The organism is Halorubrum halophilum (genome assembly GCF_000739595.1).
GTDB lineage: Archaea > Halobacteriota > Halobacteria > Halobacteriales > Haloferacaceae > Halorubrum > Halorubrum halophilum.
This window is the reverse complement of record NZ_BBJP01000059.1, coordinates 1-55,121: the sequence shown is the minus strand read 5'-3', so window position 1 is coordinate 55,121 and position 55,121 is coordinate 1. Positions and strand designations below refer to the sequence as shown.

The following is a 55,121-nucleotide window of genomic DNA, read 5'->3' as shown; positions in this document are numbered from 1 at the left end:
CAGCTGTGGGCCGAGAGCCTCGGGAAGGACGGGCTCGGGCAGACGCCGGCGCGCGCGCTCGGCGCGACCGACCAGCACTCCCAGCTCCAGCTGTACCGCGCCGGCCCGCCGGACAAGCTCGTCTCGCTGATCCGGCCGACCGAGCGCGCCGAGACGGCGATTCCCGAGACCGACCTCGACGGGCTGGCGTACCTCGGCGGCTCGTCGCTCGGCGACCTACTGGACGCCGAGTTCGAGGCGACGGAGGCGAGCCTCGCGGCCGCCGGCGTCCCCAACGTGCGCGTCGAGGTCGACCGCGTCGACGAGCGGGGCCTCGGCGAGCTGCTGTACGCGATGGAGGCCGCCTGCGTGCTGTACGGCGAGCTTGCGAGCGTCTCGACGTTCACGCAGCCCGCGGTCGAGTGGGGGAAGAAGGCGGCGCGCGGGCTGCTCGGCGGCGGCAACTTCCCGGAGGCCGACGCCGTGGCCGACAAGCGCGAACTTCGGATCGACGGCGCCTGAGGCGGGGCGGTCGCGGGGCCGCGGTGCGGGACGGGCATCGGCACCGCCCCCCGATCCCGTTCCTCTTCCGGTGGCGATAAACCGCCCCGAGTCGTATCGCCGTCGATGAGCGAAACGCCTCCCGAGCCGGTGAACCGGATCCTCCGCGTCGCCAGCGCCGCGTTCGCGGTCGTCTTCGCCCTCCTCGTCGCCAGCGCGGTGACGGGTCCCGTCGCGCAGTTCGCCGTCTCGCTGGGACTCGTCGGCGAGGGGACGACCGGGCTGCAGGTGCTCCGGACCCTGCTGCAGTTCGTCGGGTTCCTCGCCGCAGTCGTCGGCTACCTCGCGATCACCGATCAGTGGGCTCTCGTCGGCGTCTCGCGGCCGACGCTCCGCGAGGCCGGGCTCGTCCTCGGCGGGGGGCTCGTCCTGTTCGCGTTCCAGTACGGCGCCCTGTTCGTGTTGGGTGAGGTCGGGCTCACGACCGGACAGAACCAAGCGGTCGTCCCCGCGGGGGACCCGGTGACCTACTACCTCACCATGATCGCCGTCTCGCTCCTCGTGGTCGGGCCGGTCGAGGAGGCGCTGTTCCGCGGCGCCGTGCAGGGCGGGCTTCGGCAGGCGTTCGACGCCGCCCCGGCGATCCTGCTCGCGAGCCTCATGTTCGGGTTGGTCCACCTTCCCTCCGTCTCCGGGACACCGGGCCAGCGGTGGGCCTACGTCGCCGTCGTCGTCGTGCTCGGCGCGGTGCTCGGCGTCCTCTACGATCGCACGGGGAACGTGTTAGTCCCCGGGCTGGCTCACGGCGTCTACAACGCCGTCATCTACGTCGTATTGCTCGCGCAGTCGCTGTGATCGTCGCTGCCACTGACGAGAATACTCCTAAAGCCCCAGCCGCTCGGCTGTACGTGGTCGGTTACTGTTGATCGACGGTGAAAACCTCCAAAGCCCCAGCTGCGAGGTCCTCCGAACGTCGTTCCTGCTCGCTCACTTCGTTCGCTGTGCGGGCTGCGACTCCCGTGCTCCCGTTCGCTCCCTCCGGTCGCTCACGGGACCGCACCTCACGCCTCCCCAGCCTCGTCAGCCGCCGTCGCTTCGCTCCGGCGACTGACTCCCTCGCACGCGCTCCTCGCGGGCCGGTGGCCCGCTCGGAGGCGCGCGCCACCGCGTCGTTCTTTATAAATCGCCGGCGTCCAGCGGGTCCTCAAGCTGCCCCATCACCGACTCCATCGCGTCGGTCGCGGTGATCAGCCCGACGACCTCGCCGTCCTCGATCACCAGGGCGAGCTCCTGTGACTCCGCCTGGAACTGGTCGAACGCGTTGCTGACGCTCGCGTCCGCCGAGATCGTCATCGGCGGCGCGGCGACGTCCGCGAACGTCAGGTCGCCGTTCCGGAGCTCGTCGTAGCGGCTCACGATTGAGGGGGCGTACACGATTCCCTCGAAGTCGCGCAGGTCGTCGCCAACGAGCGGGAAGCGGCTGTGCGGGGTGTCGCGGATCCGGTCGAGGTTCTCCTCGGCGGAGGCGGTCGTCGACAGCGAGACGATTTCGTCGGCCGGCGTCAGCACCTCCCGCACGTCGAGTTCGTCGACGTCGAGCGCGTTGAGGACCTCCTCGCGGCGCTCCTCCGGGAGCTCGACCTCCTCCATCATCGAGCCGAGGCGGTTGCGGAGCTGCGCGCGCGTCTCCAGCACCTCCTCTTCCGCCTCGGTCCACGAGCCGGTCATCTCGACGCCGAAGAGCCCGAGCGTGGCCTTCGCGACCCAGTCGCCGACCTTGATCAGCGGCGAGATGAGCCACGCGAACCAGTACAGCGGCCGGGAGCCGTACTCCGCGACCTGCTTCGAGCGCTCGACGCCGAGGTATGTCGGCGTCTGCTCGCCGTGGGTCAGGTGGACCATGTTGATGATGAAAAAGCCGAGTAGCGAGCCGGCGCCGGCGGACGCGAGCGCCGTGTTCTCGAAGAGCGGCGCGAAGAGCGCGGCGAGCCCCGGCTCGGCGACGATACCGAGCGCGATAGAGGTCCCGGAGATCCACACCTGACAGGTCGTCAGGTAGAACTCCAAGTCGTCGGTCATCTCCCAGGCGCGCCGCAGTCCGGGCGTGTCCATCTCCGATTCGGGGTACTGCCGCAGCCGCGTCAACCCGAACTCGATCGCCACGAAGTACGCGTTGATCAGGATGAGGGCGACGCCGGCCGCCACGCGGAAGGCGATCTCGGTCGGGGGCATCGCTGTCGCGAGCGGGATCATCGTCCCCACCGTCCCGGTGCACGCTTAAAAATGGTCGAGGATGCGGCCGACGCGAGAGCGGACGTGACCCGAATCGTTACTCGTAGTCCTCGTACGTCGGCAGCCCCTCGTCGGGTGGGAACTCCTCGACCGGCACGGTCGTCTCGTCGCCGCTCGCCATGTCCTTCACGGTGTACTCGCCGTTCTCTAAGTCGCGCTCGCCGACGACGACCATCGTCTCGGCGTTGATCGAGTCGGCGTAGCCGAGCTGGGCGCCGAACGAGCGGTCGGAGACGTCCTGCTCGACGACCACGTCGTCGCCGAGCGCGCGGAGGTCGCGGGCGAGCGCGGCCGCCTCGCCGCGCGTGTCGCCCACCGAGAGGACGTAGTAGTCGGTCGAGAGCGCCTCGTCGGGCCAGACGCCGGCGCGCTGACAGAGGAGCTTGAGCGTGGCGTGGCCGGGCGCGACGCCCACCGCGGGGGTGGGCTGGCCGCCGAAGCTCTCGATGAGGTCGTCGTAGCGCCCGCCGCCGAAGACGGAGCGGGACACCTCGCCGGTGGAGTCGAAGCACTCGAAGACGACGCCGGTGTAGTAGTCCAGCCCGCGGGCGGTCGTCAGCGACACCTCGCAGAACTCGCCCGCGCCGAAGTCGTCGGCCGCGGCGAGCACGTTCCGGAGGTTCTCGACCGCCGCTTCAACATCTTCGCCGCCGGCTTCCGCGACCGCGTCGAGGTCCTCGGGGGCGTCGACGCCCGAGATGAGGTCGTCGAACTCGCGGGCGGTCGCGCGGTCGAGCCCGGCGTCCGAGAGGAGCCCGAGGTACTCGCCGTCGTCGACCTTCGCGCGCTTGTCGACCGCGCGGATCGCGGCCTCGGCGTCAACCGCGTCGGGGTCGTCCGCGAGCGCCCGGACGAGGCCGCCGAGGATGTCGCGGTGCGAGACGCGGAACTCGAAGTCGTCGCCGGTGAGCCCGAGATCGGTCAAGGCGTCGGCGGCGACCGCGAGCACCTCGGCGTCGGCCTCCGGCGCCGACGAGCCGAACACGTCGATGTTCGTCTGGTAGAACTCGCGGAAGCGGCCCTGCTGGACCTGCTCGTAGCGCCAGAACGGGCGAGTGGACACCCACTTGATCGGCTTCGAGAGCTCCTGTCCCTTCGCGACGACCATCCGGGCGACGGTCGGCGTCAGCTCCGGCGTCATCGAGACGCCGCGGCCGCCCTTGTCGTCGAAGGCGTACAGCTCCTCGACGATCTCCTCGCCGGACTTGTCGACGTACATCTCCGTCCGCTCCAAGGCGGGCGTGGCGATCTCGCGGAAGCCGTACCGGCTCGCGGCGTCCTCGATCGCGTCCGTCACCTCGCGGCGGGCGGACTGCTCGCCGGGGTAGAAGTCGCGGAATCCCTTGAGGCCGTCGTACATGGGCGTCGGTTCGGCGAGCGCCCGCTTGAAAGCATCCTTTCGGGGGCGACCGCCGTGGCGGACGAGTCCCCGGGCCGTGACGGTCGGGTCTCCGCGCCGTCAGTCCGAATTCGCTTCGCCCGTCGGGGTGGGGTCGGCGGCTCCGGGGTCGGGCGCGGAGCCCTCGAGGGTGCCTTCCTCGCCGTCCGCCGGTACCACCTCTGCGTCCGTCTCGAACCGGTCGAGCGTCTCCGAGAGCCGGGCGGCGCGCTCGGAGAGCGACGAGACGGACTCCGAGACCTCCGTGAGCGAGGTCGTCTGCTCCTCGGCGGCCGCGGCGACGTTGTCCGCCTCGGAGGCGGTCTCCTCGCTGATCGTCGCCACCTCGTCGGCCATGGAGACGACCTCCTCGGTGGAGGCGGCCTGCTCCTCCGTTACGTCGGAGATCTCTTGGACTCCGTTGTTGGTCTCGTCGGCGAGGTCGGCGATGTGTTCGAGGTCGTCGACGGCCGCCTCGACGCGCTCCGCGGCGTCGTCGATCTGCTCGCTCGTCGTCTCGACCTCGGCCGTCGACTGGTCCATCCGGCCGCGGATCGCGTCGATCCGGGACTCCGCGGTCTCCGCGGCGTCTTTCACCTCGTCCGACAGCGCCTTGATCTCCTCTGCGACCACCTCGAACCCCTTGCCGGCCTCGCCGTCGGAGCGGGCGGCCTCGATGTTGGCGTTCAGCGCGAGGATGTTCGTCTGCTCCGCAATCTCCGAGATCCGGTCTATCAGCTGGTCCACCTCGCTCACCTCGTCGTCGAGCGCGTGGATCGCAGCGACCGCCTCCTCGACGGTCTCTTCGGTCGTCTCCATCTCGTCGATCGCGTCCTTGGCGGCCTCCTGTCCGCGCTTTCCGGCCTCCGCCGTCCGCGCGGCGGCGTCGGCGACCTGATCGGACGACGAGGCGACCTCCTCGATCGTCGCCGAGAGGTCGCTCATCTCGTCGCTCACCTCGGTCAGCGACTCGCTCTGGTCGGCGGCGCCCCGCGATATCTCGTCGACCGAGCCGGCGACCTCCGACGCCGTCTCGGCCACCTCCTCGGCGGAGGCGGTCGCCTGCTCCGACGCCAAGGCGACCTCGTCGGCGAACGTCGAGAGGCGGGCGTACGTCCGCTCGATCTCCGCGATCATCCCGTTGAACTCCTCGGCGATCGCCGCCATCGCCTCGTCGTCGGTGTCGGTCCGCATCCGCGTGGTGAGGTCGCCGTCGGCGGCCTCCCGCATCGTCTCGCCGTAGTCGTCGGCGGTCGACTGCAGCCGGTCGTTGCGCTCCGCCATCCGCTCGCGCTCGGTCTCGGCGGCCGCCTGCGCGGTCTCCGCCTCGTCGATCTTGGTGCTGAGGGAGTCCCGCATCGCGCCGAACGACCCGTACAGCCGACCGATCTCGTCGATTCGGTTGGTCTCCAGATCGACCGAGAGATCGCCAGCCTCCATGCGCTCCGCGCGGTCGCGGAGGTCGCGCAGCGGGCCGACCGTCTGCCGGCTCAGGGCGAGCCCGACGACGACGAGCGAGAGGAGCCCGGCGCCGATCACCGTCAGGACGCTGGTGCCGACCGCGTCGCTCGCGGCGAAGGCCTGCGCGGTCGGGACGGTGGTGACCGCGACCCACTCCTTGTCGCCGGTCGAGGCGTATGCCGCCACCTCCTCGTCGCCGCGGTCGAAGGCGGTCCCGTCGCGGGACGCGCCGAGCTCGGAGACGATGTCGCCGTCGGCGTTCAGCGCGCCGTCGCCGCCGGAGAGGATCGTCTCGCCGTCGGCGTCGACGATCATCGTCTCCTGGTCGGCGTGGAGCTGCCGGAGGTTGTCGACCCGGTACTGCAGCGTGCCGACCAGCACGACGACGCGCGACTCGTCGCCCGCGACGGGGCTGGCGAACGCCATCACCTGATCGCCCATCGAGTTCGACTCGTAGGCGGTCGGCGAGTTCCACACGTCGTTCGACGAGGTGAGGTCAACGCCCGGTTCCACGTCGGTCCACGGGGCCGCGACCCCGTCGACCGACTCGCCGCGGAGCGCGGGCGACGTGCTCGTGACGACGCTCCCCTCGGCCGTGTCGACGAGGTGGATCGCCCGCACGTCGACCGGGAGCTGCGCCTGTTTCTGGATCAGCTCACCCTCCGCGGTCCCGGCGTCCGCGCCCGAGAGCGCCTGCGTCGACGAGACGGATCGCGTGTGGGTCTCCATCGAGACCGCCCACTCGTTGATCGAGTCGGCGTGCATGTCGACCGTCGACGTGAGCTGCTGTTCGGCGTCCCGCTCGACCGTGGCCTCGGCGCTCGCGTAGTTCACGCCGCCAACCGCCGCGAGGACGACCACGACGAGGAGGATGGAGATGACGAACTTCGCCCGGTAGTTGCGCCGGATCACGCCCGGCGTGACCCGCCTCGCGACCCGGCTGACGACCGACTCGTCGGAATCGGTCGGGGCGTCGTCGTTCCCTCGGGAGTCGGTTCCGCTCATGCCCCCACCTCCGGGGAGACCTCCTCAATGACGCTGATCCCGTCGGCGTCGTACCGGAAGTACTCGTAGTCGATCCCGGTGACGTCGCCGTTCTCGTCGAAGACGACCTCGCTGGACGCGCCCCGGTACTCGACCGGGTCGCCGGCGGCGGCGCGGCGTACGCCCTCGGCGAGGGTGTCCGGCGTGACCTCGGCGCCGCCCTCCGAGACGACGGCCCGCATCTGCTCGCGGATCGCGCCGCCGTCGTTCTCGCCCGCGGCGGCGTTCGCGAGGAGGAGCACCGCCGCCGCGTCGTACCCGTTCGCGGTGAAGATGCTCGGGGCGCTCCCGTACTCGGACTCGTAGCGCTCGGCGAAGGCTTCGTAGCCGGGACCGTTGGAGGACGGCGCGGTCCCGTAGACGTTCGACATCGACTCGCCGACCTGTTCGGGGAGCGACGGGTCCATCATGCCGTCGGTGGTGAACACGGTCTCGTCGCCGGCGTAGCCGTCGTAGTAGTGGCCGAATATCTCGACCCCGTCCTCGGGGTAGCCGATCACGAAGAGCAGGTCCGGCTCGCCGGAGAGCGCGGTCGCCAGCGGCTCCTCGTACTCCTCGGAGAAGGAGACCTGCCGCTGTATCTCGCCGTCGAACGACGTGGCGAAGGCGCCGGAGAGCTGCCGGCCGTAGTCGCCCGCGATGTGCAGCGTCGCCGCGGACGACGCGCCGTGCTCGTCGGCGGCGAGCCCCGCGGCGACGACGGCCTGCAGCGAGTCGTCGGGCGCGGTCCGGAAGCTGAACCCGCGGTCGTTGAGGATCGAGAGCGTCGGCGTCGTGCTCGCGGGCGAGCAGTTGACGACCTCCGCGGGGATGGAGGCCTGCTGGACCGCCTGCAGGGTCACGTCGGAGCCGAGCGGTCCGGCGACCGCCGGGAACCCGGCGTCGACGAGCGTCCGCATCGCGTCGATCCCGCCGCGCGCCGTCGTCTCCGAGTCCTCGATCTGCCACTCGACGTCGGCCTCGATCTCCGAGGCGTCGAGCTGTTTCCCCGGAAGCTCGACCGCGTCGGCGATCGGCGTCCCCACGGACTCCAACCCGCCGGAAAGCGCCATCACGCCGCCGTATCGGAGAGTCCGCTCCGACAGAGGCGTGCGGCGATCGTCGGTGCGTTCGGCGTTCGATCCGAGACAGCCGCCGAGCCCGAGCGCGGCGGCGCCCGACGCCGCGGCCAGCAGCTCGCGACGGCTGCGTTCCAGTATCGGTCTGTTACGACACACACGCGTTCGGAATCAGCTCCGGGTTTTAACCCCTCAGATCGAGTTATCAAAATGGATAAGCTGTTTTGCGAGACATCTACCCAAGGGCAGAGAGAACGAGTAACACAGCATCAAACCCCTAAATTCACCCATCATCGATCACGACACACCAGATACAGAATTTGAGAAACGGAGTAGATCGATCGACACGGAGAGAAAGCGATCGGCGGTAGCGCTACGCCTCGGGACCGTTCTCGAAGTCCTCCCGCCCGCTCAGTCGTTTCGGCCGTGCACGTACGTCTGGTCGTGGTCCGGGAACACCTCACCGACGGTCTCCTCGCCGTGTTCGTCGGCGATGAGCGTCCGGAGTTCGTCCTCGTAGTCGGCTTTCGGGACCTCCTCGCTCGGTCCCTGTTGGACGTCGAACGTCTCCTCGACGAGCCGGTCGACGGCGTGGCGACCGAACCCCGAGAGCGGGGAGATGTAGTCGATCTCGTGGCGGTCCTCCAGGCTCTGCGCCTGCGCGCGAGACACCGTCGGAACGCGGTCGTCGCGGCGCGTGCCGTCGGCGATCGCGTCGACCTCGCGGCTCGCGATCGTCTCCAGGGCGTGCTCGTGGACGCGCTGGATCCCGTTTCGCGGGTAGCCGTCGTCGATCATCGTCTCGGCGGCTTCCTCGGCGACCTCGCGGTCGAGGTCGACGCGCTCGAAGGGGAAGCCGAGCTCGCCGGCCGCGCGCTCGGCGTGTCTCCAGTCGTCCGTGAGGCCGAAGCTGCCGGTGACGCAGCGCACGTCGTAGAACCGGTCCAGCAGGTGGGCGGCGAGCGAGGAGTCTTTCCCCCCGCTGTACAGCAGCGCGAGCTCCATCTATCGCCGCTGGATGTCGAAGCTCTGCTGGTCGGGCTGGAGTTCCTTCAGGAGGTCGCGCATCTGGTCCTCGTCGATCTGTCCCTGGACTCGGCCGCTCTGCGCGAGCGCGGCGACCTGCTGTTTCACCTTGTCGCCGAACTCCGGTTTCGACATCGCGACCGCGTTGAGCCGCTGACGCGCGCCGTCCGTGAGGTACTGCTTGAGCACGGCCTCCTGTTGGGCCTCGGCGCGCTCCTGCGCCTGCTGTTGCGCCTCGGCGTCGCCGCCGCCGCCCTGCTTGCGCTCGCGGAGTTCTTCCATCTTCTTCTCTCGCAGCTCTTCGAGCCGTTCGTCGTCGGGATTCTCGCTCATACGCACCCGTTCTCGGTCCGCGCGAAAAACGATTTCGGAGGATCGGGCCCCGGGCCGGCCCCGGCGGCCCCGATCGAGGCCGGTCCGCGCCGCTTAAACGCCTCCTCGGCGTAGCCGCCGGTAATGAGCGAGTCGCGGGAGTTCTGTCCCCGGTGTGGCGACGCCGTCCCGGAGCGGCGCGAGCCGCTTCCCGGCGACCCCGGAGGGCGGGACGCGCTGCTGTGTGACGACTGCTACTTCGAGGACTTCGAACTGGTCGACGCGCCCGACCGGATCGAGGTGTTGGTCTGTTCCGGCTGCGGCGCGGTCCGCCGCGGCGAGTCGTGGCGGGACGTCGGCGCGCGCGACTACACCGACGTCGCCGTCGACGAGGTCGCCGGCGCGCTCGGGGTCCACGTCGACGCCGAAGAGGTCGAGTGGGGCGTCGAGCCCGAGCAGGTCGACGAGAACAACGTCCGGATGCACTGCCGCTTCTCTGGGGTCGTCCGGGGGACGCTCCGCTCCGCGGAGGTCACGGTCCCGGTCAAGATTTCGCGGGGGACCTGCGACCGCTGCGGCCGGATCGCCGGCGGCTACTACGCCGGGATCGTGCAAGTGCGCGCGGACGAACGCGAGCTGACCCCCGCCGAGCGCGCCGAGGCGCTCGACATCGCCGAGACGTACGTCGCCGACCAGGAGGCCGACGGCGACCGCGAGGCGTTCATCACGGAGGTCAAAGAGACCGACGACGGGCCGGACATCAAGCTCTCGTCGAACCGGCTCGCGCAGAACGTCGCGACGCGGATCACGGAGGCGCTCGGCGGGAGCTTCGAGTCGTACCCGACGCTCGTCACCGAGGACGGCGACGGCAACGAGGTGTACCGGGTGACGTTCGCGGTCCGGCTCCCGCGCTACGCCCCGGGCGAGATAATCGACCCCGAGGACGGCGACGGCCCCGTGCTCGTCACGAGCGTCTCCGGTCGGCTCCGCGGGGTCCGCCTCGCCACGGGCGCGGAGTACATCTCCGAGTTCGAGGAGGGGGCGGCCCCGGACGCGGCGCGGCTCGGCCGCCGGGACGACGCCGCGGAGACGACGGTGGTGACGGTGGAAGACGAGAACGCGATCCAAGTGCTCGACCCGGTCACCTACGAGGCGAAGACGGTTCCGAACCCGGAGTTCGTCGACGGCGACGCCGACTCGGTGCTCGCCTTCGAGCACGGCGGCGAGGTCCACCTCGTCCCCGAGGAGTAGGTCGTCAGGGCCGTTCCGGTATTTAAACAGCACTGAGCCGCTGCGACGGCCGCTTATAAATGGCGGTGCGGTGGCGTGTGCCTGCGAGCGGGCCACCGGCCCGCGAGCAGCCCGCGCGAGGGAGTCGCTGGCGGCTATCGCCGCCAGCGACGAGGCTGGGGAGGCGTGAGGCTGCGGTCCCGTGAGCGACCGAAGGGAGCGAGCGGGAGCACGGAAGTCGCAGCGCCGAGCGCAGCGAGGCGACCGTCTTCCGGCGGTGCAGTTGCGGTACGGGTGGGACTCGAAGGGGCAGCCGGGAGGGCGAAGACGGACGAAGTAAGGACCGCAGGAGCGAACGGAGTGAGCGACGAGGACCGCAACGAGTCCATCGAGCCCTCCCGGCTGGGGCTTCGGAGGCCTTCATCGATCGTCGGCCCGGTCTGCTTATAAGTGGACTTCCAGCTAACGTACTCTGTCAAACGTAGTAACGGTCGCCCCGAGGCCGATATCGAAAGCGTGCGAACCGCTGGCGCCCCCTACCCGAAAGAACAACCGTTAAAAGTCGCGGCCGGGTTCGTACGGATATGGCTGGAACTATCGAAGCGCTCGTCCCCGGCGGGCAGGCCAACCCCGGCCCGCCGCTCGGTCCCGAGCTCGGACCGACGCCGGTGGACGTTCAGGACGTCGTGTCGCAGATCAACGAGGAGACCGCCGCGTTCGACGGCATGGAAGTGCCCGTCACCATCGAGTACGACGACGACGGCTCCTTCACGATCGAGGTCGGCGTCCCGCCGACGGCCGAACTGATCAAAGACGAGGCCGGCTTCGAAACCGGCTCCGGCGAGCCGCAGGAGAACTTCGTCGCGGACATGTCGATCGAACAGGTGAAGAAGGTCGCCGAGCAGAAGTCGACCGACCTGCTCTCGTACGACGTGAAGAACGCCGCCAAGGAAGTCGGCGGCACCTGCGCCTCCCTCGGCGTCACCATCGAGGGCGAGGACGCCCGGACGTTCGACGACCGCGTCGACGCCGGCGACTACGACGACGTCCTTGTAGCGTAACGCGGCGTTACACAGGTTTCGCAGCCCTTTTCGCCCCGTTCGTTTCTCACCGGTTGCCTACACTGTGGGTCGTTCAGCGGGATCGGCCTCAGTCGTATCGGTCGTGACCGGCCGCACGTCGGTCCACGTCCAGCCGATGACGGCGGCTGCGGCGACGATTGCGTAGAACTGCACGAAGAACCCGGCGATCGTGCCGAGAATCGGGACGACTGAGAGCACGCCGATCGCTAACGCCCCGGCGAACACCACCGTAACGGCGGTGAGCCAGCCGACGGCGTACGCGCGCTTCGTGACGACGCCCCAGAGCGTCCCGACCGCGAACCCGTCGCCGACGCGTCCGGAGTCGGCGACCGCGGCCAGCGCGGCCGGCGTCACGTAGACGCCGACGAGCGAGACGGCGAGCGCGACGACGACGAGTACCAGCGCCAGCAGTCCGCCGATCAGCCCGCTGAGGAGGCCCCCGGCGCCGTCACCGGACCCGACGACGGCCGCGCCGATACCGAAGGCGGCGGCGACCGCGAGGACCGCGAGCGGCAGCAGCGAGTAGACGAACGTGACGGCGAACGCCTTCACCCCCTCGACGAGGAGGTTGCCCCACGCCTCGAAGACCGGCGGCTCGTCGGTACCGTCGGCCGTCCGACGGATGACGCGTGTGAGATATCCGAGCACGAGGAACGAGGGGATCAGGAGCGGACTCGTGAGCAGCAGTACGCCGCCGATTGCGACCGTCACGATGGCGTCTTCGCCGTCGCGCAGGTAGTTTAACGACTCTGATAACATGGATGATCCCACGTATTAACGCGCCGAGGGGACTTAACCTCGTACGGTCGTTTGGCCGGAAGAACGCGGTTGTCGACGCTGCTCGGCCGATGCGGACGGCGCTCACGTCGCTTTTATCGCTGAGTCCCACGGATGTTTCCATATGCCAGATCTCAATCCAATCGCCAAGCGCATCCACAACATCCAACCTCGGCCGGTTCGACTCACGATCGACGGCGAGGAGGCCGGCGTCTTCGAGTTCTCCTCGACCGAGTTCTTCCAGCGCGAGTTCCGCGGCGAGGGGACTCGCACCGACGCCGACGTCGACGCCGAATTTCGCCTCATCACCGCAGACGACTACGACTCCGTGCTGCTCGGGCGATCGGGTCCCGACGAGGAAGGGTGGACCGTCGTCGGTGAGGTGATCGAGGCGGAGCGTGCAGAGGAGTGACCGATGCCCGCGTCACCGATTCCGCCGACTTCGCCTCACCGAACGACGGTGACGGGGACCTCGGCGCGGCGCACCACGCCCTCGGCGACGCTCCCGAGTAAGACCCGAGAGATCCCGGTCCGGCCCTGACTCGCTAACACGACGTGGTCGAACGGCTCGCCCGGATCGTCGTCCTCGCCGACCCGCTTCTCGCCGCCCGCCACGGAGAGGATCGTCCCCGTCGGCCGCCCGACCTCCAGTCGCGTCTCCACGTCGCGGTCGACCGCCGAAGTCGCCTCGCTCAGGATCCGGTCGCCGCGCTGTTTGGCGCTGTCGTACCACTGGTCGGCGGCGCCGGGGAACCCGCCCTCCGCGCCCGTCGCCGAGTCGGCGGGGTTGATCACGTGCAGCGCTGTCAGTTCGGCGTCGGGCCACTCCGACGCCGCGAACTGGAGCGCCTCGGCCGCTTCCGTCGATCCGTCGACCGCAACGAGGATCCGTTTGACCATGTGCGCGCTTCTCTCGCTCTGCATTAAAAGGGCGGCGGCGACTCCGACGCGGCGGCAATCCGGTTTGGGGGCGCCCGCTCCGAATCGCGAACCGCGCCGGTCAATCGTGCCGCGTCACGCACTCCGAGAGCCCGATCAGCTCCACGGGCTCGGAGTTGTCCGGCGAGTAGACCACCATCTGCCCCTTCTCCATGTAGGGGACCTTTCCGGCGAGGTTCGTGGGGATGTTCACGCTGCTGATCGCGTCCTCGTCGCCGAGGTTCAAGACGACCTTGGTGTTCACCTGCTTGAACACCGACTCGGCCACGTCCTGCGGGTCCTGCGTGATCAGGAAGAGCCCGAGCCGCTCCTTGCGGCCCTGCTTGGCCGCCTCCGTGAACTTCTGGACGACCTTTCGGGCCTGCACCGTGTCGGCGTCGGCGAGGAAGTTGTGCGCCTCGTCCATCCCGATCAGGAGGGGCGTCTCCTCGATCCGGTCGCTGTCGGGGTCGTTCGAGAGCTTGTCGTCGACGAGCAGCCCCGCGACCGCGAGCACGACGATCTCCTTCTGTCTGGAGGTCGGCAGGTGGTAGGTGGGGACCACGGAGAGCCCGCCCGGCCGGACGAGGGTGTGGTCCAACTCCGTGATCGGCTTCGCGTCCTGATCGAAGATGCCCCCGGGGACCCCGCGGACCCGTCGTTTGACGGCGTCGAACGTCGCCTCGTGGACCCGACCGCTCTCGTCGAGTTCCTCTTTGAGCGCCGGGTCGTCGAGGTACGAGAGGAACTGGCTGTAGGTCCCGCTGTCCCCGTAGTCACGGAAGAAGCGGTTGAGAAGGGTCAGCAGGGCGGGATACTGATTCTCGTTGAGCCCGGAGCCGGCGACGAGCCACGGCATGTCCCGCGCGAGCGAGAAGGGGATCGTGAACTCCACGCGCTCGGCGCGGTGCCCCTCGCCCGGGTACGTCGCGTTCGCGGCCCGCGGCACGAGGGCGACGGTGTCGTCGTGGCCGCCGTGGGCGATCCCCTCCCGGTCCAGCCGCCGCGCGAAGTCGGCGTCGAGGTCGGGGTTGTCGTCGTGCATCTGCGCGTACTCGTCCTGCGGGTCGAACTGGACGACCGCCATCCGCGACTCCCGACCGTCGCCGGTCGGGTAGGTGCGGTCCGAGTCGAGGTACTGTCGGAGGACGTTCTTCGAGGCGTGGGTCTTCCCCGATCCGGTCCCGCCGGCGACGAGGGTGTGCCGGAACGCGAGCGGGTCGCCGTCTGCGTAGTCGTCCTTCACGCGGTAGTCGACGGTGGGCGGCTCCGCCGCCGTCCGCACCTTCTCGCCGCCGACGGAGAGGTGGCCGAGGAAGACGCCGTCTTCGGGAATCTTCAGCCCGGTCTTGATCTCGGCGTCGTCGGAGGCCTCCTCGACGACCGCCCCTGGTTTCGGCACCCGGTCGGTCATCCGGCGTTTCATGTCCTCTCCCTCGCCGTAGACGACGGACATCGGATCCAACTCGGCCATGAACTTGTAGTCGCGTTCGGCGAAGTCATCGCGGCGCATCTGTCGGCGCGCGTGGATCTCGGTGGCGTCGTCCGACCGGAACTCCTGCGCGTACTCCAGTCCGGTGATCCGGCAGAACAGGCGCTCGCCGTCCGGGTACGGGATCAGGAGGTACTTCCCGAGCCGGACCGCCTCGCGGTTCCCGGTCGTGACGAACGCCTTCAGCGTCGTCTCATCCTCCTCCTCGGCCACGCGGAGCCCCTGCGAGACGGAAACGACACCGAGTCCCGTGTCCTCGCCGGTCGGTTCCACGTCGTACGCGGTAAACTCGTCGTCAACGACTTCCTCGCGGCCGCCGTCGTCGGTCGCGGCCGCGCCGCCGCCGTCGGTCTCACCGCCGTCATCGGCCGCGTCGCCGCCATCGCCCTCGGTACCGCCGGACTCGGCGGTCGCAGGGTTGGCGCCCTCCCCGCCGCCGTCGCCCTCGTCGTCGCCGAACTCGGTGAAGTCCTCCAGCGTCATGGCGGACCCACCGCCCCCGACGCCGAAAGCGTTTCCCCCTCGTCGTCCGGTCGGGGCCACGCTCGCGGGCCCCTTTTGAGTCTCCGGACCGTATCGGAGACATGATACTCGTTCGCGGCAGCGGCGGCGGGACGGAACTCACCGGCACGGTGTTCGAGCGCGGTGAGGAGCCGCCCGCCTACAAGGGCGCGCCCGACGAAGACGCCCCGTACGTCTGGGTGTGCGACTCCTTCTACGAGGTCGAGAGCGGCGGGTCCGCCCTGCGCGTGGGCGGCGAGGAGATCCGAGTCGCCTTCGAGGAGCCGATGCCCCGCGGGTTCGACACCCGCGATCAGGCCCTGACCGCGGCGAAAGAGCACGTCCGGACCCAGTTCGCCAGAATCGGCGTCGACGCCGACACCGTCGAGGTTGAAGTGACGAAAGAAGACCCGGCCTGAGCGGGTTACGCTCCGCCGTCGTCGGCCGTCTCGTCGTCGCCGTACACCCCGAGCGGGAGGCTCTCGGCATGGGCGTCGTCGGCATCGAGGCCCTCGTAGGCATCGTCGATGAGCCGGGCGAGCTGGGCCTCGGGGGTCACGCCGCGGGCGGCCGCGAGCGCTGCGAGCCGCTCGTACTGCTCGTCCGGCACCGACACCGTCCCCTCGTTCATACCCGCTGGTCCGATCCGGAAGTACAAAAGTATTGTTCGGAATCCGACGCTACCGGCGCGCGTCAGGCCGATCCCGGCCGTCCCGTCTCGGCCCGCGTCCCTCGGGGAGTCCCCACTCCTCGAACCGGTCGATCAGGGCGTTCATCACCGTCGACTCCGCGCGAGAGAGGTGTTCCCACACGGTCGTCGTGCCGAGATCGAGCTCCTCGGCGACGTCCTCGACGCCGACCCCGCCGCCGTGGTCGTAGTACCCCGTCGCGATCGCGGTCGCGAGCGCCTCGCGCTGGCTGTCGGTGAGCCCGTCGAGGATGCCCGCGGCGGGAAGTCGTGGAGGGTGATCGAGATCAGCGAGCTCGACGTTGCGGGCGAGTTCGACGTCGTTCCCGCCGCGCTCGATCCAGCGAATCAGCGCCGAGAGATCGTCGTCGGCTCCGAGATACACCGTCCATCGTTCGATCCCGCCGGAGATAGTCGTCCCCATCCGGTAGTGGACGCCGAGGTCCGCGAGCCGCTCGCTGATCCCGTCCCAGCCGCCGGTGTCGACGGTGAGCGCGACGTACGCGTGACCGCCGGCGACCGGCGAGATCGGCTCCGCGGACACCACGGGGTCGGCGCGGCGGAACTCGGTCAGGAACGACTCGATCTCGGCGGTCGGCCCGCGCAGCTCCACGATCCGCTTTCGCTCGGCGCCCGTCCCGGTCATCGAGGAGACCGAGCGGAGCGTCACCTCCGGGTGCCGGGCGCTCACCTCGGACTCGGGACCCCCGTGGTGGCGCACTCGCAACGTCACTTCGCGCATGGGTGACCCGAGGTCGCCGGCGTTCAAACGGGTTCCGACAGCGCGCTTATTGCACCGCGCCGCCAAGGAGGTACCGGATGCCCGACCGACCCTCCAGCGGCGGCCGAGAGGCGGCGTCTCCGGCCGAGACGGAGTCGACGATCGCCGACGCCGAGCGCGACGGCGCTCCCGGGTCGGCCGGTGGTGAGGCTGTCGACGGCGGCGCGGCCGAGGTCGACGACGAGGTGCAGCGTCGCCTCCGAGAGGGGTACCTCAACGACGTGGAGCGCGAGCTGGTCGTGACCGGGGTGCGGTCGGCGGACGACGAAGTCGTCGTGGAGTTCCGGACCCCGCACGGCGACGCGACTCATACCGAGCGGTTCCCAGCCCCGCGGCACGGCTCGCTGTCGGAGTCGGAGGCGTTCCTCGCGTTCCTCGAGGCGGCCGGAGTTTCGCCCCTCGACGTCGACGAGATCGTCGGCGCCCGCGTATCGGCCACGTACGAGGGCGACGGATGGCGACTTGACGAGTCGTACCTGCTCGATACCTCCGGCGGTGCGGACGACGGCAACGCGAGGAGGAGCGGTGAGGCGGGGAGCGACGCCTCGCGTCTGCGGTCGGCGTGGGCGCGGTCGAGAGAGTGGCTCTGGACGTACCGCTACTGGCTGTTCGCGGCCGTGCTGATCGGCGGCGAACTGCTGTTCGTGGCGCTCGTCATCGTCCTGTTCACCTGAGTCGCGCCCCCAATTCGGCGGGTGGCGGCGACTTTGCGCTACTCTTCCTCTTCGAGGATTTCGCCGGCCTCGTCGCGCTCGGTCTCCTCCACGTCGGCGCGCTTCCGGACGTCGACCCGATAGTCGGTGAGAATGTCGCGGCCCAAGAGGAGCGGGTACTCCATGTGGCCGCGGTCCTCGACGCTGGCGGTGACGGTGTGCTGGTTGCCGCCGATACCGATGACGAGGTCGACGACGGGCCGGGCCTTCCCGCCCTTCACGCTCCCCGACTTCACGCGCGTCATGCTCTTGATCGGGCCGGCGCCGATCTCGGCGGCGAGCTGGGTGTCGATGCTGGTCCGGGTCGCGCCCGTGTCCGACTTCGCGAGCGCCTGCGTGGAACCGGAGGTCCCGGTGACGACGACCTCTTCGATGTAGCCGATCATGGGCTGTTCGGTCGGGCTCGGCTTCGGCGCGGGGGCACACGAGGGCCGCGAGTCGTCGAGCGTCGCGGAGATGTGCTCCACGTCGTCGTCGTCGACTTCGCCGCCGACCGTCTCGATCGCGAGCTTCGCGATGTGCGGCGCGGGGCTCGTGCCGGTGGCCTCGAACAGTCCCTTAAATCCGGCCGTCGGGTTCACTTCGAGGACGTACCAGCCGTCGTACCCCTCGACGAGGTCGACGCCGGCGTAGTCCAGATCCATCACCTCGGCCGCGTACAGCGCCGTCTCGGCGGCTTCGTCGGGCATGTCGTTGGTAGCGTCCTCGACCGCGCCGCCGAGCGCGACGTTGGTCCGCCAGTCGCCCTCCGGCGCGTAGCGGTACATCGAGCCCACGATCTCGTCCCCGACGATGTAGACGCGCAGGTCGCGGTGCTCCTCGTCGTCGCGGTCGATGAGCTTCTGGAGGAACGCCTGCCGGTTGCCCACCTTCGGGTTCACCCGCTCCGTGAGATCGACCTTCCACGTCCCGCCGCCGTGGGTGCCGATCGCGGTCTTATAAACGCCGACCTCGCCGAAGCGCTCGCGCCCCTCGTTGAGCCGGTCGTTCGACAGCGCGAGCAGCGCGTCGGGCACGCGGATGTTCCAGTCGGCGAGTGTCGCGGCCGTGGCGAACTTGTGGATCGACGCGAGCACGGCATTCGGCTCGTTCAACATCGGCCGGATGCGCTCGAACGTCGTCGCCAGCCCGAGCAGCTCGGCGGGCTGATCGGTGTTCGAGAGCAACAGTCGGTTCGCGATCACGTCGACCGCGGGCTCGACGGACACCTCGCCGTCCTCGACGCTGATGGCCGCGTTCTCCTCGCGGAGCCAGACGGGCTCGTGCCCGAGGTCCTCGACAGCGTTGCAGATCGCCTTCGTTTCCTTGCTGTTGTGCAGCGACAGCACTCCCACCCGTACCGGGTCCGAACTCATGGGAACACCTGCGCAGCCGTGCGTAAAAGTTCGACCGATCGGTGGCTGCGGCGGCCGGCGGGTCGGAGGGTCGAACGCGGGCGATCCGCGGGTCGCCATATATATACTCCCCGCCGTGCTCCGGTCTGGCATGAGCGACGATCGGGTGTTCACGTACAACGGCGGCGCGGTGCCGCCGGGCGAGACGCAGAACATCCGCTACGGCATCAGCGAGACGTACCTCGGCGACCCGGTCCGGATCCCCGTGACGATCGTCAACGGCGAGCGCGACGGGCCCACCGCGTTCCTCACGGCGGCCGCCCACGGCGACGAACTCAACGGCATCGAGGTCGTCCGCGAGGTCGCCCACGAGTGGGACCTCTCGGCGCTCGCGGGCACCCTTGTCTGTCTCCCCGTGCTCAACGTGCCGGGCTTCCTCGCACAGCAGCGCTACCTCCCCGTCTACGACCGCGACCTGAACCGGTCGTTCCCCGGGAAGGCCGGCTCGACAAGCTCGAAGCGGATGGCGAACCAGATCTACTCGAACTTCATCGCGCCGTGTGACTTCGGGCTCGACTTCCACACCTCCACGCGCGGCCGAACGAACATGCTCCACGTCCGCGGCGACATGACCGAGGACGGGGTCCACCGACTTGCGATGGCGTTCGGCTCGAAGGTGATCATCGACAGCGACGGGCCGAGCGGCACCCTCCGCGGCGAGGCGACCGCCGACGGCATCCCCACGATCACGATCGAGATGGGCGAGGCCCACCGCTTCCAGCGGCCGCTCATCGACGACGCGCTCGGCGGCGTTCGGTCCGTGTTCGCCGAGTACGGCCTGCTCGACACCGACACGGTGCGTTGGCCCGGCTGGCGGACGATCGTCGCCGGCGCAGGGGAGAAGACGTGGCTCCGCGCCGACTCCGGCGGGATCGTCGACACCCACTTCGAGAGCGGCTCGCTCGTCCGCGAGGGCGAGCGGATCGCGACGATCACCAACCCGTTTAAGAAGGACGAGGTCGCGGTCGAAGCGCCCTTCACCGGCCTACTGATCGGCCTCCTGGAGAACCCGGTCGTCTACCCCGGGAACCCGCTGTGCCACGTCGTCGAGATCGACGAGGCGACCCGCCGCGCCATCGAGGCCGGCGACGCGCCGAAGCCCGTGGGACAGCCGAACGCGGCGGAGTGAGGGCAGTCGACCGGTCGGTTCGCGATCACGTCCGGTCGATCCGCCCCCGGAACCCGAGCGCGGCGGCGGCGAGCACGGCGAAGAAGCCGGCGAGGAACGCGACCGGCTGGACCGCGATCCGCTGGGCGACGACCGCGCCCGGCTCGCGCTCGACGGTTCGGGTCCAGAACTCGTACCGTTCCCCTTCGTACGCGACAAGGAGGAGCCCGTCGCCCGGCGTCGGCTCCGTCGGGTACGACAGCGAGTCGACGCGCTCGTCCGGATCCTCGACGCCGAAGCCGGCCTCCGAGTCGAGCGCTCGGTCGAACGCCGCGCGGGCCTCGGGGTCGAGGTCGGCGTAGTCGACGACGCCGTCTGCGGTCCCGTTCCCCTGCTCGGGCGCGTCGACGCCCGCCACCGGCGACCCGCTCTCGGCCGGCTGGACGCTGTGGGTGTACGCCGGGTCGGGCTCCCCGATCGGAACCGGGAGGTACAGCGGGTTCGCCATCAGGAGGACGCCGACGACGGCGAGGCCGGCGACCGCGAGCCGGGTGCGCATGAGAAGGCTTCGGCGGGGGAGGATTTGAGGCTTTCCGCGGGGAGCGGGGCGCGCGGAGCGGTTCCCGTCTACTTGAGAGGTGTCATAGAACGGTTTACACACCTCAGTGACCGATCCGTGAATCGCTCAGTACAGACGTAGTGGCCATAGACTGCGGGAGTACGTGTATCAATTCGGTTGATCGGTTGTTTATAAGCGATCGAGTGGTGTTGCTGTCGGCTGTTTATAAGCGACTAGCGACACCTCGATGAAGATCTCCAAAGCCCCAGCCGCGACGACTCGCGCGGCTCGGTGCGCTCCTCGCTCAGTCGCTGACGCTCCTTCGCTGCGGTGCTTCCGTCGCCGAGCTTCGTCCTCGCGGCTGCCCCTTTGAGTCCCGCCCCGCACCGCTTCGCACAGCACCTCACACCTCCCCAGCCTCGTCGCTGGCGCCGGCGGCGCCAGCGACTCCCTCGCACCGTCGGCTCGCGGCCCGGTGGGCCGCTCGCCGGGGCGCGCCACCGCACCGCTTCGTTCATTTATAAGCGACTGCTCTCTCGCTCACCCCTTTTTAAATACGCTATTGCCACCACCGATCTGCAATACTCACTCCCGTAATCGATCAAGAAGCAGGTCAATTCTGACGGCCGATTCATCTAATAACAGGTGAAATCAAACCCCTGCGAATAGTTCGATGACACCCTCGTCTACTTGAGGTCTCCCAACTACTCGATGTCCGGCGTCTTCTCACCCGCGGGGACGACGATCTCCAGCCAGTTCTCCTCGGGCGGGAGCGGACAGGAGAACGTCTCGCTGTACGCGCAGAAGGGGCTGTACGCGAGGTTGAAATCGATCGTCACCGCGTCGCCGTCGGCGAGTTCTCCCTCCGGTTCCAATTCCATGTACCGCCCGTTGTGATACGTCTGCTGGCCCGTCGTCTTGTCGCGGAAGGGAACGAATATCGCCCCCTCGTCGCCCTCTTGCTGGTAGCCCGCGAGGGTGTGTTCCTCGCCGCGGATCTCGAACGCGAAGGTGACGATCCGGAGGTAGCGCACCGGATTGCTCGCGGTGGTCTCCATCTCGACCGGCTCGGGGTCGTCGTGGACGGTGACGGTCGCCTCGACTCGGTAGTCGGGGTCCGGCTCGAAGTAGTCGAGCCCGTCGAACTCGTCGCGGTGCTCGGGCGGGATCGGCGACTGCGGGTGGTCGGCGAAGAACTCGTCCTTCTCGCGGCGGTTCGCGCGGAGCCGCTCGGCGTAGTCGTCGCTCATGTCCGGGGGGAGGGCCGCCGGGGGTTTCAGGGTCGCGGTCTGGCGCCCGTTCTTGACCGACTCAGCCGCGCGGACACCTCACAGCGCCTGCAGGTCGGCCAGACAGTCGTCGAGGTCCCGGTTCGAGATCGCCAGCGAGAACCCGTCGACGCGGGCGAGGTCGGCGGCGTGGTCCCACAGGTCGCCGTCCTCGATCCCGTGGAGCACGACCGCGTTCGGCGTCGGGCTCACGACCCGCAGCGCGACCAGCGGCGACTCGCCGCGCGTGACGCGCGTGAACACGAGCGCGCGGTTCGTCGACTGACCGTACAGCCGGTAGAACTCCTCGCTCGACAGGCGGGTGATCGCCTCGATCGAGTTGATGACGGTGTGGCCGTTGACGTGGTCCTGCTCGCCGCGGACGATCTCCGTCGCGTCCATCGCCTCGTAGAACTCCTCCAAGGGGACCGCCGTCGAGTACTCCCGGAGGTCGTGGACGATGTCGCTCTCGAACCCGGCGGAGAGCACCCGCGCGTACTGGCGGAGCCGCCCGCCGCCGCGCCGCTCGTCGATGTCCAAGAGCCCGTCGACGGTCCGCCGGACGACGCCGATCCCCGGGCTCTCGCGGCGCCCGCTCTCGTAGTCCGAGACGACCGACGAGGAGACGTCGAGCTGGTCGGCCAGCTCCGTCTGGGAGACGTCGAAGTCGGTCCGCCACTTCCGGAGGGTCGCTCCGGGGTCGTCGCTGAGCGTTATCTCGCCGGCGATCCGGCGGGAGAGCTCCTCGCGTGCGTCGCTCATTACTCGATCCGAGGACGGAAAGCCGCAAAAGGCTACCGAAATAGGGGTTCGTCGAACGTCGACAGCGCGACTGGAACGGCGAGGGAGCGACGGGAGACGTGGGTGGAGGGAGTTCGCGGCCGTCCCCCTCGCCTCACTCCACCGTCAGCGAGTAGACGATGACGCCGAAGCCGACCGCCGTCAGCAGGCTGTTGATCGCGATCCCGACGGCGAGACTCGATCCGATGATCTGGTGAGAGACGCCGCCGATCAGCGCCCCGACGGTGACGATGCCGAAGCCGATACCGAGCGCGCGCAGCGAGGGATTTCCGGTCCGACCGTAGGCCCTGAGCGCGTAGTAGGTGATGCTGCCACCGAGCACCAGGATGGCGGTCTTTGCGACGATGACGAACAGGTTGATGTACGTATTCATGTTTCCTCTCGAAGCTCCGACCACAGGTCGGCCAGCCGTTCGTCCCGGGTGCGCTCCGGGCGCGTGAACTCGATATCGAACTCGCGGTCGTTCTCCTCGCTGTCCGCCTCGTCGAGCGAGACGGTTACCGTCTCGAACGAGACCGAGTAGCGGGTCGTGTGTTGCCCGTCGCGGCGGATGTCCGTCGACTCCGACAGCAGGGACGCCTCGGTGAGCAGCTCCAGCTTCCGGTAGGTCGTCGACAGGGGGATGTCGCACTCCTCCGAGATGTCGCTCGCCGTCTTCGGCTCGGAGAGCGCGGACACGATCCGCCGCGCGTCGTCGTCTGCGAGCGCGTCCAGCACGTCGTCGACCGACGGCGGATCCTCCTCGCCCGGCGGGTCCCGCACCATACGTGTCCGTTCGCCCCCCGGGACTTAAACCATCGAACTTCGGGTCGGACGTCGCGGAACGCGTCCCGTTTTTGTATGCGGATATCGTATCCGGAGAAAATGGACTCGTGGAAGCGGCGGGTCGCCGGGTACTCCGCCTTCGTCCTCTTCGTGCTGATCTTCACCGCGGTCGTCTACCGCTACGGGATGCGGGTGTACGAGGGCGACCCGCGCACCATGATCGAGGCGCTGCGCTTCTCGGTCGAGATGTTCACGACCACCGGGTTCGGCGGGGACTCACCGTGGGAGAGCCAGCAGCTGAACGCTTTCATCGCCGTGATGGACCTGATCGGGATGGTGCTCCTGATCGGCGCGCTTCCGGTCGTGGTGACGCCCCTTCTCGAGGAGGCGTTCGCGACGACCGCCCCCACGTCGCTGGAGGATGACCTGTCGGGCCACGTCGTCGTCTGTTCGGACACCTCGCGGTCGGCGACGCTCATCGAGGAGTTCGACTCGAGGGCGATTCCCTACGTGATCGTCGAGCCCGACCCCGACCGGGCGGTACGGCTCCGCGAAGCGGGACGGACGGTGATCCGGGCGGACCCGGAGTCGACGGCGGGGCTGGCGGCCGCGAACCTCGCCGACGCGCGGGCGCTGGTGACCGACGTTTCCGACCAGGTGGACGCGAGCATCGTGCTCGCCGCGAAGGAGCTGTCGCCGGACGTGCGTGTCATCAGCGTCGTGGAGGACACCGACCGTGAGCGGTACCACCGACTCGCCGGCGCGGACGAGGTGCTCTCGCCGCGGTCGCTGCTCGGCGAGAGCCTCGCCGCGAAGGTCACGACCGCGCTGCAGACGGACCTCGGCGAGGCGGTCGCCATCGGCGACTCCCTCCAACTCGCGGAGGTGTCCGTCCCGCACGGAAGCTCGCTCGCCGGTTCGACCCTCGCCGACAGCGATATCGGCGAGCGCGTCGGCGTCAACGTGATCGGCGCGTGGTTCAACGGCGAGTTCGAGGCGGCGCCGCCGCCGGACGCGACCCTGTCGGCCGGGACGGTCCTGCTGGTCTCCGGGCGGACGGACCAACTGGAGCGGTTCGTCGATCTGACGAACTCCGCCACGCGCCGGTTCGGCGCGGGCGAGACCGTCGTGATCGGATACGGACAGGTCGGACAGACCGTTGCCGAGGCGCTCGCGGACGCCGACCTACCCGTCACGGTCGTCGACTGGAAGGACGGGGAGGGCGTCGACGTGGTCGGCGACGCGACCGACCCGGAGACCCTGCGCGCCGCCGGCGTCGAGGGGGCGCAGACGGTCGTGCTCGCGCTGCCGGACGACACGACGACGGAGTTCACGACGCTCGTAGTCCGGGATCTGGCGCCGAACACGCAGGTGCTCGCCCGCGTCGAGGAGGCCGCGAGCGTCCGGAAGATGCACCGGGCGGGCGCCGATTACGTGCTCTCGCTCGCGACCGTCACCGGGCGGCTGTCCGCCTCCACCGTCATCGAGGACCGGGACGTGCTCTCGCTCAACCAGCAGATCGAGGTCGTCAGGAGCCGAGTTCCCCGGCTGGCCGGGAAGACGATCGGTCGGGCGAACGTCCGCGAGGCCACCGGCTGCACCGTCATCGCCATCGAACGCGACGACGAGACCGTGACCGATATCGGCCCCGACACGCAGATCCAGTCGCGTGACGAACTCGTCGTCGTCGGCACCGACGAGGGGATCCGGGAGTTCGAGCGGCGGTTCGCGTAACCGATCGGGAGACCCGCGCCGCGCGTGACGGGGCGTCCCGCCCGCCACGCCGCCGGTCTCGGCGTCGAAGCCGCCGAGGCGAGTCGAACGCTTCAAGTATTCGCTGGGTGTTCATGGCTGTATGAAAGACCAGGGACGCTCCACGCGCAAGCGGACGGGCGGCCGACTCAAGCACGCCTCGAACAAGAAGCGCCACCAGCTCGGCCGCGAACCCGCCGAGACGACCCTCGGCGAGACGCGGGTCCAGTACATCGACTCCCGCGGCACCGAGAAGAAGGTCCGCGCGCTCGCGACGAACGTCGCGCAGGTCGCCGACGGCGACGAGGTCAGCGAGGCCGACATCGAGAACGTCGTCGACAACCCTTCGAACGTCAACTACGCCCGCCGGAACATCATCACCAAGGGCGCCGTCATCGAGACGTCCGCGGGCCGCGCCCGCGTCACCTCCCGCCCCGGCCAGACCGGACAGGTCAACGCGGTCCTCCTCGACTGAACGGCTTCGCGTTCGCCCGCCGTCGACCGCTTTCTGAACCTATTTACCCGTCCGAGCCGACGAGCGACGCGTGTACCTCGGCGTCGACGAGGCCGGCAAGGGCCCCGTGCTCGGACCGATGGTCGCCGCGGCGGTGCTCGGCGACCCGGCGGACCTCCCGGCCGACGCGGACGACTCGAAGCGGCTCTCCCCGAACCGGCGCGAGGCGATCGACGCCGCGACGCGAGCGGCCGACGCCGTCGCCGTCGGCGTCGCGTTCGTCGAGCCCGACGAGATCGACCGTCCGGACACGGACATGAACACGCTCACCGTGCGCGGACAGGCGCGGGCGATCCGGACTGCGCTCGACGGCGACGACGACGGTGTCTCCAACCTCGACGAACCGGTCCGGGTCGTCGCCGACGCGGGCGACACCAGCGAGGCGCGGTTCGCCCGACGACTCGGGGAGTTCGTCGCCGATCCCGACTCCGCCGCTAACGACACCGATCTCCCTGCGGTCGACGTGTCGGCTTCCCACGGCGCCGACGAAGACGACCCGATGGTCGGGGGCGCGAGCGTCGTCGCGAAGGTCGCCCGCGACGCGCGGATGGCCGAAATCGACGCCGACTACCCTGCCTACGACGGGATCGGGAGCGGCTACCCGAGCGATCCGGCGACGCGGGAGTTCCTCCGGGAATACGTCGACGACCACGGCGACGTGCCCGACTGCGCGCGGCGCTCGTGGGCGACCTGCGACGACGTGTTGGCGGCCGCCGAGCAGTCCGGGTTAGACGAGTTCTAGCGGAACCCGAGCGGGCCTAGAGCAATCCCGACGCGGCCGCGGTCACGGCCTCCATGAACGTCTCCCAGACGGAGAACCCCGTGGCGATGGAGAGTACGGTGTCGATACCGAAGAAGGCGAACAGCACCGCGGACGCGAGGTGCGCGCGCCGCATGTCGAACCGGTGGGCGAAGGTGTGGAAGAAGTACGCGTTCGCGAGGCTGATCGGGATGATCGCCAGCATCTCGCCCAGCCAGATGGCGGAGGTCGCACCGTACTGGACCGCCAACCCGATCGTCACGAGCTGGGTCTTGTCGCCGAACTCCCCGGTGGCGGTGAGCACGAATATCGGCAGGAAGCCGCCGAACGACCCGGCGTAGCGGTCGAGCGGTCCGGGGAGCGTCACCGAGTCCAGCGCTGCGAGGGTCGCGTCGCTCGGCTCCGGGTCCGATTCCGACTCGGCCGCGCCCGGGTCACTGTCGCCGTCGTCGGACGCGCTCCGCTCCGGTTCTCGGTCCGGCATCGACCGGTACAGCAGGTACGCGAAGACGAAGAACAACGCCGCGGTCACGGCGTCGAGCACGACGCCGGGCAACGCCGACTGCAGGGCTTGGCCGAAGGCGATCTCCACCGCGGTCCAGCCGGCGAACGCCGAGCCCGCGGCGGCGACCACGACTTTCGGATCGTACCGCGTCGACAGCGCGGCGATCATGAACTGCACCTTCTCGCCCGGCAGCACCGCGAGCTGGGCGACGAACGCGACGGCGACGATCTCGGGATACGGGGTCACGTCCGAGCCCCCACGGGTCTCCTCGACCGTGACGGCCGCGGCTCCGGGGCGGCGCGCGTCGGTCTCGTCGCGTCCGAGTGGTCGTGGGTCACGTGTTTGAACCGATCGCGGGGCGCGGAGCGGCGTTCCCGTCCCGCGAGGTGGGACGATCGCGGAGGGAAGTCGCCTCGGTTCCCGCGTCGAATCCTCACCGAATCGTCAGCAGGCGACGCAGGATGTCGCCGTACGCGGGGCGGGTGATCAGGACGCCGATCAGGACGCCGAGGATGGTGAAGATCGCGAACCCGGAGAGGTCGCCGAGCGACAGCACCATCAGCGGCGACATCGCGATTATCGTCGTTGCCGCGGCCGCGCCGATCACCCAGAAGGCGCGGCGGAACCGGGAGTTGAACACCTTTCGGGAGTTCACTTCGCCCTCGCTCATCACCTCGTCGGCGATGATCACGAGGTCGTCGACGCCCGTCCCGACGACCGCGATGAAGCCGGCGATCACGGCCAGCTCGAGGGGATAGCTCAACAGCGCGGCGATACCGAGCAGCGCGTACACCTCGGCGAGCGCCGTGACGATCATCGGCAGCGCCACGGCGGGCTCGCGGTACCGGAGGAACACCATGCCGGCGACAGCGAACACCGCGAGGAGGCCGGTCACCAGCGAGTAGTTCTTGTAGTTCTCCCCTTGCGTCGCCGAGATGGAGCGCGAGGTCCCCTGCCCGCTGATGTCGAGTTCCGCCGGGAGCGCGCCGGCGCGCAGGTTGATGGAGATGGTCTGCGCCTGACTGAACTCGCTCGTCGTGAGCCGGAAGCCGCCGTCGGTGGCCCACGAGCCGCTCGCCATGCTCTGCGCGAGGTCCGAGTCCATCCCGAAGGAGTTGACGACCTCGCCGTCGACGGTGAGCAGGAGGCACGGCTTGCTCACGTCGTCCGGGTTCTCGCCGTAGTCGCACCGGTCCTGGTTGGAGCTGTACGCCTCGGCGAACCCGCGGTCGGCGACCGCCTGCTGGAAGCCGTGGGCGGGCGACTGCTCGCCCTCCGGCGCGGTGTTCCGGACAGTCACCGGAACGTACGCGCCGGTCCCCTGATCGCTCTGAGCGGCGGTGCCGATGTCCTCGAAGTGGTCCTGGATCAGCACCTCTTCCTGGATCGCGGTCCCGTTCTCGGTCGGGTACGCGATGTCGATCTGGACGGTCCCGCGTTCCTCGAGGAGTTCGATCACGTCGCTCCGGTCCTCGCCGGGCACTTCGACGAGGATGAAGTACTCGCCGGTGAGCGACTGGACCTGTTGGACGCTCCCGCCGGAGAGTCCCGCCTCGTTGATCTTGCCCGTGATGATGCTCTGCGCGACGTCCCGGGTCTCCTGTGTGACGCCGGAGCGAACGTCCTCGTAGGCGTATCCGGAGGCGTCCATCGCTGCGCGGAACTCCGATTCGGAGACCGACGCGTCGGTGACCTCGACCGCGTTCTCCTCGGCGACGGCCCCGACGTCCCGGGCCGAGACGCCGTCGAGTTCGTCCGCGACGGCGCGAGCGACGTCGTCCGGTTGGTCGCCGTCGAAGTCCACCTCGGTCGCGGTGTAGCCGAGCAGCGGCGCGCGGACTCGCGTCCCGCCCGCCAGATCGAGACCGTACTGGAGGTTCGTGACCCCCTGTTGGGCCTCGGAAGCGTTCTCGCCGGGAGCCGTCTGTGGACCGAACTGCGGCGCGAAAAGCGCCACCGTCGCGCCGATCACGACGACGACTAAGAGCAGGATCCGCCAGTTGTTCTTGACGGGTTCGAGCATCAGCGTTTCACCCCCTCGAACTTGTACCAGCGAAGCAGCGAGACGTTCAGCAGATACGTGTTCATCAGGTCGGCACAGAGCCCGACGGAGAGGATGATTCCGATGTTACGGAGGAGATCGACACCGAACAGCGACGCGACGATCGCCATGACGATCATCGCCGCCATCGACGTGAGCGTCATCGTGACACCGGTCCGCATCGCGCGGTGCACCGACTCGTAGAACTCGCCGGTCCGGCGCAGCACGGAGTTGTTCAACAGGATGTCGGAGTCGACGCTGTAGCCGATGATCATCAGGAGCGCCGCGATCGTTCCGAGCGTCATCTGGATCCCGAGGAGGTTCATCACCGCGACGGGGACCACCAGGTCGGAGAACGCCGACGCGACGACCGCGATCGACGGGACGAACGTCCGGAACAGCGCGAACACGAGCACGCTCATCCCGAGGAACGCGAGCGCGACGCCGAAGATCGCGGTCCGGGCCGTGTCGGACGCGAAGCTGGGGGACACCTGATCGATTGCGTTCGTGGACAGTCCGGCCTCATCGGCCTGCGCAGACAGGTCGTTGGCCAAGCCCTCCGGGTCCTCGTCGGCCGCCCGGAACGTCACCACGTACACGTCGTCGGCGGGGATCGACCGGACCGAGTCGGGCTGCCGGTCGAACGCGGTCTCGATCTGCTGTTCTACGTCGTCGCCGTCGTCGGCGATCCGGAGCTCCACGCCGCCCGTGAACTCCAACCCGAGATTCGCCGGCGCACCCGTGACCAGGTACCACCCGCCGATGATCGCGAGGGCGAGAACGAGGACCGCGAGCGGGATCGCCACGAGCTGCCGGTTCGAGTACTCGGTGTAGTTGACCTCCGGTACCTCGGTCGCTATCATAAATACCGCTTCCTGCGCGGGCGTGAATAAGCCTTCTTACTCACCTGCGGGTCCGTCCCGCTCGTCTGCGGGTCACCCCTCTCTGGGCCAGTCCGCTGGCTCGGTTCCAGTACCGCGCTCAGGGCATGTACCGCACGCTGACCACGCCCGGTTCCGACCGGACCTCGACGCGGTTCACGCCGAGCCGGGCCGCCCGCGAGAGCGTCGCCTCGCGGTCGTCGATCACGTCCGCGACCGCGTCCGCGGTGTCCTCCTCCGGCGGCGTTAACACGTGGATCTCGCCGACGCCAGCGCGTTCCTCGCGGGCGAGTTCGCCGGTCTCCGTCTCGGCCGCGAGCTCGCGCTCGTGGACGGTCGGGGGCTCGTCGCTCTCCTCGATCGAGAGGGACCGGCGCTCGGCGACCTCGACGACCTGATACGTGACCTCCATCGGCGGGTCAGGGGCGACGGTCGCCTCCACGGCGTCGTCGACCGCGAGCCCGGGGTTCGAGCTCAGCGTGTGCACCTGTCCGTCGTGGACGTCTTTCAGCACCGCGGAGTCGCTCTCGACGTGCGTGACGAGGAACGTGCTCTCCTTTTCGTCGGTCATTACCAGTCGTAGGCGGCCGAGCCTTTTCCGGGTTTCGAGCCGCGCTGCTCGGGGTTTCGAGCCGCGTTCGTCTCGAACGCCGGGTCGGCGTGTCAGTCGCGGATGACCCGCGCGTCTCCGTCCTCGACGACCACGTCCAGCCCGTGTTCGTGGACGAACGCGGCGGTGTAGTCGGGGACGACGCGCTCGGCGGCGAACCGGGCGCGGAGGACGGGGACGGCGTCGAGCAGGTCGTCGCCGTCGACCATCGAGGGGGACGACGCCAGGAACTCCACGTCGAGGTCGGCATCCGCGCCGCGGGCCGCCAGCGTCGGGAGGCTCGGGGCCTCGAACGCCCCGTCGAAATCGATCGGCGCGGTGAAGCCGGCGAAGTAGATGCGCCCGCGGGTGGAGGGACCGAGGACGACCTCGTTCGTTCGGAGCTTCATCGCGGCCGAGTCGATGACGGTCCGCGAGAGCAGCGGCGCCTGCGGGGTGACGATAGCGACGGAGTCGGCGTTCTCCTCGCGGAGCAGGTGGGTGACGGTGTTGCCGGCGCGCGCGCCGAACGACGACCCAACCTGTCGCTCGAATCGGACCTCCTCGGTGCCGCCGAGGGTGTCGGCGACGAGCGTGCGCAGCTCGGCCTCGGGGCTCGTGTCGGTGCGGTGCTCGGCGGGGAGGTCGTCGTCCACGGGGAAGTTCACGAGGAGCTCGCCGCCGGAGCGGTCGACCGCGAGGACGGCGTCGCGGAACAGCGCCTCGTACAAGTCGGCGGCCTCAGCGGTCGAAAGCGGCGTCGACTCCGCGATCCCGGTCGCGACGAGCCCCTCGCGGGGCGGCTTCGCAAGCACGGCGACGACAGTCATGTCTCGAACTGAGTCGCCCGCGCGCCTTCAAGTCGCCGCTTCGGTCGCTCCGGTCGCGCTCTCGGAAACGAACGGTCCGCCGCTCGGGGGCCGTTCAGGAAAAGTCGCGTCGCATCGCGATCTCGAACCACGGACACAGACGGAGCTGCCGGTACAGGGACGGGTTCTCGTGGAGGTGCTCGTAGTCGACCCACAGCATCCCGCCGATTTCGTCCTCGTCGGGATCGAGCGAGGCGTCGTCGAGGGTCACCTTCAGCACCGAGCAGACCTCCCACTCGACGCCCTCGTTGGGGTAGTAGCGCTTGTACTCGAACTTGTCCGTCACCCGGAGGTCCGCGTACTGGTCCGGGGTGATCCCCAGCTCCTCCTCCAGGCGCTGTTCGGTCGCGTCCTCCTGCGACTGTCCCTCGACCGGGTGAGAGGCGACCGTCCCGTCCCAGTGGGCGTCCCAGAGCCGCTTGTTGGGCGCGCGCTGGGCCAGCAGGATCCGGTCGTCGGTGTCGTACACGAGGCAGGTGAACGCCCGGTGGCGGATCCCGTCGCCGGTGTGGGCATCGAGCCGGTTCACCGTCCCCTGCTCGACGTCGTCGGGGTCGACGGCGATCACGTCCTGCAGCGCGTTCTCGTGGTCCGCGTCGGGGTCGGCCTGACCGGCGGAACCGCCGGCCGCGGCCGCGTCCTCGGAGCTCATGCCAAGTAGGTCGATCACCAGGGCTAATAAGCGTTCGATACGGCGTCCGCGCGATCGGCAGGTGAATCGGCGGGTCGCATCCCCCTGCGGCGTCCCTCCGCCGCCGTTCGCGGCCGCGGTCCGACGCGCTTAACCGCGTCCCGCGGCTACGTCGCGCGGATGAGTGACCCGGCGCTCGACGTCGTCGAGTTCGTGTTGACGACGCACCTCTACACCGAGAACCGCGACCTCGACGAGAACGACCTGCCGCCGCGCTTCCGGCAGGTGTTCTGGTCCGACGACGCCGCCGACGACGCACCGGGCGGCGTCGAGCGGCCGCTCAAGGCGACGAGCGAGACGACCCGCACCGCGACGGGTGTCGACCACCCGTGGGACGCCGTCTCCGACCTGCTCTTCACCCAACGGACGGAGTTCTCCGGCGAGATCTCGCTGACCCAGCCGGCGATGGCGCTGGAGTGGTACCGCGACCACGCCACCGACGATCGGATCGCCGAGAACCCGACGATCGTCGCCGCGCTCGAGCTCGCGGAGGACCTCGACGCGCCCGTGACTCACGAGGACGCGCGCGACAGCGTCCGGCCGATCCAGGCAGACCGCGTCTGGATCGACGCCCTGCTGGAGGAGTACTTCGACGAGGACGAGGACGGCGAGATGCTCGACCTCGTCAACGTGCAGGCCCCCGAGGAGATCGAGACGACGCTCGCCGACCTCGTGCTCACGGGCGACCAGGAGGGCGAGATACAGAAGATCGTCAAGGCCATCGAGCACCGCGAGTACCTCGCGAGCATCGGGCTCCGCGAGATCGGGAAGCTCCTGTTCGTGGGTCCGCCGGGGACCGGCAAGACGACCGTCTCGCGAGCGCTCGCCCACGAGCTCGGCATCCCCCTCGTCGAGGTGAAGATGTCGATGATCACCAGCCAGTACCTCGGCGAGACAGCCAAGAACGTCGAGAAGACCTTCGAGGTCGCCAAGCGGCTCTCGCCGTGTATCCTCTTCATCGACGAGTTCGACTCGGTGGCGAAGACGCGGCGCTCCGACGAGCACGCCGCGTTAAAGCGCGCGGTCAACACCCTCCTCAAGTCGATCGACGAGGTGTCGCTCGTGCGCGACGAGGTCCTCCTCATCGGCGCGACCAACCACCCGGACCAGCTCGACGCGGCCGCGTGGCGCCGCTTCGACGAGATCGTCAACTTCCCCAAGCCCGACCGCGACATGCGCGCGGACATCCTCCGGGTCGTCACCCGCGAGATGAAGATCGCCGACTTCGACCCCGACGAGGTCGCCGACCGGACGAGCGGGCTCACGGGATCGGACCTCCGGATGGTGCTCCGCGAGGCCGTCCTCGGCGCGCTCACGGAGGACCGGATGACGATCACGCAGGAGGACGTGATGGAGGCCGTCGAGGACTTCGAAGAGCGGGATAACCTCAAGAATATGGATATGATCGACGGGGAGGGTGCGGAGGTGCTCGGCGAGACGGACTCGGGCGAGCAGGACCATACCCACGACGACGAGGGCGACGGCGCCGCCCACGATCACGGCGCGCACAGTCACTCGCACGACTGACGCGGAGGTCTGAGCGGACCTTTTTGAGGGAACGTTGGGCGGTGATTCAATCGGTCTGGTTTCGGTCAGTACAGAACGATAGTGGACCGATCTGAACAAGTTATCCGGGCAGTCAGTCAGCGTCTTCCGACTTCTCAGTAGTCGTCTGTCTAACCGGGAATATCTCCGTGTCGGGTGCGTCGAACGGACTGTCAGGTCCGGTGAGCCACGCGGAGAGGTAGACGACACAGGCGGCGACGACAGCCGGCAGCAGTTGGACTGTGAAGACGCCGTAGACAACTGTGACAGCGATCGTAGCGCGGGTGAGCGTGTGGCGTTCGGCGTCGCCGTAGTACACCAGCACCGCGACGACGAGCGCTGAAAGCAGGAATCCCGCTCCGATTAGGACTCGGGCCATGACTATCGAATACGCGAGTCCACAGACGCCAATCAGCACCAACGCCGCAACGATATAACCGCGCTTCAGGGAGGGCATGGTGACCCCGTTTCGTCCGAACATATTAAATCACAGTTATTAGTCACGAAGCAATCTTCAGCGAACGGCCATTTCAGTCCACCTCCGGCTAACAAATAGGCACAAACACCGCCGACGACCCCGCCTTACGCGAACGTGTCGACGATCGTTCCGGTGTCCTCGCCGGTGGTGTAGTAGTACCCCTCGTCCTCAGAGAGCGTGCCCCAGTCGGCCCAGCTCCCCTCGTAGTTGCGCACGTCCTCGAAGCCGAACTGATCGAGGACGAACCAGCCGACCGACGCGCGGATCGCGGTCTGGCAGTAGGCGACCGCCGTCTCGTCGGGCGAGAGGCCGGCGTCGTCGATCCACAGCGTCTCTAACTCCTCGGGAGTCCGGAGCCGCCCGGCCTCGTCGTCGATGCTCTGGACGAAGTTGAGGTTGGTCGCGCCGGTGACGTGGCCGAACCGGTCGAGGTCGCCGCGCTGGTCTTCGCCCCGGTACTCCGCGGGCGAGCGCATGTCGAGGATCGGAATTGCGGCGCCGCCCTCGTCGACGTTCTCGGCGACGAACTCCCGCGTCGCCACCACGCCGGTGTCCAGTTCGGGCTCGTAGGTGGCCTCCTGCGCCTCGGGCGCCTCCGAGACGGTCTCGCCGCCGGCGGCGTCCCAGACCGTGAACCCGCCGTCGAGCAGGCTCACCTGCCCCTCGTGGCCGAGGGCGTTGAGCGTGTATATCGCGTACGTCTCCCAGAGGTTCGCCTCCGCGCCGTACACCACCACGTCGTCGCCGCGCTCGATCCCCGCCTCCGAGAGCGTCCACGCGATCGCCTCGGGGGAGACCTCGAACCCGTCTTCGGTCTCCTCGGCGTAGCTGTCCAGCATCTCGGAGTCCGGGAAGTGGTACGCGCCGGGGATCCGGCTCTCGCCGAACGCCTCCTCGTCGCGCGCGTCGAGCAGGTGCACGTCGTCGAGGTTCGATTCGAGCCACTGGCTGTCGACGACGCCGTCGAACTCGGCGGCCGCGGGCGTCGTGTACGCCGCCGGCTCGTCGCCGCCGCTGTCGGTCGACCCGAGACAGCCGGCCGTCGCCGCGAGCGCCGCGCCTGCCGAGGCCAACACCGATCGTCTGGAGGTCCGCGTGGATCTGTCGTCCATTCGATCGCGGGTTGCGGCGGAGCCCCGATAACCCTGTCAGTCGAGGCTCGTGTTACCGTCGGCTCCGACGAGGGTCGCGTCGGCGTCCCCGTCACCGGACAGATTTGCGAGGCCGGATCGGAACCGACTCTCACTCCCGCACGCCGGCGACCGTGTAGGCGAACCCGCGGTCGACGATCCGCGGGTCGAACCCGGCATCGGCGAGTTCGGCGACGAGGTCGGCGGGCGAACGGAACCGCGACTCCATTCCGATCGCGTGCTCGCTCGCGACGAGCGCTCTGCCGAGCGGGTGCGTCGGGTCGAACTCCCGGATCACGAGCGCGCCGCCGGGAGCGAGCACGCGCGCGGCCTCCCCGATCGCGGCCGCCTGGTCCGGGAGGTGGTGGAACGCGTCGACGACCGTCGCGGCGTCGACCGACTCGTCGCGGAACGGGAGCCGTCCCGCGTCCCCGGCGACGCCCGAGAGCCCGCGGTGGTTCCGAGCGCGCGTCAACATTCCGAGGGAGGCGTCGACGACGGTGATGTCGGGACCGGTCAGCGCGGCCGCGGCGCGCCCGGAGCCACCGCCCACGTCGATCAGTCGGTCGATCGGACGCGTCGCGTGAGCGAGTCCCGCGGCCAGCGCCTCGCCGTCGGCCGGGGGCATGACGCGGTCGTACAGCGGGGCGATCCGGTCGAAGAAGCGAACGTCGCCGAGGCCGTACATGGGGGCGATCGGCGGCGACGGAACTTAAAAACCGGTCGCGCGCCGACCCCCGTTCATTTATTCGGGCGGGCCGTACCGTCCGCCATGGAGTACGCGTTCCTCGGCGGCCCGGGCTCGGGGGCGACGCTGCGGCTCGACTACCGGGCGTTCGCCTACGCCGGCAAGTTCGTCGTCGGCGGGCCGGGCAAGGCGGCCTTGCGGACCCCGGACGGCTCGCCGGCGGTGCCGGAGTGGGAGCCGGACGAGCCCCTCCCGCCGACCGTCGAGGCGAGCGAGTTCGACGACGACGTGGTGGCCGCGGTCTCCTTCTCGCCCGACCGGACCGACCCCGACTGCTGTCGGCTCCGGTACGTCACCGTTCACGTCGCGCGCCGCGGGGAGGGGCTCGGTCCGCAACTCGTCGATCGGACCGTCTCGCTGCTCGCGGCCGACGGGTACGACCGGGTGAAGATCGCGGTCAACAACCCGTTCGCCTACGCTGCGCTCTCGAAATGCGGCTTCGCGTACACGGGCGAGCAGACTGGGATCGCCGAGCTAGTGCTTGAACGCCCGGCGACCGAGCCGGCGGCGGGGAGCGATATCGGGGACGAGCGGTACCGCGCGGGCCTGCGCGCCTTCCGCGACGGCGACCGCGACCTCGACCCGGTGGAACGGGAGTTCACCGCGTCGCGGCTCGGGGAGGAAAGAGAGTGAGGGCCGCGGAGAGAGCGGGGAGGGGAGAGAAAGCGGGGACCGCGGAGAGTAACCGGTCCGTCAGTTCAGCGCCCAGATCCCGTAGTTGAGCGCGGTCGCGAAGCAGTTCCACGCGAGGTACGGGACGAGCAGGAGGGCTGCCCGCCGGTCGACCCGGTCGAACGCGGCGATCGTCGCGACCACGAGCGGGAGCAGGAGCCCGAGGACGACGAGCCCGAGATCGGGGCGTTCGAGCCCCCAGAAGACGGGCGACCACGCGACGTTGACGACGAGCTGGACGCCGAACAGGACGAGCGCGATCCGGGCGTCGCGGGCGAGCCGCGCCGCTCCGCCGGCGCGCCCCTCCCCCTCGCGACCGCCGAGGTAGACGAGCGCGGCCGCGGCGCCGATCAGCGCGTACAGGACCGGCCACACGACGCCGAACGCCCAGCTCGGCGGGTAGTAGGCGGGCAGGTCGAGCCCGGCGAACCACGCGCTCTCGGTGGCGGTGAAGGGAACCCCGATCGCGCCGATCAGGTTGACCGCGACTGCGGCGGCGACGACGAGCAGGGCGTCGCGCCGGTCCGGAAGGGGCGCGCCGGCGGAGGTGGACATGAGCCGAGATACGCGCGCGAGCGGTTTAAAACGACCTCCGCACGTCTCTCGGTCACGACCTCCGCGCGTCGCTCAGTCACGTACGACCCGCGCCTAGATCACGTCGTAATCCTCTCGGAACGTCTCCAGCGTGGCCGCGAGCACGCCGATGACGATCGGGCCGACGAACAGTCCGGTGAACCCGACGGAGTAGATCCCGCCGAACACCCCGAGCAGGATCACGGCCGGGTTCAGGTGGGCCTGCTGGTCGATGATCATCGGTCGCGCGTAGTTGTCCACCATCGCGATGACGAACACGCCGTACAGCGCGAGCAACACCCCCGCGGTCACCTGATCGACCGCGACGAGGTACGCCGCCGCCGGTCCCCAGACGAAGAACGCTCCAACCAACGGTACCAGCGCCAACACCGCCATCACGAAGGTCCAGAAGACGACGTTGGGGATCCCGGCGGCCCAGAGCCCGACGCCGGCGACCAGCGCCTGCAGCAGCGCCACGACGATGTGGCCGATCACGACCCCACGGGTCATCGCGTCGACGCGGTCGACGAGGTCCGCCGTGACGTTCGACGGGAGCGGGCTCGTCTGGCGGATCCACCGCACGAACGCCGGCCCGTCGAGCAGCGTGTAGTAGACTAAGAACAGCGCCAGCGAGAGCCCGACCGACGCGCGGATCGCGGTGGTGACGATCCCGCCGACGCCGCCGAACAGCGTGTTGGCGAGCACCTGTCCGGCCGTCGCCAGCACCTCACCGACCTCGACCTGCTCGCCGGTGAGCGCCGCGATCTCCGCCTCGATGGCCGCGACGTCGACGTCGGTGTTCCCCCGCGCGATCTCCGAGAGGTCGCGGACGAACACCCACGAGATGTACGCGAGCGGCAGGATGACGGCGACGATCGACGAGAGGATCAAGAGGAGCGCGGACAGCATGTTCCCCAGCCGGCGCGACACCGATTCGCGAACCCGGTCGGCGAGCGCCAGCCGGAGCCGACGCGAGAGACGCACGTGAAACGGGTAGAGGACGTACGCGAGGATCGCGGAGGCGATGACGTACTCGATGAAGGGGCTGATGACGAAGAGCGTCAGGAGCGCGACCGCACCGATGAGGAGGAGGAGAAACGATTGCCCGCGGTTCATGTCGGCCGGTCACGCTGCCGACTCATAAACGTGAGCCCCTCGGCGCGCCGCGGATCCCCGGTCAGGCGCTCGCCTCGTCCTCGTCGAGCCCCGGCGCGGCGGACGGGTCGACCTCGTCCGGCTCCTCGCGGTCGCCGCCGACGACCGTCTCCCCGTCGTCGGTCTCGACGTACACGTCGTCGGCGAAGCCGGCCAGCGCGTTCTCGTACTCCGCCGTCTCCAGCTTCTCGGGGGTCTCGGGGGCGTCGACGACGCCCTCTGCAGGCCGGAACTCGCCGAGCGGGTCGTCGATCGTGATCCCGTGGTCGCCGAAGAAGGACTCGTAGCGCCGGTAGTGCGGCTCCAGTTCGTCGCCCGGGATCTCCATCATCTCCGTCCAGCCGTGGTTGAAGAAGTCGAAGTTGGCCTGCACGTGGGTGATCTCGCGGGCCTCGGCCTCCGGGAAGCCGGCCTCTAGGGCGGCGACGTAGGTGTCCATCGTCGCGTCGAAGAAGCTGTCGAGGTGGTCCCGGCGCTCCTCGCGACGGTCCTCGTCGGCCTTGTTGAGGAAGATGCTCGTGTGGAGGTCGACGAGCTTGTCGTTCGCCACGTCGCCGACGACCGGCGTCGTCAACGCCTTCTTGGCGGCCCAGTGACGGATGTTCTGCCGGATCTTCATACCTGTGGTTGGGCCGGGACGCTCTTGAATGTGTGGCGTCCCGACCGTGTCGAGTGGCCGTCGATCACCCCGTCGAGCCGGCTTTGCGTGGGATTCGCACGGTCTCGGACGCGGATGACAACCCACATTAACCATGAATCCGAACGCCCGCGTATGAGCGATTCGTACGTGATCATCGGTGATGGTATCGCGGGCGCGTCCGCGGCCGAGACGCTCCGCGAGGAAGCGCCCGACGCCGAGATCACGGTTCTCACCGACGAGGGGGAGTCCCTCTACAACCGGATCCTGATCAAGGAGTACGCGAAGGGGAAGCTCCCCGAGGCCCCGATCTCAATCCATCAGGAATCGTGGTACGACGACCACGACGTCGATCTCCGGCTCAACACGGTCGTCGTCGACATCGACATCGAGAACGACGCGGTCCACACCCACGAGGGCGAGACGTTCGAGTACGACTCCCTCCTCCTCGCGGTCGGCGGCACCCCCCAGCAGCTTCCGGTCGGCAACGCCGACGCTGACGGCATTCACCACTTCTGGACGTTCCAAGACGCTCGCAACATCAAGGAGAGCGTCGAAGACGCCGAACAGGCAGTCATCGTCGGTGCCGGCCTCCTCGGCATCGACTTCGCGGCTATCTGCGGCGCGCAGGATGTCGAGGCGAAGTACCTGATGCGCGGCGACTGCTGGTGGCGTTACGCACTCTCCGAGGAGGGTGCAGAGATCATGCACGACGCGATGCGCGAGCGCGGCGTCGAGCCCGTCTTCGATTCCGGGGTCGACCACTTCGAGGTCGACGACGACGGCCACGTCGAGGCCGCGGTCGACCCGAACGGCGAGCGCTACGAGTGCGACTTCGCCGGCGTCGCCATCGGGCTAGACTTCAACACCGAGCTCGTCGAGGACACGCCGCTAAAGACCGAGGACGGCATCGTCGTCGACGAGTTCATGCGAACCAACGTCGACAACGTGTACGCCGCGGGCGACATCACCACGTTCAACGACCTGATCTTGGGCGAGCAGGCGAAGAACGGCTCGTGGGGCTCGGCGAAGGAGCAGGGGACCATCGCCGCCCGGAACATGCTCGAGTACGGCAGCGAGGAGTTCGAGTGGGTCTCCTCGTACTCGATTACCCACTTCGACTTCCCGTTCCTCTCGTTCGGTCACCCGACGCTCGGCGACGACTCGGTCGAGGCCACCACGGCCGAGGGCGAGTGGCGTCGCGTCGCCCTTAAAAATGGCAAGGTCGTCGGCGGCGTGCTCATCGGCGACCTCTCGCCGCAGTCGGCGTTCAAACAGCTGATGCGCGAGGGCCGCGACGTGAGCGATCAGAAGCAGCTCCTCATGGAGCCCGGCTTCGCCGTCGACGACCTCACGGCGATGACCGAGCAGTAACGGCGGTCGCGGCGTCGCGAGCCGGCATCGCCGGTCGTCCAGCAGCCTTTCCCGGCTGTGTCTCCTCCCTTCTCTCAGATGTCTCGTGGATCCTCCAGGGATAGCCAGCCGACACCGGAAGACGGATTCTTCCGATCGTTCGTCGAGGGGTGTTCAGATCCGATACTCTCGATCGACGACCAAGGACGGATCGTTCACGCGAACCCGGCGACCGAGTCGGTTCTCGGGTACGCCCCCGACGACCTCCGCGGTCGTCGCCTCGCGTCCCTGATCGCCGCCGACGCGTCCGAGGAGCGGGTGCGGCGGCTCCGCGGACGGTTCGAGGCCCTCGATGACCTCGAAGACGCCAGCAGCGTCGTATTTCCGGTGTCCCGCGCGGACGGGGGATCGACGACGTTCTCGGTGCGGTTCCACGAGCACGCACGCGCCGCCGACGCGTCGACGGCCGGACCCGTGTACACCGGCGTGTTCCGTGACGACACCGAGGCGGTCGGCGGCCGCGAGCGGAACCCCTTCCGCAACCTCGTCGAACACGCGGGCCACGCCGTCTACGTGACCGACACGAGCGGGACGATTCAGTACGTCAACCCCGCGTTCACCGATCACACCGGATACGAGCCCAGCGACGCGATCGGCGAGACTCCGGCGATACTCAAGTCCGGTGAGATGTCGGACGAGTACTACGAGTCGCTGTGGGCGACGCTCATGGCCGGCGACGTGTGGGAGGAGGAGATCGTCGATCAGCGGAAAGACGGGAGCCACTATCACGCCCATCAGACGATCGCCCCCGTGACGGACGAACAGGGAGAGGTTTCGCGGTTCATCGCGATACAGATCGACATCAGCGAACGGAAGGCGGCGATGGGGCGGCTGAAGCAGTACCGCGACATCGTCGAGCAGATCGACGATCCGGTCCTGCTGCAGAATCTCGACGGCGAGATCGAACTACTCAACGACGCGGTCAGCGAGTTCACCGGGATGCGTCCGGAAGCGCTGTACGGGAGCGACGAGTTTGCGTTCATGGACCACGAGACGGCCGCCGAGATCGAAGAGCACCGCCAGTCGGTGCTCGAAACGGAGGCGGCCGTCGGGTACGAAGTCTCTCCGGATTTCTCACAGAGCGATCGCGAGGCGACGTTCAGCGCGCAGCGGTACCCCTACTACGACGGCGACGGCGAGCTGCGAGGGACGTTCGCGGTCTGCCGCGACGTCACCGAGATCAAGGCGCGCGAGGCGGAGCTGGAACGGTACGAGCGCGCGGTCGACGGCGCCACCGATCTCATCGCGGCCGTTGACCGCGAGGGACGGTTTCTCTTCGCGAACCGGCAGTACCGGGCGTACCACGGGATCGGCACCGGCGACGACGTCTCCGAACTCACCCTCGAGGATGTCGTGGACGACGGGCAGTACGACGACGTTCGAGGCCACGTCGACCGCACCCTCGACGGTCGGAGCGTCGAGTACCGAACGACGCGGGTCCACGCGGACCGGGGGAAGCGGACGCTCGACGTTCGATACTACCCCCTCGTGAACCCCGTCGAGAGCGACGGCGGGTTCGCCGGCGTCGTCGGCGTCTTGCGAGACGTGACCGACAGTGAGAGCCGCGCGCGACAGCTCCGGGTCGTCGACCGGGTGCTCCAGCACAATCTCCGGAACGCGCTGACGGTGATCCGGGGTCGCGCGGAACAGATCGCGGAACTCGGCCCGGAGGAGACGGGTCCCGGCGTCGACGCCTCCGCGGATCGCTCCGAGGCCGCCTCGGACATCGTCTCCCGTGCCAACGCGCTCCTCTCGACGAGCGAGAAGTCCCACCACATCACCGAGATCCTCGGCGACGCCCCCGAACGCGAACCGATCGACGTCGGCCGAGTCGTCGAACAGCTCAGATCGGTCGCCAAGACGGAGTTCCCGGCGGCGGAGCTATCGGTCTCGACGCCGGACGACCGCGAGGCCATTGCCTCGGCGACGACGTGGATCGACCGCGCGCTCGATGAGCTGATCCGGAACGCGGTCGAACACCACGACCGGGAGCGACCGATGGTCGAGGTCACGGTGGAGTCGAAAACGGACGCGATCGAGGTTCGGATCGCGGACGACGGCCCCGGACTGACCGACATGAACCGGGACGTACTGGAGACCGGACAGGCCGTGGAGGCGTTGTATCACGGGAGCGGCCTCGGCCTGTGGCTCGTGTACTGGGTGGTCCAGCAGTCGGGCGGGTCGGCGACCGCCCGCGACGCCGAGCCCCGCGGAACCGTCGTGACGCTCACGCTGCCGCGTGCGGTCCGGTAGTTCTCGTTCGGCGGACGGCCGCCACAACATTTATGATCGATAATGATGTATGGTAGCATATGTCACTACGAGAGACGAACAAGAGCATGCGGCTCCGACGTACCGGAGTAGTCCCGTCCGACGCGCGGGTCCGCCACTACGACGAACTCGATGAGGAGACGCAGGTGACCGTCCGCGAGCTCGCGGGGCGACCGCAGACGGCGCCGGAGGCCGACGACCTCGACGACGGCGACGTGGTGAAGTTCACCGATTACTACGAGGTCCGCGCGCGCTGAAGCGGTCGCGGAAGCGAAGTTGTTTTCGTCCGCCGCGAGAACACCGATCCATGGACAGTGGCGGATCTACCGATATGACGCTGGCGTTCGAGCTGGAGGCGTTGAAGGCCCTCGCGGACCCCAACGCCGTGTTCAACAACGCCCGACAGTGGACGGAGTACGTCGGCGTCGTCAGCGAGAAGCCGACCTACGTCGTCACGAACTTCACCCGCAAGCACCGCGTGCGCCAGGACTTCTTCTCGGGGCCGCGCGGCGTCGAGGAGAGCTTGGAGAACATCGCTCAGCAGTTCGACACGGATCGACACGTGTTCGTCGGCGTCGACGAGGAGGACGAGGCGCTCGCCGAGGCGACCGACTGGGAGTTCCTCCACGTCGAGGACGCGGCTGAGGCCGCGGGCTGGACGCTCGCGACGGACGAGCCGGCCGAAGAAGCCCCGCAGGATACCTCGCGCGACGACTGGCCCTGAGTAGGGACCGCCGGCCGCGGACAGACCGCCGCGTCGGAGAGGTGTTTTCACCGTCGCCGAGAGACGTGGTCTCATGAGCGACGCGCACGACCACGGAGAAGAGGCCGACGCGCACGACCACAGTCACGGCGAAGATCACGACCATCACCACCACGACGCCGACTCCGTCGCGGTCGCGGTCGTGACGGTGTCCTCCTCGCGGTCGATGAACGACGATCCCTCCGGCGAGTACGTCGTCTCGGCGTTCGAAGAGGCCGGCCACGAGGTCGCTGTAAGAGAGCTGGTCCCCGACGAGTACGACAGCGTGCAGGGGACCGTCGACCGGCTCGCGCGCCGGAAGGACACCGACGCGGTCGTGACCACCGGCGGAACCGGGGTGACGCCCGACGACGTGACTCCGGAAGCCGTCAACGGCCTGTTCGCCAAGACGCTCCCCGGGTTCGGCGAGCTGTTCCGGCGCCTCTCCTACGAAGAGATCGGGACGCGCACGATCGGCTCGCGGGCGATCGCGGGGGTCGTCGCCGCCACGCCGGTCTTCTGTCTGCCCGGCTCCGAGAACGCGGTCCGGCTCGGCGTCGACGAGATCATCCTCCCCGAAATCGGCCACCTTGTCGGACTCGCCGGACGGGGCGTCGACGAGACCGTCACCGAGGTGAAGGCGGAAGACAGCGGCGGCGGGGAGGAGCCGGAACGGGGTGACGAGACCGAGAACTCGACGGACGGAGCATCGGAGTGAGGCCCACGTAGCTGCGGATCCTCCGGTGTCTCTTTTAAATGGTCTGTTACTCGGTGATTCGTGTTGCCCTCGTTGCGGTCGATCCAGACAGAGCAGCGATTGATAGCGGGAGTGAGTATAGCACGACGCGAGTGTGGTGGTTTATCAGCGATCGAGTGGTGTTACTGTCGGCTGTTTATAAACGATCGAGGACTCTGCGGTGAACACCGCCAAAGCCCCAGCCGGCGAGGCGGACGCACGCTCGCTGCGCTCCTCACTCGGTCGCTACCGCTCCTCGTTGCGGTGCTTACGTCGCCTGCGTCCGCCTCGCCGGCTGCCCCTTTGAATCCCACCCGCCCGCAACTGCACGGCACCTCACGCCTCCCCAGCCTCGTCGGTCGCCCTCCGCGTTGCTCCGGGCGACCGACTCCCTCGCACCGTCGGTTCGCGACCCTTCGGGCCGCTCACCGGGGCGCGCCACCGCGCATCTCTTTATAAGTAACCGTCGCCCTTGCTCACAACCATTTAAATACGCTCTTGTCACCGACGATCTGCAATATTTACTCCCGTCATCGATCAAGAAGCAGTTTGTAGCGAACAACCGTTTCGGACAAAAATACGTTTGAAAAGGGGATTTCAACAGAGCCAACAGAGCCAACAGAGCCAACAGAGCCGGTTACACAGACGTGAGGAAGTTCCGGATCAGGTCGTGGCCGGACGCAGTCAACACGCTCTCCGGGTGGAACTGCACCGCCTCGATCGGGTGCTCGCGGCCGCGGATCCCCATCACGATCTCCTCGCCCTCGTGGTCCGTGGTCGCGGTCACCTCGAAGGCGTCGGGGACCTCGGTGGCGGCCAGCGAGTGGTAGCGGCCGGCGCGGAACCCCTGATCGAGCCCGGCGAACACGCCCTCGCCGTCGTGGTCGACGGGGAACGCCTTGCCGTGGATCGGCTCGGGCGCGTGGCCGACCGCGCCCCCGTACTCATAGACGGCGGCTTCGAGGCCGAGACAGACGCCGAGCGTCGGGACCTCCGGGGAGAGGTCGCGCAACACGTCCATCGTCACGCCCACGTCGCGCTCGTTCTTCGGGTGGCCGGGGCCGGGGCTGATGAGGATCGCGTCCGGGTCGGCGTCGCGGATCGCCGCCAGCGACGCGGTGTTCTTGAACACCTCGACGTCGATCGGCCCCTCTTCTCCATCGAGCGGCTGGTCGGAGACGTACTCGACGAGGTTGTAGGTGAACGAGTCGAAGTTGTCGACGACGACGACGTTCATTCGTCGACCTCCGTGCCGGCGGGGAGGGGGTCGTCCGCGGCGTCGGAGACGAAGTCGTCCTCACCGGCGTCTCCGCCCTCTCGGATCCGATCGATCGCGGTCAACACGCCGTCCATCTTCTGCTCGGTCTCCTCGTACTCGGCGGCCGGGTCGGAGTCGGCGACGAGCCCGGCGCCCGCCCGGACCGTGACCGCGGTCTCGTCCGGACCGCTCGCACCCGGCGGCGACTCGTCGAGCGTCGCGGTCCGGATCACGATGGCGAAGTCGGCGTCGCCGGTCCACGCGTAGTAGCCGACGCCGCCGCCGTACGCCTCCCGCGGGGTCGTCTCCAACTCCTCGATGATCTCCATCGCGCGCACCTTCGGAGCGCCCGTGAGCGTGCCGGCAGGGAACGTCGCGCGCGTCGCGTCGAAGGCGTCGGCGTCGGCCGCCAGCGTCCCCGTCACGGTCGACTCGATGTGCTGGACGTGGCTGTACTTCAGCACGTTCATGAACTCCTCGACGCGGACGGAGCCCGCCTCCGAGACGCGCCGCACGTCGTTGCGCGCGAGGTCGACTAACATCGTGTGCTCGGCGCGCTCCTTCCCGTCCGCGAGCATCTCGCCGGCGAGCCGGCGGTCCTCGACCGGGCTCGTCCCGCGGGGACAGGTGCCGGCGATCGGGTTCGAGACGATCCGGTCGCCCTGCACCGACACCAGCGTCTCCGGGCTCGCGCCGACGATACTCCGGTCGTCGTGGCGCAAGACGTACATGTACGGCGAGGGGTTCACCTCGCGCAGCGCCGCGTACAGCCCCAGCGAGTCGACCTCGCCCCGGAGCTCGCGGCTCCGCGAGATCACGCCCTGATAAATGTCGCCGTCGAGGACGCGTTGCTTGGCGGTCCGCACCGCCTCCTCGTACGCCTCGCGGGGGTCGGCGGACTCGTCGTCCACGCGGATCCCGTCCGGCTCCGACGGCGCGGCCTCGCGAAGCTCCTCTCCCACGCGCTCCGCCTCGGCGACGAGGTCGTCGTAGACGGCCGCGGGGTCGTCGTCGACGCCGACGACGGGGGTGAAGACGAGTTCGACGGTCCCCTCCTTGTCGTCGAAGACGACAGTGCGGGTCGTTAACGCGAACTCGGCGTCGGGGAACTCGGTCTCGGGGCGGTCAACGCCGACCTCCTCCAGCCAGAGGTCGTAAACCGCCTCGTAGGCGAGGAATCCGACGAAGCCGCCGGAGAGTATCTGCCGGTCGGTGTCCGGGAAGCCGCGCAGGCTCACGTCCGGAAAGGCTGCGCGGATCCGGTCGATGGCGTCGGGTCCCAGATCGGACTCCGAACTCGCGCCCTCCCCCACGAATTCCGCCGCCGGACCCAATCGGGTCACGTCGGTCCGGTCGGGGTGGACCGAGACGATCGCTTCGGGGTCGTAGCCGACGAACGAGTACCGGGCATGTTTGTCGGCGTCGCCGTCGGCGGTGAACGCGCCGTCGGGGTCGCTGGAGGCGACCTTCTCGCCGGACTCCAAGAGGAACCCGTACGGCCCCTCGCCGACCAGCGTCGCGTACGCCGCGAGCGGGGTCACGTCGGCGTCGAGCGACGCGGACGCGCGGACCACGACCGGCTTCTCGGCGTCGGCCGCGAGGTCGACGAACTCGGCCTTCGAGCGGTCGAGCGAGGTTTCCGGATCGGTCATGCGAGCTCCATCTCCCGGCCCGCGTTCGCCACGAAGCGGGCCACCGCGTTGTGGTCCTTGCGTCCGTCGGTGAGTTCGACGCCGGAGGCCACGTCGACCGCGAAGGGGTCGGCGGCCCGGACCGCCTCGTCGACGTTGTCGGCCGTGAGGCCGCCGGCGAGAACCACCGGCGAGGTGAGTCGGTCGGCGAGGTCGCCGGCCCGCTCCCAGTCGTGAGTCTCGCCGGTGCCGCCGGCGCCGGAGTCGTCGGTCGAGTCGATCACGAGCGCGTCGGCGACCCGATCGAACTCCTCGGCACGCGCCGGGTCGTCGGCGTCGACCGCGAGCAGGACCTTCCGCTCCGTCTCCGCGCGGATGTACCGGATCTCGTCGGGGGTCCACTCGCCGTGGAGCTGGACGGCGTCCGGGGTGACCGTCCGCAGGAGCTCGACCGCGCGCTCGGCGGAGTCGGGCATGGTGACGAGCGTCGCGGTGACGAACGGCGGCACGTCCGCGAACAGCTCCGCCGCCGTCGCCGGGTCGACCTCGCGGGGGGAGTCGACCGGGACCTCGGAGATGACGCCCACCGCGTCGGCACCAGCGTCGACCGCGGCCCGGAGGTCGGCGCCCCGGGTCAGCCCGCAGATCTTCACCCGGGCCATCAGTCGTCGTCCTCCGGGGCGGCGGTCGTCTCCACGTCTCCCTCGACCGTTTCGCCGTCCCCGCACAGCGCCGCGAACTTCGCCGCGGCCGCGCCGGAGTCGATCGCCTCGGCCGCGCGCTCGACGCCCGCCGCGAGCGTGTCGGCCTCGCCGGCGACGTAGATCGCGGCGCCCGCGTTCGCCAGGATCAGGTCGCGTTTGGGGCCCGTCACGGAGCCGTCGACGATCCCCCGCAGGTCGGCCGCGTTCTCCTCGGGCGTCCCGCCCGCGACGGCTTCGATCGGGGCGCGGTCGAGGCCCAGGTCCTCGGGCGCGATCGTGAACTCCCGCACCTCGTCGCCGTCGACCTCGGCGGCGACCGTTTCCTCGTGGATCCCGATCTCGTCCATCCCCGCGCCGTGGACCACGAGGGCGTGCTCGACGGGCATGTGCGCGAGCGACCGCGCGATGAGGGGGACCAGCTCCGGGTCGTACACGCCGAGCACCTGCGCGTCGGCGCCGGCGGGGTTGGTGAGCGGGCCGAGCACGTTGAAGATCGTCCGCATCCCGAGCTCTTTGCGCGGGCCGATGACGGCCTTCATCGCCGGGTGGAAGACAGGCGCGAGCATGAACCCGATCCCGTCCCGTTCGATCGCCGCCTCGACCGCCGGCGGCTCGGCCTCCACGTCGGCGCCCGCGACCTCCAGCACGTCGGCGCTCCCGGAGGAGGAGGACACCGAGTAGTTGCCGTGCTTGGCGATCGGCACGCCCGCGCCCGCCGCGACGATCGCGGCCGTCGTCGAGACGTTGATCGTGTCGTAGTCGTCGCCGCCGGTCCCGCAGGTGTCGACGAGGGGCTGGCGGTCGGGCTCGATCGTCCGGGCGGCGTCGCGCATCCCCTGCGCGAACCCCGCGATCTCCGCCTCCGTCTCCCCCTTCGCGCGGAGCGCGGCGAGCAGCGCGCCGATCTGCGCCTCGGTCGCCTCCTCGAAGACGAGCCGCGCGGCCTCGCGCGCCTCGTCGACCGTCAGGTCCGCCCCGTCCGTCACGCGCTCGACCGTGTCGTTGATATTCATTGTGTACACCGATGTAGTGTTTCGCGTTGTGATGTACAAGTATGTACATCGGTATAACGCTGTCGCCAGACTGCGAACTGATAGCACACGGCGAGGCGGGGAGAGGAAGGGAAGTGAAGAGGAAGGGAAACCGCGGGACTGACTCAGTCGTCAGCGGCCGCGGGTGCGGGCTCGCGCTCGGGAGCGGTCGGCGCCTCCGGCTCGGTTGCGGACGGCTCGGTCGCCGTCGACTCGGAGAGCGGCCGCCACTCCATGTCGCGCTCGTACTCGAACGCGCGGTGGTCCTGCGTCGGGTCGACGACCGTCAGCGAGAGCCAGTCGTTGTCCAGCAGCCGGGTGACCTCCTCGTGGTCGGCCAAGGCGTCGGTGACGCGCTCGACCGGCGCGTGGACCACCGTCGAGAGGCGGAGCGGCTGGTGGTACGGCTCGTCGGCATCGGCCATCAGCGACTGGAGCGGGAGTCCGGTCATCAGGTCGCCGCCGTTGCCCTGGTAGACGCCGACGTTGCCGACGGGGTTCTGGGTCACCTTCGACCCGCTGCCGTAGACCGCGTTGTCGACGGTCGAGAAGTAGTACTGGGCGTTGATCCACTGGGTGACGACCATCGGTCCCGCGAGGATCGCTTCGAGCGCGTCGCCGTCGGGGTCGGTCGACCAGTCGTACGAGTGGAGGAACGCGCGGCTGTCGAGGTCGAGGTCGCTCGTCAGTTCGCGGGGGCCGACGACGAAGCCGGCGTTTCCGGCCAGCCCCCACTCGGGGCGCGTCTCGGCCCAGTCGGACGCGCGGCGCTCGGCGTCCTCGACGCTCCCCGACGGGTCGCCGCCCATCGACTCGACGCGCTCGGCGGTCGCGTTCTCGCGGGCGGTGACGAGGTCGGCGCGCAGCCGTTCGAGGTCGTCCGCGTGGCTCTCGGGGGCGTCCCCGTAGATCTCGATCTCGTCGGTCGTCGTGTTGTGCTCGCCGGCGAGGAAGACGGTGTCCTCGGGGATCTCGAAGCCGCGGTCGCGCAGCGCCGCCCGCACGTCGGGGTCGGCGCAGATCTCGGCCAGGACGCGGGCGTTCGGCCCTCCGGGGCTGCCGGCGCACGCGCCGCAGTCGAGGCTAGAGTCGTAGGGGTTGTTCGCGGTCTCGCTGGCGTGGCCGGTGAAGACGACGAGGCGAGCGAACTCCGTCCACCCCATCAGCTCGAAGGCGGTCGCGGCGTACTCGACCTGCTCCTCGCGGGTCATCCCCACCGGCAGCCCGTCGGCGTGGGTGTGCTGGTGCCCGACGATCTGGTCACAGAACTCGCGCTCGTCGGGCACCGCGTCGTCGGCGACGCCCAGCAGGTCGCGAACGCGGCCGGGAACCAGCGTGCGCGCGGCGAGCGCCAGCCCGTAGCCGCTCCCGGCGTTCTCGACGAAGCCGAAGGCGCTCGCCGGGTTCGTCTTCAGCGTCTTGACGACCTCGCCCGCGGCCTCGCGGACGCCCGACCACCGGTCGTGACGTTCCCGCGTCTCCCCGTCAGTCGGGACCTCGCTGACGCGGTGCTGCGCGTCGACGATTGGCGGACAGGCGTCGACCGGAGCCTCCGCGTCGTACCCGCGGTACTCCATCGGGATCCCGAAGAAGCCGGCGTAGCCGTGGGTGTCGTAGTCGCCGGTGGCCTCGATGTGACGACGGATCACCTCGGAGCGGGTGTCGATACAGAAGACCAGCTGCGCGTCGGGGCGGTCCGACGATCCGCCCTCGGCCGAGGACCGCTCATCGGCCAGCGACCGGCTCTCGGCGGCGACGCGGTCGACGACCGCGGACCGGTAGCTCGCCTCCCACGCGCTCAGGAACGCTTCGGCGATCTCGTCGGCCGGGTCGATATCGGCGGTACCCGGGCCGATCGACGGCTCGATCTCGACGCCGAACCCGTCGCAGAGCGCGAGGCGGACCGCGAGGTACTCCGCCAGCGTGATCGGGTGGGCCGACTGCCACGGTCCCTCGTCGTCGGCGCGCTGTTTGATGAGGCCGGTCCACCCCGGAAGCGCGGCCAACTGCTCCTCGAAGACGGGCACCCACTGACTCTCCGGATACGGCTCCACGGCGGCCTCGATGGCCTCGGTCGCGGTTTCGGGAAGCGACTTGGCGACCCCGTCGGGGACCTCGCCGTCGTATGCGGCCACCCCGCGGAAGGCGGCGTAGAACCCCTCGTCGCGGTTCGGCATCGACCACTTGGCGTGGCCCTCGTCGAGGAAGGCCGACAGCCACTTCGTCAGCACGTGATCGACTCGTTCGGCGTCGGTGTCGCCCCCGTCATCCCGCTCCTCCGACTCGGTATCGGTGTGCAGGCGGTCGAGAAGCGTCTCCGGATCGGCCTCGTAGCCGCGGTCGGCGAGTTCCGAGTCGAGCGTCTCGCGATCGATCCGGCCGTCGTCGAGCGCCGCGCGGAACGTCTCGCGGGTCGGGTAGCCGCGGCCGCCCAGCAGGTCGGCCGCCTGCGTCACCGCCTCGCCGAACGGCACGTCCTCGAACCCCGAGAGGGGGTTGGCGGTCACGAACGAGTGGATCGGCCAGACCGAGCCGACCGTCTTCGCCGCGCTGTCGATGCTCTCTTCGATGGTCGCGTCTTCGGTGGTGGATTTCGAGCTCATTGGACTCCTCCGTCATCGTACTCCTCCGCGTTCGTCAGCAGGGTGTCGGGTGACGGCTGTCCCGCGTTCAGGAGCGCGACGTAGAGCCGCCGGCTGCGCTCGTGGACTCCCGTGTCTATCGCGACGTACGTCGCGAGGAAGGCGGCGGCCACGAGGACGTGGAGCGCGCTCAGCTCGGTCGGCGCCGTGACGGCCGGAACCTCGGTCAGAAGGGCCGATATCCCCCTGTAGACGAGCGCGTACAGGGCGATGGCCGGAAGGAACACGAGGGGAACCGCGCCGTAACGAATCGACGCCGGAAGCGACGCGTTCCGGACCGCGCCGCGCGCCGCGTGAAGGGTGGTGAACGTCACGAACAGGGCGAGCAGGAGCCCGGTGTCGGCGCTCGCTCCCTTCCCCGTCAGCAGGACGAAGGTCGCGCCGCCCGCCAGTCCGGTCGCCAGCGTCACGGCGACGTCGACGACGCCCGTCGCGTGGCTCGTCGCCTTCCCCGGGCTCTTCCGTTCGACCTCCCCGCCCGCGCCGAGGAAGTGGTAGGCCTTGTAGAACCCGTGCAGAACCAGGTGTGTGATCGCGGCTCCGAAGAAGCCGAGCCCGGCCTGCATGATCATGAATCCCATCTGTCCCACCGTCGAGCAAGCCAGCTTGCTCTTCACGTCCGGGCGAGTGGCCTTGAGAAGCTTCCCGAGCAGCGCGCTGGTCGCGCCGACCGCGACGATCGCGAGCATGAGGCCGCCGTCGACGGTGACGACGGGCGCGAAGCGGAGCAGGAGGACGCCGCCCGCGTTGACGAACCCAGCGTGCATCAGCGCCGACGCCGGGGTGGGAGCGGTCATCGAGGAGAGCAGCCAGCCGTGGAACGGGACGAGCGCGGACTGGATCATCGCCGCGAGCACGAGCGCGACGGCGGCGACGAGCCACGCGGGACCCCCGAGGGCGTCGGCGTTCGCGGCGATACCGGAGACCGTCGTCGCGCCGGTCGCCCGCCAGAGCGCCGCCAGCGCGACGCCGAGGAGCGCGCTGCTCGCGAGGAAGTAGCGCCGGGCGACCGACGCGGCCGCCCGCGCCTGCTCCCACCCGTCGACGACGCCGATTAGCTCCGCCATCACGAGCCCCATCGCCAGCCACAGGAGCCCGAACAGGGCGAGGTGGTCGGCCGCGACGAGGGTCATCACGACTGTCACGAAGCCGAACACGGCGAGGAAAAATTTCGTCTCGTGGGCGCTTCCCGCCATGTAGCGGCGCGAGTAGCTGTGGACGATGCCGCCGAAGAAGGCGACGACCACCCACAGCAGGACGGTCAGTCCGTCGACGGCGACCAGACCGGTGATCTCCGGGGCGAAACCGAATCGGAGTCGGGCGAAGAGCGCCACGACGCTCGCGGCGAACAGCGACCACGCGAGCCACGTGAGTGCGACGGGCACGAGCGACGACTCCGCCGCCGTGTCCGGGAGCGCTCCGACCGTCGGTTTCGAGGTGCGTCCTGCCATCGTTCAGTCCGTTCGACCGCTCTCGGCGGCCGACGCGAGTCGGCGAACCGATACCGGTCGTCTCTATCGCTTCAGTGAACAGATTGCCTATTAAATCTACTTGTCTTCACAAATCGTTCGTAAGAATGTCGTTAAAGAACATTATAATTAGCTGTCGGTGGTGGCGATCGGCGGACGAGAAACGTCGATCGGCGTCGAAGGAGTCGCCTACGAGTCGGTCTCGGCGTCGAACTCGCCGAACGGCGTCGTCTCGTGGCTCCGGACGAGGACCTCGTCGGCGACGGTGAGCCCCATGTCGAGGAGCTCCTGTGCGACGGGCGTGATGTCGTTGTCCGACTCGCCGACCACCGTCACGAGGAGATTCTGTTCGCCGGTGACCAGCTCTTGGACCGAGATGACGCCGTCGATCTCGAGGATCTCCGGGAGCAACTCGCCGCGTTCAGGTATCGAGGCGGTGCAGTAGAGTAACATTCGGAGGGGGTACCCCGACTGCTGGTAATCGACTTCGGCGCTGTACCCCTTGATGATCCCGTCGGACTCGAGGCGCTGGATGCGCTTGCGGACGGTGCTGTCCGACGTGCCGGTTCGCTCCGCGATGTCCCCGGACGAGGTGTTTCGAGCGTCCTCCTGTAACGCGTACAGGATCGCCCTGTCCACGTCGTCGATCGCTTCGTCGGCCATACCGGGGGCTCCGTGGTATAGCCACTTTATGCTTGTATATCGGTTGTGACTGCTGAGAACGTCGATCGGACGGCACGCTTCCTCGGGAGTTCGGGATCCGTAGCCGTCGTGAGAGAACCGCGATCTACGCGGCGTCGAGCGCGGCGTCTCCGTCCGCCTCGACGACCACCACGGGGACCTCGGCGTCGTCGACCACGGTGTCGGTGGTGGAGCCGAACACGAAGCGCCCGACGGTTCCAGTGGTGGGAGCGCCGACGACGACGAGGTCGTAGTACGGCGACTGCTCGACGATCGCGCCCGCAGCCGACCGGTCTTCGACCAGCCAGCGGTCGGCCCGATCGAACCCGCCGAGGCGGTCGCGGGCGGCGTCGAGGAGTCGCTCGCCGGTCGCGGCGTAGTCGGCGCTCGCGTCGGCTCCGGACTCGGATCCGCCTGTGCCGCCCTCAGCGCCGGTTCCGTCCGTCGCCGCCGACCCGTCCGCGAGCGCGTCGTCCGTGGGGACGACGTGGAACAGTTCGAGCCACGCGTCGGTCGCCTCCGCGATCTCCCGCGCCGCGTCGACGGTCGCCCCCGAGTGCGGACCGGGGCCGACGGCGACGAGGACCGAGGAGACGCGGTCCGGACGCGCAGCGCGGTCGGCCCCTTCGAGCGTCGCGTCCGCCGCGGTCGGCGCCGCCGCGAGCGCCTCTTCCACGGCCGACTCGACGATCGGCTCGCCGACCGTGGCGTCGACTCCCGCGGTTTCGGCGCTCACGTCTCTCGAATTGGCCGTTCCGTCGATTCCCGGGTCCGCCGCTCCGCCGCTCCCGCCTCCACCGTCGGCGTCGCTCCCGTTCATACCCTATCGTCAGACGTGCGTCTGATAAATCCCGTTGGTCCCGAGCGCGAGACAGTCAGTCGCGGAAGAAATCTTCGCGCTCGAACGGCTCGTCCTCGCCCTCCACGGCCACCACGTCGAGGGCGGTGACCTCGGCGCCGACGCCGAGCAGCCCGGCGAGGCTCGGCTCCGTCCGCCCCTCGTCGCCGGAGATCAGCTCCTTGATGTAGAGTCCACCGGCGCCGCGGATCTCGACGGTCGCGTGCCGCGGGTCGTCGAGTTCGGCGGTCGCTTCGTACACGTCGCGCTCGCGGGTGATACTCGCGCGCCGGTGGTCGACGCGGTTCGGGGTGTACTGCTCGACGGTCGCCCCCTTCAGCTCCTCGATCGCGGCCGCGAGCGCGTCGGCGTCCACGTCGGCGTCGAAGGCGACCTCGGCGCGGTAGCGCTTCGCCGCGTCGTGTTCCTTCACGCGCTCCACCATGTCGTAGGTCGCGAGCCGGAGCCCCTCGACCTCCACGGCGCCGTCGGCGAAGGCGTTGATGTCGCTCTGGAGGCGGTCGGTGTCGACCCGGCGGCGTCGCGGCTCCTCGACCTCGATCACGAACGGGCGCCCGGTGCCGAGCATCAGGGCGTCCACGTCCTCGCGGCCCGCGCCGTGGAACGTCGCCTCCGTGCCGTCCATCACGTCCTCGACGACGGGCGCGGTGTACTCCTCGACGCTGTCGTCGTAGAGGTACCCGGAGCCGCCGCAGTGATCGCAGGGGTCCGCGCCCTGTCGGCCGGAGCCCTTGCACTCGCGGCAGGGCCACTCGGTCTGGGGGATGTCGCGCTCCAGCTTCCGGTACCGACCGTACACGAACGTGGAGTTCACCTTCGCGTCGACCTCGTCGTCGGCCAGATCGATCGTGAACTGCACGTCCGGCCGGTCGAAGGACACCTCCGTCTCCGTGAGCCGGCCGAACCGCTTGCCGACCTCGCGGTTGAACTCCGACTTGAACGGCTCGCCCGCGTCGTCGTCGAGCCCGGCCTCCTCGCGGAGCAGCGCCTCGTTCTCCTCGATCAGCGGCGGGGGG

General features: G+C 69.1%; 56 protein-coding genes (1 of these 56 running past the window's edge). 18 read left to right on the top strand and 38 right to left on the bottom strand.

Going from position 1 to position 55,121, the window contains the following annotated elements; genetic code table 11:
- A protein-coding gene (locus ACP96_RS14760) for a hypothetical protein (RefSeq protein WP_050033880.1) crosses the window boundary here: on the top strand, positions 1–501 show its 3' portion. Its footprint begins 792 nt before the window's first position; 501 of the gene's 1,293 nt are visible here — the last part of the coding sequence; its start codon lies off the left edge, out of view; its stop codon occupies positions 499–501.
- A 105-nt stretch (positions 502–606) separates the two neighbouring features.
- Entirely contained in the window at positions 607–1,335 is a 729-nt protein-coding gene (locus ACP96_RS14755; RefSeq protein WP_050033879.1) for a CPBP family intramembrane glutamic endopeptidase, read from the top strand.
- Between the two features lie 321 nt (positions 1,336–1,656).
- On the opposite strand, the gene ACP96_RS14750 is transcribed toward ACP96_RS14755, so the two are convergent.
- The 6 genes from ACP96_RS14750 to ACP96_RS14725 all read right to left on the bottom strand — a co-directional run bounded on the left by ACP96_RS14750 (position 1,657) and on the right by ACP96_RS14725 (position 9,072).
- Positions 1,657–2,733 carry a CNNM domain-containing protein gene (locus ACP96_RS14750; protein WP_050023593.1) on the bottom strand — a complete coding sequence of 359 codons (1,077 nt, stop codon included), beginning with the start codon at positions 2,731–2,733 and terminating at the stop codon, positions 1,657–1,659.
- 76 nt (positions 2,734–2,809) lie between these two features.
- Complete coding sequence (hisS, locus tag ACP96_RS14745) at positions 2,810–4,132, bottom strand: histidine--tRNA ligase (protein WP_050033878.1); 1,323 nt, start codon at positions 4,130–4,132, stop codon at positions 2,810–2,812.
- 99 nt (positions 4,133–4,231) lie between these two features.
- Entirely contained in the window at positions 4,232–6,616 is a 2,385-nt protein-coding gene (locus tag ACP96_RS14740; RefSeq protein WP_050033877.1) for a methyl-accepting chemotaxis protein, read from the bottom strand.
- Entirely contained in the window at positions 6,613–7,872 is a 1,260-nt protein-coding gene (locus ACP96_RS14735) for an ABC transporter substrate-binding protein (RefSeq protein WP_202593967.1), read from the bottom strand. The genes ACP96_RS14740 and ACP96_RS14735 overlap by 4 nt, the downstream gene beginning before the upstream one ends.
- A 252-nt stretch (positions 7,873–8,124) precedes the next feature.
- A complete protein-coding gene (locus tag ACP96_RS14730) occupies positions 8,125–8,718 on the bottom strand; it encodes a DUF7411 family protein (RefSeq protein WP_050023589.1) in 594 nt (197 codons plus the stop codon).
- Positions 8,719–9,072, bottom strand: a complete 354-nt coding sequence (locus ACP96_RS14725) for a DNA-binding protein (protein WP_050023587.1) — start codon at positions 9,070–9,072, stop codon at positions 8,719–8,721. It lies immediately after the preceding gene.
- Positions 9,073–9,195: 123 nt separating this feature from the next.
- Between ACP96_RS14725 and ACP96_RS14720 the strand changes: the two genes are divergently transcribed.
- Together ACP96_RS14720 and ACP96_RS14715 are read left to right on the top strand one after the other, a co-directional pair.
- Positions 9,196–10,302, top strand: coding sequence for a 60S ribosomal export protein NMD3 (locus tag ACP96_RS14720; protein ID WP_050033876.1), 1,107 nt, complete (start codon positions 9,196–9,198; stop codon positions 10,300–10,302).
- A 563-nt stretch (positions 10,303–10,865) separates the two neighbouring features.
- Positions 10,866–11,342: a 50S ribosomal protein L11 gene (locus tag ACP96_RS14715; protein WP_050023583.1), complete on the top strand. Its 477-nt coding sequence runs from the start codon at positions 10,866–10,868 to the stop codon at positions 11,340–11,342.
- Between the two features lie 57 nt (positions 11,343–11,399).
- Here the strand turns inward: ACP96_RS14715 and ACP96_RS14710 are convergent, their stop codons facing one another.
- Entirely contained in the window at positions 11,400–12,122 is a 723-nt protein-coding gene (locus ACP96_RS14710) for a DUF4013 domain-containing protein (RefSeq protein WP_050033875.1), read from the bottom strand.
- Positions 12,123–12,264: 142 nt separating this feature from the next.
- On the opposite strand from ACP96_RS14710, the gene ACP96_RS14705 reads away from it, so the two are divergent.
- A complete protein-coding gene (locus ACP96_RS14705; RefSeq protein WP_050033874.1) occupies positions 12,265–12,552 on the top strand; it encodes a hypothetical protein in 288 nt (95 codons plus the stop codon).
- A 35-nt stretch (positions 12,553–12,587) separates the two neighbouring features.
- Here ACP96_RS14705 and ACP96_RS14700 read toward each other — a convergent pair whose 3' ends face one another.
- Positions 12,588–13,040, bottom strand: a complete 453-nt coding sequence (locus ACP96_RS14700; protein ID WP_050033873.1) for a universal stress protein — start codon at positions 13,038–13,040, stop codon at positions 12,588–12,590.
- 100 nt (positions 13,041–13,140) lie between these two features.
- Positions 13,141–15,033, bottom strand: a complete 1,893-nt coding sequence (locus tag ACP96_RS14695) for an ATP-binding protein (protein ID WP_050033872.1) — start codon at positions 15,031–15,033, stop codon at positions 13,141–13,143.
- A gap of 101 nt (positions 15,034–15,134) precedes the next feature.
- On the opposite strand from ACP96_RS14695, the gene ACP96_RS14690 reads away from it, so the two are divergent.
- Positions 15,135–15,470, top strand: a complete 336-nt coding sequence (locus ACP96_RS14690) for a DUF7113 family protein (protein ID WP_050023577.1) — start codon at positions 15,135–15,137, stop codon at positions 15,468–15,470.
- A 5-nt stretch (positions 15,471–15,475) separates the two neighbouring features.
- On the opposite strand, the gene ACP96_RS14685 is transcribed toward ACP96_RS14690, so the two are convergent.
- Together ACP96_RS14685 and ACP96_RS14680 are read right to left on the bottom strand one after the other, a co-directional pair.
- A complete protein-coding gene (locus ACP96_RS14685; RefSeq protein ID WP_050033871.1) occupies positions 15,476–15,682 on the bottom strand; it encodes a hypothetical protein in 207 nt (68 codons plus the stop codon).
- Between the two features lie 49 nt (positions 15,683–15,731).
- A complete protein-coding gene (locus tag ACP96_RS14680; protein WP_050033870.1) occupies positions 15,732–16,481 on the bottom strand; it encodes a helix-turn-helix domain-containing protein in 750 nt (249 codons plus the stop codon).
- 77 nt (positions 16,482–16,558) lie between these two features.
- Between ACP96_RS14680 and ACP96_RS14675 the strand changes: the two genes are divergently transcribed.
- A complete protein-coding gene (locus ACP96_RS14675) occupies positions 16,559–17,194 on the top strand; it encodes a hypothetical protein (protein WP_050033869.1) in 636 nt (211 codons plus the stop codon).
- Positions 17,195–17,232: 38 nt separating this feature from the next.
- Here the strand turns inward: ACP96_RS14675 and ACP96_RS14670 are convergent, their stop codons facing one another.
- Entirely contained in the window at positions 17,233–18,588 is a 1,356-nt protein-coding gene (locus ACP96_RS14670; protein WP_202593966.1) for a putative ATP-dependent zinc protease, read from the bottom strand.
- A 130-nt stretch (positions 18,589–18,718) separates the two neighbouring features.
- Between ACP96_RS14670 and ACP96_RS14665 the strand changes: the two genes are divergently transcribed.
- Positions 18,719–19,756, top strand: coding sequence for a succinylglutamate desuccinylase/aspartoacylase family protein (locus ACP96_RS14665; RefSeq protein ID WP_050033868.1), 1,038 nt, complete (start codon positions 18,719–18,721; stop codon positions 19,754–19,756).
- Positions 19,757–19,781: 25 nt separating this feature from the next.
- Here the strand turns inward: ACP96_RS14665 and ACP96_RS14660 are convergent, their stop codons facing one another.
- From ACP96_RS14660 to ACP96_RS14640, 5 genes are all read right to left on the bottom strand, one after another.
- Entirely contained in the window at positions 19,782–20,294 is a 513-nt protein-coding gene (locus ACP96_RS14660) for a hypothetical protein (protein WP_050023570.1), read from the bottom strand.
- Between the two features lie 704 nt (positions 20,295–20,998).
- Positions 20,999–21,544, bottom strand: a complete 546-nt coding sequence (locus tag ACP96_RS14655; RefSeq protein ID WP_050023567.1) for a DUF1684 domain-containing protein — start codon at positions 21,542–21,544, stop codon at positions 20,999–21,001.
- 78 nt (positions 21,545–21,622) lie between these two features.
- Entirely contained in the window at positions 21,623–22,324 is a 702-nt protein-coding gene (locus ACP96_RS14650) for a helix-turn-helix domain-containing protein (RefSeq protein WP_050023565.1), read from the bottom strand.
- Between the two features lie 133 nt (positions 22,325–22,457).
- A complete protein-coding gene (locus ACP96_RS14645; protein WP_050023563.1) occupies positions 22,458–22,736 on the bottom strand; it encodes a DUF7521 family protein in 279 nt (92 codons plus the stop codon).
- On the bottom strand, positions 22,733–23,128 hold the full coding sequence (locus ACP96_RS14640; RefSeq protein ID WP_050023560.1) for an ArsR/SmtB family transcription factor: 396 nt from the start codon (positions 23,126–23,128) through the stop codon (positions 22,733–22,735). The genes ACP96_RS14645 and ACP96_RS14640 overlap by 4 nt, the downstream gene beginning before the upstream one ends.
- 99 nt (positions 23,129–23,227) lie before the next feature.
- Between ACP96_RS14640 and ACP96_RS14635 the strand changes: the two genes are divergently transcribed.
- From ACP96_RS14635 to rnhB, 3 genes are all read left to right on the top strand, one after another.
- The gene (locus ACP96_RS14635; RefSeq protein WP_050033867.1) at positions 23,228–24,862 is read left to right on the top strand and encodes a potassium channel family protein; all 1,635 of its coding nucleotides are present in this window, start codon (positions 23,228–23,230) and stop codon (positions 24,860–24,862) included.
- A 121-nt stretch (positions 24,863–24,983) separates the two neighbouring features.
- Positions 24,984–25,355 carry a 30S ribosomal protein S8e gene (locus ACP96_RS14630; RefSeq protein ID WP_050023558.1) on the top strand — a complete coding sequence of 124 codons (372 nt, stop codon included), beginning with the start codon at positions 24,984–24,986 and terminating at the stop codon, positions 25,353–25,355.
- Between the two features lie 70 nt (positions 25,356–25,425).
- Positions 25,426–26,136 (top strand): ribonuclease HII, encoded by a 711-nt coding sequence (rnhB, locus tag ACP96_RS14625; protein WP_050023555.1) that lies wholly within the window; start codon positions 25,426–25,428, stop codon positions 26,134–26,136.
- Positions 26,137–26,152: 16 nt separating this feature from the next.
- Here rnhB and ACP96_RS14620 read toward each other — a convergent pair whose 3' ends face one another.
- The 6 genes from ACP96_RS14620 to ACP96_RS14595 form a co-directional block, all read right to left on the bottom strand.
- Positions 26,153–26,905 carry a TMEM165/GDT1 family protein gene (locus ACP96_RS14620; RefSeq protein ID WP_050023553.1) on the bottom strand — a complete coding sequence of 251 codons (753 nt, stop codon included), beginning with the start codon at positions 26,903–26,905 and terminating at the stop codon, positions 26,153–26,155.
- A 187-nt stretch (positions 26,906–27,092) separates the two neighbouring features.
- Positions 27,093–28,682 carry a preprotein translocase subunit SecD gene (locus ACP96_RS14615; protein WP_050033866.1) on the bottom strand — a complete coding sequence of 530 codons (1,590 nt, stop codon included), beginning with the start codon at positions 28,680–28,682 and terminating at the stop codon, positions 27,093–27,095.
- Positions 28,682–29,563 (bottom strand): protein translocase subunit SecF, encoded by an 882-nt coding sequence (secF, locus tag ACP96_RS14610; protein WP_050033865.1) that lies wholly within the window; start codon positions 29,561–29,563, stop codon positions 28,682–28,684. Before secF ends, ACP96_RS14615 begins: the two co-directional genes overlap by 1 nt.
- A gap of 118 nt (positions 29,564–29,681) precedes the next feature.
- Positions 29,682–30,152 carry a DUF5812 family protein gene (locus ACP96_RS14605; protein WP_050033864.1) on the bottom strand — a complete coding sequence of 157 codons (471 nt, stop codon included), beginning with the start codon at positions 30,150–30,152 and terminating at the stop codon, positions 29,682–29,684.
- A gap of 92 nt (positions 30,153–30,244) precedes the next feature.
- Complete coding sequence (locus ACP96_RS14600; RefSeq protein ID WP_050033863.1) at positions 30,245–31,000, bottom strand: DUF2064 domain-containing protein; 756 nt, start codon at positions 30,998–31,000, stop codon at positions 30,245–30,247.
- Positions 31,001–31,094: 94 nt separating this feature from the next.
- On the bottom strand, positions 31,095–31,691 hold the full coding sequence (locus ACP96_RS14595) for an NUDIX hydrolase (RefSeq protein WP_050033862.1): 597 nt from the start codon (positions 31,689–31,691) through the stop codon (positions 31,095–31,097).
- Positions 31,692–31,850: 159 nt separating this feature from the next.
- Between ACP96_RS14595 and ACP96_RS14590 the strand changes: the two genes are divergently transcribed.
- Positions 31,851–33,257: an ATP-binding protein gene (locus tag ACP96_RS14590; protein WP_050033861.1), complete on the top strand. Its 1,407-nt coding sequence runs from the start codon at positions 31,851–31,853 to the stop codon at positions 33,255–33,257.
- A 112-nt stretch (positions 33,258–33,369) separates the two neighbouring features.
- Here the strand turns inward: ACP96_RS14590 and ACP96_RS14585 are convergent, their stop codons facing one another.
- From ACP96_RS14585 to ACP96_RS14575, 3 genes are all read right to left on the bottom strand, one after another.
- Positions 33,370–33,732 (bottom strand): hypothetical protein, encoded by a 363-nt coding sequence (locus ACP96_RS14585; RefSeq protein WP_050033860.1) that lies wholly within the window; start codon positions 33,730–33,732, stop codon positions 33,370–33,372.
- A 125-nt stretch (positions 33,733–33,857) separates the two neighbouring features.
- Positions 33,858–34,865 carry a sulfurtransferase gene (locus tag ACP96_RS14580; protein WP_237561679.1) on the bottom strand — a complete coding sequence of 336 codons (1,008 nt, stop codon included), beginning with the start codon at positions 34,863–34,865 and terminating at the stop codon, positions 33,858–33,860.
- A gap of 130 nt (positions 34,866–34,995) precedes the next feature.
- On the bottom strand, positions 34,996–35,571 hold the full coding sequence (locus ACP96_RS14575) for a class I SAM-dependent methyltransferase (protein ID WP_050033859.1): 576 nt from the start codon (positions 35,569–35,571) through the stop codon (positions 34,996–34,998).
- Between the two features lie 84 nt (positions 35,572–35,655).
- On the opposite strand from ACP96_RS14575, the gene ACP96_RS14570 reads away from it, so the two are divergent.
- Positions 35,656–36,264 (top strand): GNAT family N-acetyltransferase, encoded by a 609-nt coding sequence (locus ACP96_RS14570; RefSeq protein ID WP_050023542.1) that lies wholly within the window; start codon positions 35,656–35,658, stop codon positions 36,262–36,264.
- A 60-nt stretch (positions 36,265–36,324) separates the two neighbouring features.
- Here ACP96_RS14570 and ACP96_RS14565 read toward each other — a convergent pair whose 3' ends face one another.
- The 3 genes from ACP96_RS14565 to ACP96_RS14555 all read right to left on the bottom strand — a co-directional run bounded on the left by ACP96_RS14565 (position 36,325) and on the right by ACP96_RS14555 (position 38,650).
- On the bottom strand, positions 36,325–36,858 hold the full coding sequence (locus ACP96_RS14565) for a TspO/MBR family protein (protein ID WP_050033858.1): 534 nt from the start codon (positions 36,856–36,858) through the stop codon (positions 36,325–36,327).
- Between the two features lie 93 nt (positions 36,859–36,951).
- Complete coding sequence (locus ACP96_RS14560) at positions 36,952–37,992, bottom strand: AI-2E family transporter (RefSeq protein WP_050033857.1); 1,041 nt, start codon at positions 37,990–37,992, stop codon at positions 36,952–36,954.
- A 61-nt stretch (positions 37,993–38,053) separates the two neighbouring features.
- Positions 38,054–38,650 carry a DUF6149 family protein gene (locus ACP96_RS14555; RefSeq protein WP_050023540.1) on the bottom strand — a complete coding sequence of 199 codons (597 nt, stop codon included), beginning with the start codon at positions 38,648–38,650 and terminating at the stop codon, positions 38,054–38,056.
- A 153-nt stretch (positions 38,651–38,803) separates the two neighbouring features.
- Here ACP96_RS14555 and ACP96_RS14550 point away from each other — a divergent pair, with 153 nt between their 5' ends.
- The 5 genes from ACP96_RS14550 to ACP96_RS14530 all read left to right on the top strand — a co-directional run bounded on the left by ACP96_RS14550 (position 38,804) and on the right by ACP96_RS14530 (position 43,812).
- On the top strand, positions 38,804–40,042 hold the full coding sequence (locus tag ACP96_RS14550) for an NAD(P)/FAD-dependent oxidoreductase (RefSeq protein ID WP_050033856.1): 1,239 nt from the start codon (positions 38,804–38,806) through the stop codon (positions 40,040–40,042).
- 78 nt (positions 40,043–40,120) lie between these two features.
- The gene (locus tag ACP96_RS14545) at positions 40,121–42,334 is read left to right on the top strand and encodes a PAS domain S-box protein (protein WP_050033855.1); all 2,214 of its coding nucleotides are present in this window, start codon (positions 40,121–40,123) and stop codon (positions 42,332–42,334) included.
- 59 nt (positions 42,335–42,393) lie between these two features.
- Positions 42,394–42,609 (top strand): hypothetical protein, encoded by a 216-nt coding sequence (locus tag ACP96_RS14540; protein WP_237561678.1) that lies wholly within the window; start codon positions 42,394–42,396, stop codon positions 42,607–42,609.
- 50 nt (positions 42,610–42,659) lie between these two features.
- Complete coding sequence (locus ACP96_RS14535; protein WP_050033854.1) at positions 42,660–43,076, top strand: DUF7124 domain-containing protein; 417 nt, start codon at positions 42,660–42,662, stop codon at positions 43,074–43,076.
- A 73-nt stretch (positions 43,077–43,149) separates the two neighbouring features.
- Positions 43,150–43,812, top strand: coding sequence for a MogA/MoaB family molybdenum cofactor biosynthesis protein (locus ACP96_RS14530; protein WP_050033853.1), 663 nt, complete (start codon positions 43,150–43,152; stop codon positions 43,810–43,812).
- Positions 43,813–44,467: 655 nt separating this feature from the next.
- On the opposite strand, the gene trpG is transcribed toward ACP96_RS14530, so the two are convergent.
- From trpG to ACP96_RS14485, 9 genes are all read right to left on the bottom strand, one after another.
- Positions 44,468–45,067, bottom strand: a complete 600-nt coding sequence (gene trpG, locus ACP96_RS14525; RefSeq protein ID WP_050033852.1) for an anthranilate synthase component II — start codon at positions 45,065–45,067, stop codon at positions 44,468–44,470.
- Positions 45,064–46,740 carry an anthranilate synthase component I gene (gene trpE, locus ACP96_RS14520; RefSeq protein WP_050033851.1) on the bottom strand — a complete coding sequence of 559 codons (1,677 nt, stop codon included), beginning with the start codon at positions 46,738–46,740 and terminating at the stop codon, positions 45,064–45,066. Before trpE ends, trpG begins: the two co-directional genes overlap by 4 nt.
- Complete coding sequence (locus tag ACP96_RS14515) at positions 46,737–47,381, bottom strand: phosphoribosylanthranilate isomerase (protein ID WP_050033850.1); 645 nt, start codon at positions 47,379–47,381, stop codon at positions 46,737–46,739. The genes trpE and ACP96_RS14515 overlap by 4 nt, the downstream gene beginning before the upstream one ends.
- A complete protein-coding gene (trpD, locus tag ACP96_RS14510) occupies positions 47,381–48,436 on the bottom strand; it encodes an anthranilate phosphoribosyltransferase (RefSeq protein ID WP_050033849.1) in 1,056 nt (351 codons plus the stop codon). Before trpD ends, ACP96_RS14515 begins: the two co-directional genes overlap by 1 nt.
- A 143-nt stretch (positions 48,437–48,579) precedes the next feature.
- Positions 48,580–51,057, bottom strand: a complete 2,478-nt coding sequence (locus ACP96_RS14505) for a DUF2309 domain-containing protein (RefSeq protein ID WP_050033848.1) — start codon at positions 51,055–51,057, stop codon at positions 48,580–48,582.
- Positions 51,054–52,547: a proton-conducting transporter transmembrane domain-containing protein gene (locus tag ACP96_RS14500; RefSeq protein WP_050033847.1), complete on the bottom strand. Its 1,494-nt coding sequence runs from the start codon at positions 52,545–52,547 to the stop codon at positions 51,054–51,056. The genes ACP96_RS14505 and ACP96_RS14500 overlap by 4 nt, the downstream gene beginning before the upstream one ends.
- 207 nt (positions 52,548–52,754) lie before the next feature.
- Positions 52,755–53,228 (bottom strand): Lrp/AsnC family transcriptional regulator, encoded by a 474-nt coding sequence (locus ACP96_RS14495; RefSeq protein WP_050027198.1) that lies wholly within the window; start codon positions 53,226–53,228, stop codon positions 52,755–52,757.
- Between the two features lie 124 nt (positions 53,229–53,352).
- Positions 53,353–54,066 carry a universal stress protein gene (locus ACP96_RS14490; protein ID WP_050033846.1) on the bottom strand — a complete coding sequence of 238 codons (714 nt, stop codon included), beginning with the start codon at positions 54,064–54,066 and terminating at the stop codon, positions 53,353–53,355.
- Between the two features lie 55 nt (positions 54,067–54,121).
- On the bottom strand, positions 54,122–55,121 hold a 1,000-nt coding region (locus tag ACP96_RS14485; RefSeq protein ID WP_050033845.1), incomplete at its 5' end, for a tRNA pseudouridine(54/55) synthase Pus10.

Excerpts from the sequence above, each read along its gene's own strand:
- ACP96_RS14695 (WP_050033872.1), bottom strand. The coding sequence starts at position 15,033 with ATGACGCTGGAGGACTTCACCGAGTTCGGCGACGACGAGGGCGACGGC.
- ACP96_RS14685 (WP_050033871.1), bottom strand. The coding sequence starts at position 15,682 with ATGAACGAGGGGACGGTGTCGGTGCCGGACGAGCAGTACGAGCGGCTC.
- ACP96_RS14585 (WP_050033860.1), bottom strand. The coding sequence starts at position 33,732 with ATGCCCTCCCTGAAGCGCGGTTATATCGTTGCGGCGTTGGTGCTGATT.
- ACP96_RS14615 (WP_050033866.1), bottom strand. The coding sequence starts at position 28,682 with ATGCTCGAACCCGTCAAGAACAACTGGCGGATCCTGCTCTTAGTCGTC.
- ACP96_RS14715 (WP_050023583.1), top strand. The coding sequence starts at position 10,866 with ATGGCTGGAACTATCGAAGCGCTCGTCCCCGGCGGGCAGGCCAACCCC.
- ACP96_RS14595 (WP_050033862.1), bottom strand. The coding sequence starts at position 31,691 with ATGAGCTCCGAGGACGCGGCCGCGGCCGGCGGTTCCGCCGGTCAGGCC.
- ACP96_RS14505 (WP_050033848.1), bottom strand. The coding sequence starts at position 51,057 with ATGAGCTCGAAATCCACCACCGAAGACGCGACCATCGAAGAGAGCATC.
- ACP96_RS14545 (WP_050033855.1), top strand. The coding sequence starts at position 40,121 with ATGTCTCGTGGATCCTCCAGGGATAGCCAGCCGACACCGGAAGACGGA.
- ACP96_RS14640 (WP_050023560.1), bottom strand. The coding sequence starts at position 23,128 with ATGGTGCGGGACCCGCCGGGCGAGGAGGATCCGCCGTCGGTCGACGAC.
- ACP96_RS14580 (WP_237561679.1), bottom strand. The coding sequence starts at position 34,865 with ATGGACGACAGATCCACGCGGACCTCCAGACGATCGGTGTTGGCCTCG.
- ACP96_RS14630 (WP_050023558.1), top strand. The coding sequence starts at position 24,984 with ATGAAAGACCAGGGACGCTCCACGCGCAAGCGGACGGGCGGCCGACTC.
- ACP96_RS14750 (WP_050023593.1), bottom strand. The coding sequence starts at position 2,733 with ATGATCCCGCTCGCGACAGCGATGCCCCCGACCGAGATCGCCTTCCGC.
- ACP96_RS14650 (WP_050023565.1), bottom strand. The coding sequence starts at position 22,324 with ATGAGCGACGCACGCGAGGAGCTCTCCCGCCGGATCGCCGGCGAGATA.
- ACP96_RS14565 (WP_050033858.1), bottom strand. The coding sequence starts at position 36,858 with ATGTCCACCTCCGCCGGCGCGCCCCTTCCGGACCGGCGCGACGCCCTG.
- ACP96_RS14665 (WP_050033868.1), top strand. The coding sequence starts at position 18,719 with ATGAGCGACGATCGGGTGTTCACGTACAACGGCGGCGCGGTGCCGCCG.
- ACP96_RS14660 (WP_050023570.1), bottom strand. The coding sequence starts at position 20,294 with ATGCGCACCCGGCTCGCGGTCGCCGGCCTCGCCGTCGTCGGCGTCCTC.
- ACP96_RS14725 (WP_050023587.1), bottom strand. The coding sequence starts at position 9,072 with ATGAGCGAGAATCCCGACGACGAACGGCTCGAAGAGCTGCGAGAGAAG.
- trpE (WP_050033851.1), bottom strand. The coding sequence starts at position 46,740 with ATGACCGATCCGGAAACCTCGCTCGACCGCTCGAAGGCCGAGTTCGTC.
- ACP96_RS14575 (WP_050033859.1), bottom strand. The coding sequence starts at position 35,571 with ATGTACGGCCTCGGCGACGTTCGCTTCTTCGACCGGATCGCCCCGCTG.
- hisS (WP_050033878.1), bottom strand. The coding sequence starts at position 4,132 with ATGTACGACGGCCTCAAGGGATTCCGCGACTTCTACCCCGGCGAGCAG.
- ACP96_RS14635 (WP_050033867.1), top strand. The coding sequence starts at position 23,228 with ATGGACTCGTGGAAGCGGCGGGTCGCCGGGTACTCCGCCTTCGTCCTC.
- ACP96_RS14670 (WP_202593966.1), bottom strand. The coding sequence starts at position 18,588 with ATGAGTTCGGACCCGGTACGGGTGGGAGTGCTGTCGCTGCACAACAGC.
- ACP96_RS14675 (WP_050033869.1), top strand. The coding sequence starts at position 16,559 with ATGCCCGACCGACCCTCCAGCGGCGGCCGAGAGGCGGCGTCTCCGGCC.
- ACP96_RS14700 (WP_050033873.1), bottom strand. The coding sequence starts at position 13,040 with ATGGTCAAACGGATCCTCGTTGCGGTCGACGGATCGACGGAAGCGGCC.
- secF (WP_050033865.1), bottom strand. The coding sequence starts at position 29,563 with ATGATAGCGACCGAGGTACCGGAGGTCAACTACACCGAGTACTCGAAC.
- ACP96_RS14645 (WP_050023563.1), bottom strand. The coding sequence starts at position 22,736 with ATGAATACGTACATCAACCTGTTCGTCATCGTCGCAAAGACCGCCATC.
- ACP96_RS14655 (WP_050023567.1), bottom strand. The coding sequence starts at position 21,544 with ATGAGCGACGACTACGCCGAGCGGCTCCGCGCGAACCGCCGCGAGAAG.
- ACP96_RS14740 (WP_050033877.1), bottom strand. The coding sequence starts at position 6,616 with ATGAGCGGAACCGACTCCCGAGGGAACGACGACGCCCCGACCGATTCC.
- trpD (WP_050033849.1), bottom strand. The coding sequence starts at position 48,436 with ATGAATATCAACGACACGGTCGAGCGCGTGACGGACGGGGCGGACCTG.
- ACP96_RS14755 (WP_050033879.1), top strand. The coding sequence starts at position 607 with ATGAGCGAAACGCCTCCCGAGCCGGTGAACCGGATCCTCCGCGTCGCC.
- ACP96_RS14705 (WP_050033874.1), top strand. The coding sequence starts at position 12,265 with ATGCCAGATCTCAATCCAATCGCCAAGCGCATCCACAACATCCAACCT.
- ACP96_RS14720 (WP_050033876.1), top strand. The coding sequence starts at position 9,196 with ATGAGCGAGTCGCGGGAGTTCTGTCCCCGGTGTGGCGACGCCGTCCCG.
- ACP96_RS14690 (WP_050023577.1), top strand. The coding sequence starts at position 15,135 with ATGATACTCGTTCGCGGCAGCGGCGGCGGGACGGAACTCACCGGCACG.
- ACP96_RS14555 (WP_050023540.1), bottom strand. The coding sequence starts at position 38,650 with ATGAAGATCCGGCAGAACATCCGTCACTGGGCCGCCAAGAAGGCGTTG.
- trpG (WP_050033852.1), bottom strand. The coding sequence starts at position 45,067 with ATGAACGTCGTCGTCGTCGACAACTTCGACTCGTTCACCTACAACCTC.
- ACP96_RS14535 (WP_050033854.1), top strand. The coding sequence starts at position 42,660 with ATGGACAGTGGCGGATCTACCGATATGACGCTGGCGTTCGAGCTGGAG.
- ACP96_RS14515 (WP_050033850.1), bottom strand. The coding sequence starts at position 47,381 with ATGGCCCGGGTGAAGATCTGCGGGCTGACCCGGGGCGCCGACCTCCGG.
- ACP96_RS14560 (WP_050033857.1), bottom strand. The coding sequence starts at position 37,992 with ATGAACCGCGGGCAATCGTTTCTCCTCCTCCTCATCGGTGCGGTCGCG.
- ACP96_RS14530 (WP_050033853.1), top strand. The coding sequence starts at position 43,150 with ATGAGCGACGCGCACGACCACGGAGAAGAGGCCGACGCGCACGACCAC.
- ACP96_RS14500 (WP_050033847.1), bottom strand. The coding sequence starts at position 52,547 with ATGGCAGGACGCACCTCGAAACCGACGGTCGGAGCGCTCCCGGACACG.
- ACP96_RS14600 (WP_050033863.1), bottom strand. The coding sequence starts at position 31,000 with ATGACTGTCGTCGCCGTGCTTGCGAAGCCGCCCCGCGAGGGGCTCGTC.
- ACP96_RS14605 (WP_050033864.1), bottom strand. The coding sequence starts at position 30,152 with ATGACCGACGAAAAGGAGAGCACGTTCCTCGTCACGCACGTCGAGAGC.
- ACP96_RS14540 (WP_237561678.1), top strand. The coding sequence starts at position 42,394 with ATGTCACTACGAGAGACGAACAAGAGCATGCGGCTCCGACGTACCGGA.
- ACP96_RS14570 (WP_050023542.1), top strand. The coding sequence starts at position 35,656 with ATGGAGTACGCGTTCCTCGGCGGCCCGGGCTCGGGGGCGACGCTGCGG.
- ACP96_RS14710 (WP_050033875.1), bottom strand. The coding sequence starts at position 12,122 with ATGTTATCAGAGTCGTTAAACTACCTGCGCGACGGCGAAGACGCCATC.
- ACP96_RS14680 (WP_050033870.1), bottom strand. The coding sequence starts at position 16,481 with ATGCGCGAAGTGACGTTGCGAGTGCGCCACCACGGGGGTCCCGAGTCC.
- ACP96_RS14730 (WP_050023589.1), bottom strand. The coding sequence starts at position 8,718 with ATGGAGCTCGCGCTGCTGTACAGCGGGGGGAAAGACTCCTCGCTCGCC.
- ACP96_RS14590 (WP_050033861.1), top strand. The coding sequence starts at position 31,851 with ATGAGTGACCCGGCGCTCGACGTCGTCGAGTTCGTGTTGACGACGCAC.
- ACP96_RS14495 (WP_050027198.1), bottom strand. The coding sequence starts at position 53,228 with ATGGCCGACGAAGCGATCGACGACGTGGACAGGGCGATCCTGTACGCG.
- ACP96_RS14490 (WP_050033846.1), bottom strand. The coding sequence starts at position 54,066 with ATGAACGGGAGCGACGCCGACGGTGGAGGCGGGAGCGGCGGAGCGGCG.
- ACP96_RS14550 (WP_050033856.1), top strand. The coding sequence starts at position 38,804 with ATGAGCGATTCGTACGTGATCATCGGTGATGGTATCGCGGGCGCGTCC.